At 39.7% G+C, this 56,477-nt stretch carries 69 protein-coding genes (1 of these 69 running past the window's edge); 63 read left to right on the plus strand and 6 right to left on the minus strand.

What is annotated here, in order from left to right:
• Positions 1-754, minus strand: a 754-nt coding sequence (locus WD019_RS04725; RefSeq protein WP_425710804.1) for a phosphosulfolactate synthase, incomplete at its 3' end; no start/stop codon positions are given.
• Between the two features lie 67 nt (positions 755-821).
• On the minus strand, positions 822-1,118 hold the full coding sequence (locus WD019_RS04730) for a hypothetical protein (RefSeq protein WP_425710805.1): 297 nt from the start codon (positions 1,116-1,118) through the stop codon (positions 822-824).
• Between the two features lie 242 nt (positions 1,119-1,360).
• Here WD019_RS04730 and WD019_RS04735 point away from each other — a divergent pair, with 242 nt between their 5' ends.
• From WD019_RS04735 to WD019_RS04765, 7 genes are all read left to right on the plus strand, one after another.
• On the plus strand, positions 1,361-1,807 hold the full coding sequence (locus tag WD019_RS04735; protein ID WP_425710806.1) for a DUF2243 domain-containing protein: 447 nt from the start codon (positions 1,361-1,363) through the stop codon (positions 1,805-1,807).
• Positions 1,808-2,332: 525 nt separating this feature from the next.
• Positions 2,333-2,518 (plus strand): type Z 30S ribosomal protein S14, encoded by a 186-nt coding sequence (locus WD019_RS04740; protein ID WP_425710807.1) that lies wholly within the window; start codon positions 2,333-2,335, stop codon positions 2,516-2,518.
• Between the two features lie 839 nt (positions 2,519-3,357).
• Positions 3,358-3,519, plus strand: a complete 162-nt coding sequence (locus WD019_RS04745) for a hypothetical protein (protein WP_425710808.1) — start codon at positions 3,358-3,360, stop codon at positions 3,517-3,519.
• Between the two features lie 18 nt (positions 3,520-3,537).
• Entirely contained in the window at positions 3,538-3,681 is a 144-nt protein-coding gene (locus WD019_RS04750) for a hypothetical protein (protein ID WP_425710809.1), read from the plus strand.
• A gap of 27 nt (positions 3,682-3,708) precedes the next feature.
• Positions 3,709-3,855: a hypothetical protein gene (locus WD019_RS04755; RefSeq protein WP_425710810.1), complete on the plus strand. Its 147-nt coding sequence runs from the start codon at positions 3,709-3,711 to the stop codon at positions 3,853-3,855.
• Positions 3,856-3,923: 68 nt separating this feature from the next.
• Positions 3,924-4,097 (plus strand): hypothetical protein, encoded by a 174-nt coding sequence (locus tag WD019_RS04760; RefSeq protein ID WP_425710811.1) that lies wholly within the window; start codon positions 3,924-3,926, stop codon positions 4,095-4,097.
• Between the two features lie 84 nt (positions 4,098-4,181).
• Positions 4,182-4,730 carry a hypothetical protein gene (locus WD019_RS04765; RefSeq protein ID WP_026676905.1) on the plus strand — a complete coding sequence of 183 codons (549 nt, stop codon included), beginning with the start codon at positions 4,182-4,184 and terminating at the stop codon, positions 4,728-4,730.
• A gap of 105 nt (positions 4,731-4,835) precedes the next feature.
• Here the strand turns inward: WD019_RS04765 and WD019_RS04770 are convergent, their stop codons facing one another.
• Positions 4,836-5,576: a phosphoadenylyl-sulfate reductase gene (locus WD019_RS04770; RefSeq protein WP_425710812.1), complete on the minus strand. Its 741-nt coding sequence runs from the start codon at positions 5,574-5,576 to the stop codon at positions 4,836-4,838.
• Between the two features lie 128 nt (positions 5,577-5,704).
• Here WD019_RS04770 and WD019_RS04775 point away from each other — a divergent pair, with 128 nt between their 5' ends.
• From WD019_RS04775 to WD019_RS04840, 14 genes are all read left to right on the plus strand, one after another.
• Complete coding sequence (locus WD019_RS04775; protein ID WP_425710813.1) at positions 5,705-6,454, plus strand: segregation/condensation protein A; 750 nt, start codon at positions 5,705-5,707, stop codon at positions 6,452-6,454.
• Between the two features lie 2 nt (positions 6,455-6,456).
• Complete coding sequence (gene scpB / locus WD019_RS04780; protein ID WP_425710814.1) at positions 6,457-7,041, plus strand: SMC-Scp complex subunit ScpB; 585 nt, start codon at positions 6,457-6,459, stop codon at positions 7,039-7,041.
• Between the two features lie 102 nt (positions 7,042-7,143).
• Positions 7,144-8,232 (plus strand): type III polyketide synthase, encoded by a 1,089-nt coding sequence (locus tag WD019_RS04785; RefSeq protein WP_425710815.1) that lies wholly within the window; start codon positions 7,144-7,146, stop codon positions 8,230-8,232.
• A 13-nt stretch (positions 8,233-8,245) separates the two neighbouring features.
• Positions 8,246-8,800: an isoprenylcysteine carboxyl methyltransferase family protein gene (locus WD019_RS04790; protein WP_425710816.1), complete on the plus strand. Its 555-nt coding sequence runs from the start codon at positions 8,246-8,248 to the stop codon at positions 8,798-8,800.
• Positions 8,801-8,874: 74 nt separating this feature from the next.
• Positions 8,875-10,032: a D-alanyl-D-alanine carboxypeptidase family protein gene (locus WD019_RS04795; protein WP_425710817.1), complete on the plus strand. Its 1,158-nt coding sequence runs from the start codon at positions 8,875-8,877 to the stop codon at positions 10,030-10,032.
• 5 nt (positions 10,033-10,037) lie between these two features.
• Positions 10,038-10,628 carry a nucleoside recognition domain-containing protein gene (locus WD019_RS04800; RefSeq protein ID WP_425710818.1) on the plus strand — a complete coding sequence of 197 codons (591 nt, stop codon included), beginning with the start codon at positions 10,038-10,040 and terminating at the stop codon, positions 10,626-10,628.
• A 3-nt stretch (positions 10,629-10,631) separates the two neighbouring features.
• The gene (locus WD019_RS04805; protein ID WP_425710819.1) at positions 10,632-11,162 is read left to right on the plus strand and encodes a spore maturation protein; all 531 of its coding nucleotides are present in this window, start codon (positions 10,632-10,634) and stop codon (positions 11,160-11,162) included.
• 132 nt (positions 11,163-11,294) lie between these two features.
• A complete protein-coding gene (locus WD019_RS04810; protein ID WP_026676914.1) occupies positions 11,295-12,047 on the plus strand; it encodes a pseudouridine synthase in 753 nt (250 codons plus the stop codon).
• A gap of 46 nt (positions 12,048-12,093) precedes the next feature.
• Positions 12,094-12,615, plus strand: coding sequence for a thiol-disulfide oxidoreductase ResA (resA, locus tag WD019_RS04815; RefSeq protein WP_026676915.1), 522 nt, complete (start codon positions 12,094-12,096; stop codon positions 12,613-12,615).
• A gap of 12 nt (positions 12,616-12,627) precedes the next feature.
• Positions 12,628-14,238 carry a cytochrome c biogenesis protein ResB gene (resB, locus tag WD019_RS04820; RefSeq protein ID WP_026676916.1) on the plus strand — a complete coding sequence of 537 codons (1,611 nt, stop codon included), beginning with the start codon at positions 12,628-12,630 and terminating at the stop codon, positions 14,236-14,238.
• A 17-nt stretch (positions 14,239-14,255) separates the two neighbouring features.
• Positions 14,256-15,461: a c-type cytochrome biogenesis protein CcsB gene (gene ccsB, locus WD019_RS04825; protein ID WP_026676917.1), complete on the plus strand. Its 1,206-nt coding sequence runs from the start codon at positions 14,256-14,258 to the stop codon at positions 15,459-15,461.
• Between the two features lie 96 nt (positions 15,462-15,557).
• The gene (locus tag WD019_RS04830) at positions 15,558-16,274 is read left to right on the plus strand and encodes a response regulator transcription factor (RefSeq protein WP_026676918.1); all 717 of its coding nucleotides are present in this window, start codon (positions 15,558-15,560) and stop codon (positions 16,272-16,274) included.
• On the plus strand, positions 16,271-18,067 hold the full coding sequence (locus WD019_RS04835) for an ATP-binding protein (RefSeq protein ID WP_026676919.1): 1,797 nt from the start codon (positions 16,271-16,273) through the stop codon (positions 18,065-18,067). The genes WD019_RS04830 and WD019_RS04835 overlap by 4 nt, the downstream gene beginning before the upstream one ends.
• A 121-nt stretch (positions 18,068-18,188) precedes the next feature.
• The gene (locus tag WD019_RS04840) at positions 18,189-18,365 is read left to right on the plus strand and encodes a hypothetical protein (protein WP_154657916.1); all 177 of its coding nucleotides are present in this window, start codon (positions 18,189-18,191) and stop codon (positions 18,363-18,365) included.
• A gap of 120 nt (positions 18,366-18,485) precedes the next feature.
• Here WD019_RS04840 and WD019_RS04845 read toward each other — a convergent pair whose 3' ends face one another.
• Positions 18,486-18,734 carry a ferredoxin gene (locus tag WD019_RS04845; protein WP_026676920.1) on the minus strand — a complete coding sequence of 83 codons (249 nt, stop codon included), beginning with the start codon at positions 18,732-18,734 and terminating at the stop codon, positions 18,486-18,488.
• A gap of 222 nt (positions 18,735-18,956) precedes the next feature.
• Between WD019_RS04845 and WD019_RS04850 the strand changes: the two genes are divergently transcribed.
• From WD019_RS04850 to WD019_RS04865, 4 genes are all read left to right on the plus strand, one after another.
• Entirely contained in the window at positions 18,957-20,048 is a 1,092-nt protein-coding gene (locus WD019_RS04850; protein ID WP_051291342.1) for a helix-turn-helix domain-containing protein, read from the plus strand.
• Positions 20,008-21,501, plus strand: coding sequence for a RecQ family ATP-dependent DNA helicase (locus WD019_RS04855; protein WP_425710888.1), 1,494 nt, complete (start codon positions 20,008-20,010; stop codon positions 21,499-21,501). The genes WD019_RS04850 and WD019_RS04855 overlap by 41 nt, the downstream gene beginning before the upstream one ends.
• Positions 21,502-21,523: 22 nt before the next feature.
• The gene (locus WD019_RS04860; protein WP_026676922.1) at positions 21,524-21,835 is read left to right on the plus strand and encodes a hypothetical protein; all 312 of its coding nucleotides are present in this window, start codon (positions 21,524-21,526) and stop codon (positions 21,833-21,835) included.
• 99 nt (positions 21,836-21,934) lie between these two features.
• Positions 21,935-22,387, plus strand: a complete 453-nt coding sequence (locus tag WD019_RS04865; RefSeq protein WP_026676923.1) for a DUF2663 family protein — start codon at positions 21,935-21,937, stop codon at positions 22,385-22,387.
• 2 nt (positions 22,388-22,389) lie between these two features.
• On the opposite strand, the gene WD019_RS04870 is transcribed toward WD019_RS04865, so the two are convergent.
• A complete protein-coding gene (locus tag WD019_RS04870) occupies positions 22,390-22,608 on the minus strand; it encodes a hypothetical protein (protein WP_026676924.1) in 219 nt (72 codons plus the stop codon).
• A gap of 360 nt (positions 22,609-22,968) precedes the next feature.
• Here WD019_RS04870 and WD019_RS04875 point away from each other — a divergent pair, with 360 nt between their 5' ends.
• The 13 genes from WD019_RS04875 (at position 22,969) to fni (ending at position 35,000) form a co-directional block, all read left to right on the plus strand.
• On the plus strand, positions 22,969-23,559 hold the full coding sequence (locus WD019_RS04875; RefSeq protein ID WP_026676925.1) for a genetic competence negative regulator: 591 nt from the start codon (positions 22,969-22,971) through the stop codon (positions 23,557-23,559).
• Positions 23,560-23,696: 137 nt separating this feature from the next.
• Positions 23,697-24,614, plus strand: coding sequence for a D-alanine--D-alanine ligase family protein (locus WD019_RS04880; RefSeq protein ID WP_026676926.1), 918 nt, complete (start codon positions 23,697-23,699; stop codon positions 24,612-24,614).
• Positions 24,615-24,834: 220 nt separating this feature from the next.
• A complete protein-coding gene (locus tag WD019_RS04885; RefSeq protein WP_026676927.1) occupies positions 24,835-26,115 on the plus strand; it encodes a Glu/Leu/Phe/Val family dehydrogenase in 1,281 nt (426 codons plus the stop codon).
• Positions 26,116-26,186: 71 nt separating this feature from the next.
• Positions 26,187-27,173 (plus strand): YpdA family putative bacillithiol disulfide reductase, encoded by a 987-nt coding sequence (locus tag WD019_RS04890; RefSeq protein ID WP_035350236.1) that lies wholly within the window; start codon positions 26,187-26,189, stop codon positions 27,171-27,173.
• A gap of 95 nt (positions 27,174-27,268) precedes the next feature.
• Complete coding sequence (prsW, locus tag WD019_RS04895; RefSeq protein WP_026676929.1) at positions 27,269-27,925, plus strand: glutamic-type intramembrane protease PrsW; 657 nt, start codon at positions 27,269-27,271, stop codon at positions 27,923-27,925.
• A gap of 203 nt (positions 27,926-28,128) precedes the next feature.
• Positions 28,129-28,974 (plus strand): spore cortex-lytic enzyme, encoded by an 846-nt coding sequence (gene sleB, locus WD019_RS04900; RefSeq protein WP_026676930.1) that lies wholly within the window; start codon positions 28,129-28,131, stop codon positions 28,972-28,974.
• A 14-nt stretch (positions 28,975-28,988) separates the two neighbouring features.
• Positions 28,989-30,338: a germination protein YpeB gene (ypeB, locus tag WD019_RS04905; RefSeq protein WP_026676931.1), complete on the plus strand. Its 1,350-nt coding sequence runs from the start codon at positions 28,989-28,991 to the stop codon at positions 30,336-30,338.
• A gap of 86 nt (positions 30,339-30,424) precedes the next feature.
• Positions 30,425-31,087, plus strand: a complete 663-nt coding sequence (locus tag WD019_RS04910; protein WP_425710820.1) for a flagellar brake protein — start codon at positions 30,425-30,427, stop codon at positions 31,085-31,087.
• Between the two features lie 59 nt (positions 31,088-31,146).
• Positions 31,147-31,323: a DUF5359 family protein gene (locus WD019_RS04915; RefSeq protein ID WP_154657917.1), complete on the plus strand. Its 177-nt coding sequence runs from the start codon at positions 31,147-31,149 to the stop codon at positions 31,321-31,323.
• 112 nt (positions 31,324-31,435) lie between these two features.
• Positions 31,436-32,110: a (d)CMP kinase gene (cmk, locus tag WD019_RS04920; protein WP_425710821.1), complete on the plus strand. Its 675-nt coding sequence runs from the start codon at positions 31,436-31,438 to the stop codon at positions 32,108-32,110.
• Between the two features lie 61 nt (positions 32,111-32,171).
• The gene (locus WD019_RS04925; protein WP_425710822.1) at positions 32,172-32,693 is read left to right on the plus strand and encodes a lysophospholipid acyltransferase family protein; all 522 of its coding nucleotides are present in this window, start codon (positions 32,172-32,174) and stop codon (positions 32,691-32,693) included.
• A gap of 57 nt (positions 32,694-32,750) precedes the next feature.
• Positions 32,751-33,890 (plus strand): 30S ribosomal protein S1, encoded by a 1,140-nt coding sequence (rpsA, locus tag WD019_RS04930; RefSeq protein WP_425710823.1) that lies wholly within the window; start codon positions 32,751-32,753, stop codon positions 33,888-33,890.
• A 51-nt stretch (positions 33,891-33,941) separates the two neighbouring features.
• Positions 33,942-35,000 carry a type 2 isopentenyl-diphosphate Delta-isomerase gene (gene fni, locus WD019_RS04935; RefSeq protein ID WP_035350239.1) on the plus strand — a complete coding sequence of 353 codons (1,059 nt, stop codon included), beginning with the start codon at positions 33,942-33,944 and terminating at the stop codon, positions 34,998-35,000.
• 13 nt (positions 35,001-35,013) lie between these two features.
• Here the strand turns inward: fni and WD019_RS04940 are convergent, their stop codons facing one another.
• Positions 35,014-35,148 carry a YpzI family protein gene (locus WD019_RS04940; RefSeq protein ID WP_425710824.1) on the minus strand — a complete coding sequence of 45 codons (135 nt, stop codon included), beginning with the start codon at positions 35,146-35,148 and terminating at the stop codon, positions 35,014-35,016.
• A 91-nt stretch (positions 35,149-35,239) separates the two neighbouring features.
• Between WD019_RS04940 and WD019_RS04945 the strand changes: the two genes are divergently transcribed.
• The 25 genes from WD019_RS04945 to WD019_RS05065 all read left to right on the plus strand — a co-directional run.
• Positions 35,240-35,839, plus strand: coding sequence for a YphA family membrane protein (locus tag WD019_RS04945; protein ID WP_026676937.1), 600 nt, complete (start codon positions 35,240-35,242; stop codon positions 35,837-35,839).
• Positions 35,840-35,985: 146 nt separating this feature from the next.
• Positions 35,986-37,299 (plus strand): ribosome biogenesis GTPase Der, encoded by a 1,314-nt coding sequence (gene der / locus WD019_RS04950; RefSeq protein ID WP_425710825.1) that lies wholly within the window; start codon positions 35,986-35,988, stop codon positions 37,297-37,299.
• Between the two features lie 38 nt (positions 37,300-37,337).
• Positions 37,338-38,348 (plus strand): NAD(P)H-dependent glycerol-3-phosphate dehydrogenase, encoded by a 1,011-nt coding sequence (locus tag WD019_RS04955; protein ID WP_026676939.1) that lies wholly within the window; start codon positions 37,338-37,340, stop codon positions 38,346-38,348.
• Positions 38,349-38,447: 99 nt separating this feature from the next.
• Complete coding sequence (locus WD019_RS04960; RefSeq protein WP_026676940.1) at positions 38,448-38,714, plus strand: stage VI sporulation protein F; 267 nt, start codon at positions 38,448-38,450, stop codon at positions 38,712-38,714.
• Positions 38,715-38,836: 122 nt separating this feature from the next.
• Positions 38,837-39,037 carry a DUF2768 domain-containing protein gene (locus tag WD019_RS04965; RefSeq protein WP_026676941.1) on the plus strand — a complete coding sequence of 67 codons (201 nt, stop codon included), beginning with the start codon at positions 38,837-38,839 and terminating at the stop codon, positions 39,035-39,037.
• 17 nt (positions 39,038-39,054) lie between these two features.
• On the plus strand, positions 39,055-39,765 hold the full coding sequence (locus WD019_RS04970) for a hypothetical protein (RefSeq protein ID WP_425710826.1): 711 nt from the start codon (positions 39,055-39,057) through the stop codon (positions 39,763-39,765).
• 247 nt (positions 39,766-40,012) lie between these two features.
• Complete coding sequence (spoIVA, locus tag WD019_RS04975) at positions 40,013-41,491, plus strand: stage IV sporulation protein A (protein WP_026676943.1); 1,479 nt, start codon at positions 40,013-40,015, stop codon at positions 41,489-41,491.
• A gap of 218 nt (positions 41,492-41,709) precedes the next feature.
• Positions 41,710-41,982, plus strand: a complete 273-nt coding sequence (locus WD019_RS04980; RefSeq protein ID WP_035350245.1) for an HU family DNA-binding protein — start codon at positions 41,710-41,712, stop codon at positions 41,980-41,982.
• A gap of 176 nt (positions 41,983-42,158) precedes the next feature.
• The gene (folE, locus tag WD019_RS04985; protein WP_407636379.1) at positions 42,159-42,740 is read left to right on the plus strand and encodes a GTP cyclohydrolase I FolE; all 582 of its coding nucleotides are present in this window, start codon (positions 42,159-42,161) and stop codon (positions 42,738-42,740) included.
• Between the two features lie 28 nt (positions 42,741-42,768).
• Entirely contained in the window at positions 42,769-42,981 is a 213-nt protein-coding gene (gene mtrB / locus WD019_RS04990) for a trp RNA-binding attenuation protein MtrB (protein WP_035350342.1), read from the plus strand.
• A 97-nt stretch (positions 42,982-43,078) separates the two neighbouring features.
• Complete coding sequence (locus tag WD019_RS04995; protein WP_425710827.1) at positions 43,079-43,780, plus strand: heptaprenyl diphosphate synthase component 1; 702 nt, start codon at positions 43,079-43,081, stop codon at positions 43,778-43,780.
• A 3-nt stretch (positions 43,781-43,783) separates the two neighbouring features.
• A complete protein-coding gene (locus WD019_RS05000) occupies positions 43,784-44,491 on the plus strand; it encodes a demethylmenaquinone methyltransferase (protein ID WP_026676947.1) in 708 nt (235 codons plus the stop codon).
• Between the two features lie 14 nt (positions 44,492-44,505).
• Entirely contained in the window at positions 44,506-45,387 is an 882-nt protein-coding gene (locus WD019_RS05005; RefSeq protein ID WP_026676948.1) for a UbiA-like polyprenyltransferase, read from the plus strand.
• Positions 45,369-45,956: a UbiX family flavin prenyltransferase gene (locus WD019_RS05010; protein WP_026676949.1), complete on the plus strand. Its 588-nt coding sequence runs from the start codon at positions 45,369-45,371 to the stop codon at positions 45,954-45,956. Before WD019_RS05005 ends, WD019_RS05010 begins: the two co-directional genes overlap by 19 nt.
• Positions 45,956-46,807 carry a menaquinone biosynthetic enzyme MqnA/MqnD family protein gene (locus WD019_RS05015; RefSeq protein ID WP_425710828.1) on the plus strand — a complete coding sequence of 284 codons (852 nt, stop codon included), beginning with the start codon at positions 45,956-45,958 and terminating at the stop codon, positions 46,805-46,807. Before WD019_RS05010 ends, WD019_RS05015 begins: the two co-directional genes overlap by 1 nt.
• 11 nt (positions 46,808-46,818) lie before the next feature.
• Positions 46,819-47,784, plus strand: coding sequence for a heptaprenyl diphosphate synthase component II (hepT, locus tag WD019_RS05020; protein WP_026676951.1), 966 nt, complete (start codon positions 46,819-46,821; stop codon positions 47,782-47,784).
• Between the two features lie 98 nt (positions 47,785-47,882).
• Positions 47,883-48,326: a nucleoside-diphosphate kinase gene (gene ndk / locus WD019_RS05025; RefSeq protein ID WP_425710829.1), complete on the plus strand. Its 444-nt coding sequence runs from the start codon at positions 47,883-47,885 to the stop codon at positions 48,324-48,326.
• A gap of 57 nt (positions 48,327-48,383) precedes the next feature.
• Positions 48,384-49,175 (plus strand): CheR family methyltransferase, encoded by a 792-nt coding sequence (locus tag WD019_RS05030; RefSeq protein ID WP_026676953.1) that lies wholly within the window; start codon positions 48,384-48,386, stop codon positions 49,173-49,175.
• Positions 49,176-49,455: 280 nt separating this feature from the next.
• Complete coding sequence (gene trpD, locus WD019_RS05035; RefSeq protein ID WP_026676954.1) at positions 49,456-50,481, plus strand: anthranilate phosphoribosyltransferase; 1,026 nt, start codon at positions 49,456-49,458, stop codon at positions 50,479-50,481.
• Positions 50,462-51,220, plus strand: a complete 759-nt coding sequence (gene trpC / locus WD019_RS05040; protein WP_026676955.1) for an indole-3-glycerol phosphate synthase TrpC — start codon at positions 50,462-50,464, stop codon at positions 51,218-51,220. The genes trpD and trpC overlap by 20 nt, the downstream gene beginning before the upstream one ends.
• Positions 51,207-51,869, plus strand: a complete 663-nt coding sequence (locus WD019_RS05045) for a phosphoribosylanthranilate isomerase (RefSeq protein WP_035350248.1) — start codon at positions 51,207-51,209, stop codon at positions 51,867-51,869. Before trpC ends, WD019_RS05045 begins: the two co-directional genes overlap by 14 nt.
• Positions 51,850-53,058 (plus strand): tryptophan synthase subunit beta, encoded by a 1,209-nt coding sequence (gene trpB / locus WD019_RS05050; protein ID WP_026676957.1) that lies wholly within the window; start codon positions 51,850-51,852, stop codon positions 53,056-53,058. The genes WD019_RS05045 and trpB overlap by 20 nt, the downstream gene beginning before the upstream one ends.
• On the plus strand, positions 53,045-53,863 hold the full coding sequence (gene trpA, locus WD019_RS05055) for a tryptophan synthase subunit alpha (protein ID WP_026676958.1): 819 nt from the start codon (positions 53,045-53,047) through the stop codon (positions 53,861-53,863). Before trpB ends, trpA begins: the two co-directional genes overlap by 14 nt.
• A 14-nt stretch (positions 53,864-53,877) precedes the next feature.
• The gene (hisC, locus tag WD019_RS05060; protein WP_026676959.1) at positions 53,878-54,966 is read left to right on the plus strand and encodes a histidinol-phosphate transaminase; all 1,089 of its coding nucleotides are present in this window, start codon (positions 53,878-53,880) and stop codon (positions 54,964-54,966) included.
• Positions 54,967-55,287: 321 nt separating this feature from the next.
• Positions 55,288-56,477 carry the 5' portion of a tetratricopeptide repeat protein gene (locus tag WD019_RS05065; protein ID WP_425710830.1) on the plus strand. Its footprint extends 73 nt past the window's final position, so 1,190 of the gene's 1,263 nt are visible here — the first part of the coding sequence; it begins with the start codon at positions 55,288-55,290; its stop codon lies beyond the right edge, outside the window.

Raw genomic sequence — 56,477 nt, forward strand, 5'->3', positions numbered from 1 at the left:
AATTAATGGCATCGTCCATTTGAATGTTTCCGATATTGACATTCCTTCCCCAAAATCGGATTAAACCGATTTGTTGATTTTTTTGCGGAGCTTCCCAAATTAAATGTTTTCTTATTTTGGAAGGAATGTTTTTTTCAACGGCCGATAGGAACTCTATGCCGATGTCTCCTTTTTTATCATATATGCCAATATTTTCACCGGATTCTCTTCCTTCTACAATAACGAAACAAGCTCCGCATTCAAGATCAGAATAAAGGGTTGTTTTTAGATCTTCGATGTCGAGGCAACTCCCATCTGCTTTCTTGCCACATTCCGTAATGACATTAAAGCCAAGCTTTGCAGCTTTTCTAATGATTTTGCATCGTTCAGAAAAAGGCAAATCAATCGTGCCGTCGGAAATCTCGATATATTCAAATCCGATATGTTTTAAGTGATGCAAATGCTCCAATAATACATCCTGCTGGTAGGCGAGTTCAAAAAGCGTGCCACCGGGGTATAAAATGACATCATGCTTTTTGGCGAGCAGCAATTTTTTTTGAAGCAATTCAGGTGGATAGAGCGCCATTGTACCAAAACCGAGTTTAATAAAATCAACATAAGAGCCGGCAAGTTGCAGAAGTTCTTCGAAAGCGACAAGACCAATGCCTTTGTCAATTAACATTGTTAAGCCAACATCGTTTAATTTGCCTGTTCTTTCTCCCGTTGGATCAATAAGCCGGGGATGGCAATTGCATGGTGGATGGGTCACAGCCATAATCCTCCTTATGGGTAAGTATCTCTGAAACCATCCTATGCATGAAAATCAATCTGGGTTCATGACCTCATTGGCTCTTTTCTTTTTCTTTATCCAGTTCAATCGGATTTCCGCCAGAATGAAGATAGATATTCGGTTCTTTATCGCTATTACCAAGAATGGCTATTTTAAGCCCATCTATATAGTGGGAGACAATATCGATGAAGTTTTGCTTTTCTCCTTCGTCATTTAATTGGCCGAAAATATATAGTTCTTGATTCTCTTTGTATAAAAAAGAAATAAAACCTACTGCGTTATTTTGTAAATCGACAACATTAATAATTTCTCCCTCATGATTCCGAAATTCCGGTTTAAAGAATAACAACTAAAAATCTCCTTTCAATCTTATTCACATGGTATTCAGTATTTTCTTTTTCTGGGAACAGATGAATATACTATTAGTATCTTAAATCGGAGGGAATATTATGAAAAAAGTTGTACGCTTAAACGATTTTTCGGATGATCATTTTAAACCATCATAGAAATGCAGCACTTTGACAGTTTTTGCAATGTTGGACATGGCAATAATAGGATTAAAATTATATTGGAGGTTTAAAAAAGATTTTAATGTATAAAAAAATAATGAAAAACTATACGTTTTTAGGTTCTTTCTTATTTGGGGTTGGCATTATTGGAATGTTAGACGGCATCATTTTTCACCAACTACTTCAATGGCACAGTACGTATATCCGTACCAATCGTTTCAATCAAATTATTAGTGATGGCATTTTTCACCTTAGTGTAACCGTTGTAATTTTTGTTGCTGCCATTTTGCTTTGGAAAAGTGATCCTAATGTGAAAAAAGAGAAATTTTGGGGAGGGTTCTTTTTAGGAGCGGGGTGGTTTAATTTTTTGGAAGGGATCATTAACCATCATTTCTTAAAGATTCATCACGTTAAACCTGGCACCTATCAATTGATGTATGATCTGGCTTACGATACAGTTGGTATCGTTCTGATAATCATTGGCTGGTTTATGTATAAAAAGGGTAAATACCACAGAAACTGGAAATAATCTTCTAATGGATGGATTTTCCAAAATTAAATAAGGAATGCATAGAGTAGAAGGGGAGCTTTTTATGTCGTAATAGATAATGCCCACTTTAAATTAAACCTGTCATTTGATTTGAAAATAAATCCGATCCGAATGATTGTTTTAAGTTGAACATTATCTTTGCAACATTTGATGAAGCTGAACATTACGCGTTATGGCTTCAGAAATCTAGCCACAAATTTAACTTATATTAATATGTGGTGAACAATTTATTTTGCAAATTATAAATATTGATAAGCCGATTTCCGGATGACCTAAGAAGAAGAGATAGTCAATTACAACCATCCTCTTTACCATTTTATATCCCAAAATTTCTTACACAAGGGATTTTTGTTTAATTCAGTAGTCTAGAGTGTTTTTTAACCCTATTATACATTAGTTAACATCATCACTGGAAATATCAACCGGTGGATTTCAAGGGAATTTGGATGTAAAATAATATATTCGCTACTAAGCGGTAAAATTAAATGGAAAGGATGAAAAGAGTTGGCCAAACAATCATTAATCGAAAAAAACCGAAAAGAAAAGAAGTTTAACGTCCAAAACTACACTCGCTGTTCTCGGTGTGGCCGTCCTAGATCGGTTCTTTCCAAATTCAACATTTGCAGAATTTGTTTTAGAGAACTAGCTTATAAAGGCCATTTACCGGGTGTGAAAAAAGCAAGTTGGTAATTCTTTAATATATTTAAAACGTCGGCTTTGACCGGCGTTTTTTTCTTTTCATAATAAGTTTTAGGATGCCGATTATGGAGCGCTGTTGTGTTTGCATATTGACCCAAATAAAAGGAAACGTTACACTTTGTAAATTCTTAATTATCAAAACAGCGAGCGAAATGGAGGTTTAAAATTGACAAATAAAACGATTTACATTAAAGAAGCAAAAACAGGAGAACAATCGAAACTGTTGAATCTCTTTTAACAAAAGTCGAAGGGATTGAAAGATTGTGGATGTTGATGATGGGGAAATAAAATTAGAATATAACCCAAATTTGATTACATATGAAGAAATAATTAACAGAATTAATCAAAATGGATTTCATGTTCGGGAAGTTATGACGTTAGTAATTTTTATGTTAATTCCTGTTCTTCCGCAAATGAAAACAATTATACATTAACTAGCTTCAAGTTGCGATGATTTTTACCCTTTATTCGTACCGACTGACCGTAGCCTAACAGATACACCAAAAAACCGATTGACTTTCAATATTATTTCTCTATTTTAACTCCAAAATCTGTTCCGATGGGGATTTAATCAAATGGATCCTGTTCTTTTAGAAAATTCATATCGTAGCATTCCCCTTTTGTAATTCCGGAAATAAACCATTAATTTAATGAATGTCTGCTAAATATCGTTGATTTTTCCTATTTTTGCAGTTTATTTTTATTCCTTCCTAATTTGATCTCTGTTAGCGTAGCAAAAAGCAACTATTTTTATCATTAACAAAATTACTGTAAGGAATAAAAGAAATTAGTTCGGAAATTATAAACGTACGGAAAAGGAGGAGGTACGCATGCCGGAAAGGAATACGGAGCAATATTTAATGGAAAATCTTGGTCCTAAAAAGAACCCCGCGGAAGTAAACAAAAATAGCAGAGCAGACTTACCAGGGGAGTTGTTGGCAAGAGAAAGAAATTTAAATATGAAAAACAATAACCACAATAACAACAAATAAGGAGAAGGAATTTATACAATGGAAAAAAACTGTTTTTATTGTGATTATGAAATAGAGGAAGGGAAACAACACTTTGTTGCCTTTTTTAAAAATAGAATGGAACAAGAAAAGCCTCTTTGTGATGTTTGTTATGCAGAGTGGCTTGAAGGATTGAAGGAATAAATAATGGAATGATAGAGGAGGATTTGAATGTCGAGAATAAACGGTTCAGGCAATACCAATAGAAATAATAGTGACGAAAATTCGAAAAATCATGTTGGCCACATCGATGCGTATTCTTTAATGGGAGATAATCCTGATAAAGAGCCTGACAGGAAAGATTCAAAATTACGATAGCCTTTTTACTAATATTACAACGAGTCGAATGATAATATAGAACTTCCTAATTCAAAGGGGGATTATAATTGAAGGAAAAAATATTCTATCGAACTAGGGATATTGTTGCTGAAAATGGAGAGTACATTTGCAAAGCAGGCAAAATTCAATCCTATAAGAAGGGAGATACATTTAGCCACTGCCCGGTAACTGGAAAAGAAACAACATGGAAACCATACGTCTACAATAGTCCCCCTTCTTGATGTTTTAAAGGATTAACTTACGGATAAAAAAAGCCTTACTACACATGATACAAGAGAATTTACCTTTAAGGAGGATCAAAAACAATGGATAAACAAACTGAAAAAAAGATTGAAACCGTTGCCAAACAAGCTGTTAACGTTGAGTTAGCTCAGGAAATCGGGCATTTGAAAAATCAAATCCAACAACTGCAACAATCGCTATCCAGCATGCAACAGCAAAAATCTCAACAAATGAGTCCAAGTGCAGGACAGTCCCAGCAGCCAATGGGTCAAAATGCAGGGCAGCCTCAGCAACAAATGAACCAGCTTTTGCAGCAAATCCAACAATTCTCTAGCCAGGCACAACAGCAGCAGCAACAAACCGATCAACAATTGCAACAATGTATCCAGCAGGCGATTCAAGCCTTAAATCAAGGAATGCAATATGTACAATCCAATCAATTGCTCTTTCAAATGAATCAGGCCATTTCTCAGGCGCATCAGCAATTTAATCAATTAAGCGGCCAGCAAGGAATGGGAGCTCAGCAAGGTCAAATGGGAGGCCAGCAAGGAATGGGGGCTCAGCAGGGCCAAATGGGGAACCAACAGGGACAGGCCGCTGGAGGCGGACAACAACAGCAGCTCTTTCAATAACTTAGAAAAACCGAATATAGATAAGGTGAAAAAAGTAATCGATCTTCTTTTATTACTTCACCATCTTTTTCGAAAGTTATAAATAACGAACCCTAAAAGGCGCACTTACATGCAGCTTTTAGGGTTTTTTTGCAAATGCAAACCACACTCCGTCTTTGCAAATCCTGACCAGCGACCTGCACGAAAATCACTATTTGAATCTACAGCAACGGTACAATGTTTACAACCAATGCTCGGATATCCTTGATCGTGCAGCTCATTATACGGTAATTGAAAAAGCGAAATATAATTCCAAACATCTACCCACGTCCAATGGATAAGCGGACATATTTTTATAGAAGAAAATTTATGATCTTTATTGACAAATTGGACGGCCGCGCGTGCTGGAGACTGCTCTCTCCTTAATCCGGAAATCCAGGCGTTAAAGTTGGAGAGGACGTTAGCAAGAGGCTCTAGCTTTCGGAGCTTGCAGCATAAATCAGGATTCGATTTCCATAGGTCTTTTCCATATTGATGATGTTGTGCATCTAGAGAAAGCTGTGGTTCAATTCGTTTGATTTGGAGTGAAGGATACTTTTCTTTCATTTTTTCAATTAATTCGTACGTCTCTTTAAAATGAACATTTGTATCCAAGAATATAATTTTCGCATCGGGACGAATTTTGCTGATCATATCGGTCAGAACGATGCCTTCCGCCCCAAAACTGCACGCATAAATAAGATCATCATTAAACTCTTCATATGCCCATTTCAAAATATCCATTGCATCTTTTTTAGACAAAAGACCGTTCAGCTGTTTTAGTCGTTCATTCGATAGCTGGTGGTACGATAAATTGGATTTACTCATTTCATTCCACCTCTAATCCATTCAATATAATTATAGATATATGCCTATTTTGATAAAAGGGTGCCTGTTTGAATTTATATGTTATAATCTTGTACAGGAAAATAGAATGAAGGAAACCGGGGATAACGATGCCATATAACGTAAAACTGGACGCATTTGAAGGTCCGCTTGATCTTCTCCTCCATTTAATTAACACGTATGAAATTGATATTTATGATATACCGGTTTCGGTCATCTCAGAGCAATATATGAACTATATTCATACAATGAAAGAATTAAAGCTTGATGTTGCGAGTGAATACCTTGTGATGGCCGCGACACTTCTTGCAATAAAAAGCAAAATGCTTTTGCCTAAACAGGAAGCAGATCCAATCGATCAGCAAATGGGCTTTGAGGTGGAAGAAGACCCGAGGGAAGATTTAGTGAACCGTCTTATTGAATATCGGAAATTTAAGCAAGCGGCTTTACATCTTAAAGAAAAGGAAGCTGCACGAAGTTTAGTCTATACGAGAGAACCGGCGGACTTATCCGCTTTTGGAAAAAATGAAGAAACGGTTAATCCTGTTTCAAATGTAACGATTTATGACATGCTGGAAGCTATGCAAAAACTATTCGCAAAAAAAGAGAAAAATTTGCCAAAGAGAACAACGATTGAACGACAAGAAATTCCGATTGAACTTCGTATGAGTCAAATTATCAACGAATTGCGGCTTGAAAATGGGAGAAAACGATTTTCAGAGCTTTTTCATCATCATAATAAAGAACATATGGTTGTTACTTTTTTAGCAATCTTAGAATTAATGAAAACAAAAGAAATAACGTGTAACCAGGATGGGAATTTTAGTGAAATATTTATTAGTGTAACAGGGGAGAAATGAGTTTGAACGATGCAGTTGAGACAAAAGCAATTATAGAAGGGTTACTGTTTGTTTCGGGAGAAGAAGGAATTGATCGGAAGCAAATCGCGGATGTATTGGAAATAGATATACATATCGTTGATGATTTGCTAAGTGAATTAAAAGAAGAGTACGAATCGAAGAAACGAGGCTTTAAGATTATAGAAGTGGCAGGGGTATTTCAATTTGTCACTAAACCAGAGCATGCCCGTTTCTATGAACGGCTCGTTTCAACGCCTCAGCATGCGACATTATCACAGGCTGCACTTGAGACATTGGCGATTATTGCTTATAAACAACCGATTACGAGAACAGAAATTGAAGAAGTCCGCGGGGTGAAAACGGAAAAGCCGCTTTCCACTCTTTCAGCTAAAGGATTAATTAAAGAAGTTGGAAGGGCGGAAGGAACAGGAAGGGCCATATTATACGGAACGACAAAAGCGTTCCTCGATCATTTTGGCTTAAAATCAATTGAAGAACTCCCTCCGCTTCCTGAAAACGTCAACGAACAATCGATTGAAGAAGAAGCCGATTTATTTTTCTCGAAGTTTAAGGAAACAATCGAATGAGAAAGAAAAAAATGGGATTTCCCTTGAAATAAAGGGAAATCCTTTTATTTTTTTGGTTTAGAGGAAAACTATACAAAAGATGAAATATTTGGAGGGTCAGCGATGCCTGTATTTCTCTCTGTTCAAACAGAAAATTTACCCTATTCATTAACGCAAGAAACGGCCTTAAAATTTGCACGGTCACTTTTTCAACATCAGTTTAAAGATATTGAGAGGCTTTTGACCATTTTTCAAAATGGAGAAATTGAATCCCGTTACTTTGCCATGCCGCTGGAGTGGTTTGAGTCCGCACATTCTCTGGAAGAGAAAAACGAGTTATATATAGAGAACGCAACCCAATTTGGCGTCAGGGCAATAGAAAAATGTTTGCTTCGATCAGGACATTTGCAATCCGCGATTTCCCCTGAGGAAATTGATGCGATTTTCTTTATTTCAAGTTCCGGTTTTTCGACTCCGAGTATTGAAGCGCGGATTATGAACAAATTACCCTTTTCCAACCATACGAAGCGAATTCCGATCTGGGGACTTGGATGTGCCGGAGGAGCTTCCGGCTTTTCAAGAGCGTATGAATATTGTTTAGCGTATCCGAAGAGTAATGCCCTCGTCCTTAGTGTTGAGCTTTGCAGCCTGACATTTCAACATGATGATAAATCAAAAAGCAATCTTGTCGGAACATCCCTGTTTGCAGATGGAGTCGGATGTGCATTAATCTGTGGGGACGAATCTGATTTAATCAAGCACTCAAAGCTCGGGGCAATTCCTGCAATTTTTGATACGATGTCAACCCTTATGCCGAATTCGGAAGATGTGATGGGTTGGAACGTTAAAAATAACGGCTTATATGTAGTCTTTTCACGGGATATTCCTTCGATAATAACGAAGTGGCTGAAACCAAATGTTGATCAATTATTAGAAAAACATCAGTTAGATGAAAAAATGATTGATCATTTTATCGTTCATCCAGGGGGAAAAAAGGTGCTTGATGCATACGTTGGCGCAATTGGAATCAATGAGGAAAAACTGTCCATTTCGAAGGAAGTATTAAAACACCATGGAAATATGTCGTCAGCCACAATCTTTTATTGTCTTGAACGATTTATGGACAAAGTATGCGAAAAAGGTCAAATGGGCTTGATTGGGGCATTAGGACCCGGGTTTTCTTCTGAATTGTTACTTGTCAGGTGGGTATAGGAGGGAATATTCAATGTGGTTTAATCTTTTTTTCCTATTCGTCATCATCCAACGTGTTGCCGAGCTATTCCTTGCAAGACGCAATGAAATGAAAATGCGAGCAAAAGGGGCAATCGAAGTAGGGCGAGCCCACTATAAATGGATCGTTATGTTGCATATCGCTTTTTTCCTATCGTTATGGTTTGAGGTCACCGTTTTTCACCGAACGCCGCCGGGATGGTGGCCGATTCCGTTCACTTTATACATAATAGCACAAATGTTGAGAGTCTGGACCATTTCATCTCTCGGTCCTTATTGGAATACAAAGATTATTATTCTGCCGGGAGCATCCGTTATCGCAAAGGGGCCATATCTCTATTTACGCCATCCGAATTACCTCGTGGTGTGTATCGAAATTATTGTCATTCCGCTGCTCTTTCAAGCTTATTTCACCGCTATTTTATTTACGGTGTTGAACGCCTATCTCTTAACCATCCGCATTCCAGAAGAAGAAAGAGCGCTTGAAGGAGCGACAAATTATAAATATCAATTTTCGAAAAAAAGAAGATTTCTTCCAGGAAGCGAATAGGAGATAGAATTCGTTATCATAACGATCCTTATTTTGCATAAACTTGTACAAAACGCTTAAGGACGGGATACAATATGTTCTTTCAATCGAAAAAGGTGAAAATGTCGATTGTAATTCTTCTTTTCATGCTGCTAGTGCCCGCAAAGACAAAAGCGGTTGGTCCTGGTGTATCTGCACGGGCTGCCGTATTAATGGAACAAGAATCAGGAAGAGTGCTTTTCGGAAAAGAAGAACACCGTCCAATGCGGATTGCGAGTATAACAAAGATTATGACAGCAATCATCGCAATTGAATCCGGTAAAATGTCGGACAAGGTAAAAATAAGCGAGAAAGCAACAAGAACGGAAGGTTCCTCACTTTATTTAACGCCAGGGGAACGTGTACCACTGAGGGACTTAGTTTATGGCCTTATGCTGCGTTCGGGAAATGATGCGGCCGTGGCGATTGCTGAACATGTCGGGGGAAGCGTCGAAGGATTTGAACTTTTGATGAATCAAAAGGCGCGGGAGATCGGAATGGAAGATACGAATTTCCGCAATCCGCACGGGTTGGATGATCATGAAGATCATTATTCAAGCGCTTATGATATGGCTCTTCTGACAAGATATGCAATGAATAATAAGGAGTTTAGAAAAATATCGTCAACGAAAGTGTATCGGTCACATCAAGAAGGAGAAAAATGGGACAGAATTTGGAAAAACAAAAATAAAATGTTAAAGTTGTACCGCTATTCAACAGGAGGCAAAACAGGATTTACGAAACGGGCGAAACGAACACTCGTTTCCACAGCAAAAAAAGACGGGATGGGGTTAATCGCAGTGACCCTTGATGACCCAAATGATTGGGAAGATCATGAAAATTTATTTAATTGGGGCTTTCAAACATATGACCTTACAACAATTGTAAAAAAAGGAGTCATCGACGGCATTCGATTAAAACAATATGAAAATAAAATTGAAGCGAACCGAACCTTTCAATATCCACTGATGAAGGATGAACGGAAACTTGTGAAAACCGCTATCACATTGTACCGTCCTCCTAAAGATGGAAAGTGGCAGGGAGGCATACCTAAACCGATTGGGAGAATGCAAATTACCCTTAATTCCGACGAAATAGGAAATTTGCCGTTATACTATGAAGGAAAAGGCCAGGTGAAAGAAGAGAAAAAGGGGCTTTGGAACACGATTAAACATTTTTTAAATCAATTATTTGTTATTCGAGTAGGGGATTAAAGAAAATGGTGAATTACATATGGGTTGCCATGATGGTCATTGGCTTTATAGTAGCGATGTTTAACGGGACGATGGATAAAGTAAATGAAGCCGTCTTCAAAGGGGCCGAAGAAGCGGTTACGATTAGTTTTGCGATGATCAGTATTTTAGTATTCTGGCTCGGATTGATGAAAATTGCGGAAAAAGGCGGACTACTCGTTGTTCTTGCTAATTTGTTCCGGCCGATTGTAAAGCGTATTTTTCCGGACGTTCCTCCGGAACACCCGGCATTAGGCTATATTTTATCAAATATGGTCGCCAATCTTTTTGGGCTTGGAAATGCAGCAACGCCGATGGGAATAAAAGCGATGGAACAGTTAAAAAAAATAAACGGTGATAAAAATGAAGCAAGCCGTTCGATGATCACGCTGCTGGCAATCAATACGTCGAGCATCACACTTATCCCTACAACTATTATTGCCATTCGGATGAAGTTTGGTTCAGAGAGCCCGACAGACATTGTTGGGCCAACGTTAATTGCGACAGCTTTCTCAACAGTGGGGGCACTCTTGATTGACCGGTTTTTTTATTATCGTTCGAAAAAGAGGAGGGAATAGAACATGAGTTTAATCAATTCATTTTCGATATGGTTTGTTCCTTTTCTAATCGGATTTATTCTTCTCTATGGAACGATAAAAAAAGTACCGACATATGAGGCTTTTGTTGAAGGTGGAAAAGAAGGGTTTTCCATGGCCATTTCTATCATTCCATTTCTCGTTGGCATGCTTGTCTCCATTTCCGTTTTCCGGGCGTCGGGGGCACTCGATTTAATGTTAAACTTTTGCAAGCCGTTATTTGATCGGCTGCACATTCCAGGTGAAGTTGTTCCTCTCGCCTTAATGCGGACCATTTCAGGGAGCGGGGCACTTGGAATGACTTCCGATTTAATTGCAACATACGGGCCGGATTCGTTTATCGGAAGGCTTGCTTCTACGATTCAAGGAAGTACAGATACGACGTTTTATGTCTTAACGGTTTACTTTGGCGCGGTTGGGATCCGCAAGATGGGATATGCGGTTAAAGTAGGGCTTCTCGCTGATTTAATTGGATTCATTTCCTCGTGTATCGTTGTTTCACTCCTATTTTCATAAGTTCAAAACGTTACCAATTTCGCAGGTAACGTTTTTTTGTTTGCAAATACGTTAACAATGGATAATAGAAATGAAAACTTGAATTCTTGAGAATTGAAGATAGAGAAGGTATCATGTAAAAGAGGTGAAAGCATGGAACGTTTACAAAAAGTAATTGCACAAAGTGGAGTGACTTCCAGAAGGAAAGCTGAAAACTTAATATTGGAAGGTAAAGTGAAAGTCAATGGGAAGGTCGTCAAAGAACTCGGGACAAAAGTCTCCGGAAAAGATCGTATCGAGGTGAATGGGATCCAAATTGAGCGAGAGGAGCCCGTTTATTTTTTGTTGTACAAGCCCCAGGGTGTTATTACAGCAGTTTCTGATGATAAAGGAAGGCCGGTCGTGACGGATTTTTTCAAAGACATCGTCAATCAGCGCATCTTTCCGGTCGGGCGGCTCGATTATGATACATCGGGTGTACTCATTATGACGAATGATGGTGAATTCGCTAATCTTCTCATGCACCCGAAATATAAAGTGGACAAAACATACATAGCGAAAGTAGAAGGAATTCCTTTGAAGGAAACATTAAAAAAATTGGAAAAAGGAGTCGTTTTAGATGATGGAAAAACGGCACCGGCAAAAGCAAAACTGCGTTCAGCAGATCGAAAAAAACAGACGGCTATCATTGAACTTGTCATTCACGAAGGAAAAAACAGGCAGGTTCGCCGAATGCTTGAGCATGTCGGCCACCCTGTAATCAAATTAAAACGCGAACGGTACGCCTTTTTGGACGTTAAAGGATTAAACCCCGGTGAGTTTCGTGTACTGACGGCGCATGAAGTAAAACAACTTCGAAATCAAGCTGTCACACAACCGTCAAAAAAAGATGTTTCGAAGAGATAATTTAACGTTATAGTAAAATTGGAACAATAGGGACAGGGTGATTGACATGAATAAAAAAACGCGGTTGCTATTTCGCTCACTCATTCTTTTAATAATCGTTTGTGCAGTCAGTTATACAATTTATAAAAGTTTGACGAAAGATGATGTTGCTACTGTCGGGGATCAGGCACCGAATTTCGTATTGACCGATTTAAATGGGCACAAGGTAAAACTTTCAGATTTTAAAGGGAAGGGCGTTTTTTTAAATTTCTGGGGGACATGGTGTGAACCATGCAAACAAGAAATGCCGGATATGGAGAAGCTATATTCTGAATATAAGAAAAAAGGTGTCGAAATATTGGCCGTTAATGTCGGGGAATCGAACGTTGCGGTGAAAGATTTTAAGTCAGAATATAAGTTAACTTTTCCGATAGTGAATGATAAAACAGGGGATGTTGTGGAAGCTTACGGTATTGATCCTCTTCCGACAACTGTTTTAGTAGATAAAAACGGTAAAATTATTAAAAAGACAAGTGCGTCTCTGCCGTATGATACGATCAAGCAATTTATGGAAATGATAAAACCGTAACGGGGTGTTCATATGAAGGCAATCAAGTGTGAATGTGGTCATGAAAATCCGTACGGAACTGAATTTTGTGCCGCATGCGGCAAGCCTTTTAAGGGCGGAGATTCAGACCAGTTGATCAATATGCGCTATGAAGGTAGTGCCATTCGATCGAAAACATACAACAAAACAATCATTGATAAAATATGGAACTTTTTTTCCTCTGTAAAAGTCGGTGTCACAATTATTTTTATCATTCTTGTCGCTGCGGCAATCGGATCGATTTTTCCGCAACAAGAGTACATACCGTCAAACGCGGACCCTGCTACATATTATGAGGACAGATACGGGATATTCGGAAAAATTTATTATTTACTTGGGTTTGAAAACTTATATGGTTCGTGGTGGTTCATCACTTTGTTAGCGGCTCTCGGTTTATCGATCATTGTGGCAAGTATCGACCGTGGTGTGCCTCTTTATAAGTCATTGAAAAATCAGCGAGTGACAAGACATGAAAATTTCCTCAAAGGACAGCGGCTAGTAAGCATCACTCCTGGCAGTATCCCGTTTGAGCATATTAAAGGTGCATTAATAAAAAATCGTTATAAAGTACGAGAAGAAAACGGAAATATACTGGCGGAAAAAGGGCGATTTTCCAGATGGGGGGCCTACGTTAATCATACCGGCCTTATCATTTTTCTTGTCGGTGCGATGCTGCGCTTTTTTCCGGGCATGTACATCGATAAAGTTGTATGGATCAAAGAAGGAGAAACGGCAGCCATCCCCGGAACCAATAACGAATATTATTTGAAAAATAATAATTTTATTCTTCAAACGTATAGCAAAAACGACAAACAGTATAAGGCAGCGCTCCAAAAGGCCGGCGAAGTTCCAAAAAACTACGAGAGCAAAATCACACTCTATCGGGCGAAAAGCAAGCCAGTCATTGGCGAACTGCCGAAGCTCGAAAAAATAAAAGATGGACAAGCGAAGGTCAATCATCCTTTTAAATTCAGTCATTACGGAATCTATCAGTCTTATTACAGGCAAGGCGAATTGGATAAAATGAAATTTAACCTCGTCAATAAAAAAACGGGAAAAGCGTACGGTCCAATGACGGTTGATTTAAATAATCCAAAAACTGAGTATGATTTAGGTCATGGTGTGGAAGTGAAATTATCGAGATATTATCCAAATTTTTATTTTGATGAGAAGGGACTCCCTGCTTCGAGAAACAAGTCGCCGGAAAATCCAGCCTTTGTGTTTGACTTTAAAACACCGGAAACACCTGACGGAGAACGTTCATTGGTCGCTATTCAGCAAACCATTGAAGCGAATAAACAGCAAGCAAACAAATATAAAATGAAGTTTGCCGGTGTAGAAATGAAAGATGTTTCAGGGCTTACTGTGAAAAAAGATTTAACGTTGCCGATCATCATTGTAGGCGCTGCCATCTTTATGCTTGGAGTCGTCCAGGGACTGTATTGGAACCATCGGCGAATTTGGATACGTCAGAAAGACAATGAAACATGGCTGGCGGCTCATACAAATAAAAACTGGTTTGGCTTCAAAAAGGAAATTCAAAAGATTTCTGATGAAACGGGATTAATAATGCCTGTAGATAAGGTTGAACCAAAACGTTCATAAGCCAATAGGAGGGTATTATGGCTGGGATTAGTAGTACATTACTTTACTGTGCATTTATCATTTATTTAATTGCAACCTTTGTTTTTGCGATGTCGATCTCAGACAAAAAAGGGCGTGAAAAAGGAGCGGCGTACATTAAACGATGGGGGAGAATAGGATATACAATAGCCATCATCGGATTTATTTGTCAACTCGGCTATTTTATTACTCGCTGGATTGCGAGCGGACATGCTCCTGTAAGCAATTTGTTTGAATTTACAACATTTTTTGGAATGATGATGGTATTTGCCTTTATCATTATTTATGCAATTTATAAAACAAATGTACTCGGGGTATTTGCAATGGCAATTGCGCTTTTAGTCATTGCCTATGCAAGCATGTTCCCGCGTGACATTTCTCCGCTGATTCCGGCACTGCAAAGTGATTGGCTGAAAATTCATGTGACGACGGCGGCACTTGGTGAAGGGATTTTATCTATCAGTTTTGTTGCAGGACTTATTTACTTAATCTTAACCGTTGACCAAAAAGTTTCAACAGCGAAGACGAAATGGTTGGAATTCATTATGTACTGTCTTCTTTGTATTGTTGGCTTTATTATTGTGACAATCATTTCTCAAAGCATAGGGACGAAAGAAGAATTTTCGTGGAAAGCATGGAAGGACGGACAAAGAGTAGAACAAACAATCACATACGAACTTCCGGTACTGATTGGCCCGCCTGACGGAAAGCTGCTGACAAAAGGCGGCTATGAGCCGTTCGTTCATGCCCCATCCTGGATGAAAGGAGAAGAGGCCCCGAAAAAGCTAAATACATTTATTTGGTCATTGCTCTCGGGGGCAGTGCTTTATGGCCTATTGCGTTTGATTCTTCGGAAGCGCATTGCGGCAGCTATTCAACCGAAGCTGGCGAATATGAATGATGACCTCGTAGATGAAATCAGCTATCGTGCGGTTGCGATTGGGTTCCCTGTTTTTACGCTCGGAGCGTTAATATTTGCAATGATTTGGGCGCAAAAGGCATGGACTCGTTTTTGGGGCTGGGATCCGAAAGAAGTCTGGGCACTTATCACCTTTTTATTCTATGCAGCCTACATTCACTTGCGTTTAAACAAAGGATGGCACGGGGAAAAATCGGCCTGGCTATCCGTAATCGGGTTTCTAATCATTGCCTTTAACTTAATCGCGGTCAATCTCGTTCTTGCCGGACTGCACTCCTATGCGTAAGCTTACAAAACCCTTCACAGAGGTGAAGGGTTTTGTAGTATCTACTAACTTCATGTAAAATAAAATTGGAAAATAGTCAATAATGGGGGAATCGTTGTGGAAAAAGAAGCAAAAATTCTCGTGGTTGATGACGAGGAACGAATTCGCAAGCTATTAAAAATGTATTTAGAGCGGGAACATTATGAGGTCCATGAAGCTGAAAACGGCGAAGATGCTCTGGAACTGGCACTTTCAATCAATTATGACCTTATCTTGCTTGATCTCATGATGCCGGGAATGGACGGAATTGAGGTTTGTGAACAATTACGAAAGAAAAAAGCCACTCCTGTTATTATGTTAACGGCAAAAGGGGAAGAAATGAACCGAATTCAAGGGTTTGAGGCTGGAACGGATGATTATATCGTCAAGCCATTCAGCCCGAGGGAAGTGGTCCTTCGAGTAAAAGCTTTATTGAGGCGGTCTTCCTCTACAAAGTTTTTGCAAACGGAAACAGTGACAAAAAATGTTATTGTATTCCCGCATTTAACGATTGACCATGATGCCCACCGCGTATTGGCCAGTGGAAAAGAAGTGAATCTTACACCGAAGGAATATGAGCTTCTTTACTATTTAGCAAAAACACCTGATAAAGTATATGCCCGTGAACAATTGCTGAAAGACGTTTGGAATTATGAGTTTTTTGGTGATTTACGAACAGTCGATACGCATGTAAAACGGCTCCGTGAAAAATTAAATAAAGTGTCGCCGGAGGCGGCTTCCATGATCGCAACGGTCTGGGGAGTGGGGTATAAGTTTGAGGCGGCAGAAGAATAATGCTTTGGAGAAGTGTAGTAGGGAAATTATGGGCGACCATCATTCTTCTCGTAGCCGTCGTCCTGTTCATGTTATCCATTCTTTTAACGCAGTTTTTCAGCAACTTTTATGAAAAGCAGGCCAGGGATCAATTAACGCATATTACCGAAAAAATTAATGATATGATTAAAAACTATGGCAACCGCGACGAAGCGCTCAGGATCACATGGGAAATAGTTGACGCTTCATCCTTAAATGCGATGGTAGTGATGGATAATGGGAACTTTTATTCACCTCCTTCCAGCAAAAAAAATGAACCTAATTTGCCAAAATCGGTATTTTTAAAAAACAAAACATTGGCTTCCGTTTATAAAAAAGGGAAAAAAGTGATTGAACAGGGTGACTTCCCGGTGATCCAAAATGGGAAGGAAATCCATAACCACGTTTTAATTGTTGGCCTACCTATCAAACAGTCCAATGGGGAAACAGGTGCCGTATATGTCTACCAATCATTGCAAAACATTAAGGAAAGCACAACCCATACAACACTATTTATTTTTCTGGCTGCAGGTATTGCCATTATTTTAACTACGATCTTTGCCTTTTTCCTTTCAACAAGGGTTACAGCCCCTCTCCGTAAAATGAGGGAAGCGGCTTTTCATATTGCAAAAGGTGAATTTGATATGAAAGTTCCGATGCTTACTCATGATGAGATCGGGGAGCTGGCGATGGCGTTTAATCGGATGGGAAGACAGTTGAAAACGTTTATTACCGCACTGAATCAAGAAAAAGAGCAGCTATCTGGAATATTAAGCTCAATGGCTGACGGTGTCATAACAATCGACAGGAAAATGGACATTCTCGTGACGAATCCACCTGCACAACAGTTTTTACAAACGTGGAAATATGAACATGGAGCGGAAATAGAAGGTTCGGACGGTTTACCTGCGGAAATGAATGAGTTATTTGAACGAGTCGTTACCCTTGAAAAAGAGCAGTTTCTCGAAATTGCCATACAGGGAAGGTATTGGGTTGTCGTCATGACACCTCTTTACAATAAGCAATTTGTCCGCGGAGCCGTCGCCGTTTTGCGTGATATGACAAAAGAACGACAAATGGATAAACTAAGAGATGATTTTATCGCCAATGTTTCACACGAATTACGAACACCCATTGCGATGCTCCAGGGTTACAGTGAAGCGATCGTAGATGATATTGCAGAATCAGAGGAGGAAAAAAAGGAGATCGCACAAATCATTTATGATGAATCCCTGAGAATGGGACGTCTTGTGAATGAGCTTCTTGATTTGGCAAGATTAGAATCCGGACAAATGAAATTGCATCTCGATCATGTATCGATCGGGACCTTTATTGAACGTGTCGTCCGCAAATTTTACGGGCTGGCTAAGGACAAGGAAATTGCTTTATCTTATGAGATTAGCGAGTTTGAAGATCAAATTATGATCGATCCGGATCGAATTGAACAAGTTTTGACGAACTTAATCGATAATGCCATTCGGCATACTCCAAACAATGGGTTTGTAAAAGTTTTTGTTCGATCTGAGGAAAACGGCGTTAAAATCGATGTACAAGATAACGGTTCAGGAATCCCGGGTGAAGACCTCCCATTTGTATTTGAACGTTTTTATAAGGCGGATAAGGCGCGAACACGTGGAAAAAAAGGCGGAACCGGTTTAGGCCTGGCGATTGCTAAAAATATCGTTGAAGCACATGGAGGGCAAATTACCGTTCACAGCAAATGGACGGAAGGTACGACATTTTCTTTCTTTTTGCCTCGAAACATAGAAGAATAACTGTTATTTTCCCGTTTTTTCTTGTTCCATACGAAACAAAAGTGAAAGAATCCGGTCATTTTTCATCCATCCTTTTCATACAATAGTAAAGTTATTGCAATTTACCGTATGGGAGGATGTTATGGAGTACGTCAAACGATTTTTTGTCGTAATCATGATCACACTTTGCATTGGTATATTATTTATCGGCGGAAGAGGAGGCTTTGCCGGCAAACTAAATAAACAGGAATTGCCCGCTCCGCCTCCGCAATTTACAAAACTAATGGTGAATCAACCGGAGGCGCTACATATTGTGTGATAGAAGTAGCCGGCTACCACCCTTTTAGCTTGAATGGAATTGACAATGATTATCATAGTTACTAAAATAAAAGAGTAGAGTAAAGAAAAAACCCTTCGATGATGAAGGGTTTTTAAAAGCTTATTCAAATTTCAAAGGATCACCGTCAAATGGTTCATCAGCTACTTTGATGGAATCTGTAGGACAGCCTTCAAAAGCATCCTGCATATCATCTAATAATACATCAGGAATTTCTACAATTCCCTGGTTATCATCTAGCGTTACATAAGCAATTCCTTCATCATCATAATCATAAATATCCGGCGCTGCGGCCCCACAGGCCCCACAAGCAATACATGTTTCTTTGTCTACAATTGTGTACTTTGGCATAATGCTTACCTCCTTATAAAGTTGGAAACAACAGAAAAATCCATTTTCATAACTGCAAAAATCAATTATACAATTATATTGTAAATTTTCTCCCCTTACTTTTCAATAGGAAATCCGGCGATTTTCACACTTATATTTATTCCACTCGCCTGGAGATAATAACCTCTTATATATACGTTCCTCTTCTTGTTTGCTACAATAGTTTCTATAGAAGGTGATTGTATGAATGTTACCTGTTTTTTAACCTTATATGTATTGAAACAATTCAATGGTGAAAGAAGTGCCCGAGGGGCTTTTCACCTTTTAAAAGGGAAGAAAAATGCACAAACATTGGCGGATGCAAAGCTGTTTGACGTGAGCCATGTTTTTGGAGCGTGCAATTTCATCACTGATTCTACATTTCAGCAAATGATAGATAACTTGAGCAATGATCGTTCTATTGAAGAAATATCAAACAACAGTTATAGGCTAACGGCTTGTGGCGAAGAGAAACTTGCAAGTTTTTTGAAGGAAGCGGATTATATAAAACAATTAAACGGTTTAAAGTATTCCCCAATGGAGAACAAGTTCTGGCAACTCGTAATGCTATATGTCCAATGCATTTCAAATATGGTAAGAAAAGAAAATCAGTTTTTGCCGGTTTCTAGTGATCCGGCTATCTTCTCCCTTGTCAAAAAGCAGTTTCCTGTTACATATAATGAGAGAGTATGGACGGCTAACCAATTATTGAAAGAATTAAGCGAACTGCTTACCGGGGTACATGAAAAAAGTGCCGGGATTTTTGTTCTCCGGTTAAGCCGTTATAAACGAATCGGGTTGACAATTAGACAAGTTGCCCATTTTATGAAGCTGGAAGAAGATGAAACATTATTGCGGTTTAAGGCTGTTTTGCATCATATCATGTTCTCCTGTTTTGAGTGGCCCGATCGGTATCCGGTTCTGTTTCGTTTATTAAACGGTGTGGCATTGAAAGAGTCTCTGACATTATCGGCAAAAAAGACGTTAGAGTGGTTAAATCGCGGAAAGCCGCTAGAAGAGATTATGAAAATCAGGAATTTAAAAAGAAGTACAATCGAGGATCATATCGTCGAAATTGCGATGCATGACCCTCATTTTCCGATTGAAGAATATGTGTCGGTTGAAGAACAAAAGGCTATTTTACATGTATACGAGCGGCTCAAAACAAGAAGATTAAAACGGATCAAGGACGAGCTTGAAACGATATCATACTTTAAAATACGGATGGTCATTGGAAGGGTCGGTGTTGAGAAAGATGCAGTTGGAGAGGCTTCTGAAAAGCCATTTCGGATTTAATTCGTTCCGAAAAGGGCAACGAGAAATAATCGAAGATGTCCTCGAAAAAAAAGATGTTCTTTCTATGCTCCCGACAGGAGCAGGAAAGTCACTCTTATATTTGTTGCCCGGATACATTTTCGACGGCTCGATTTTAATCGTTTCCCCATTATTGTCACTCATGGAAGATCAGGTTGAGCAACTAAAAAAAGCGGGAGAGAAGCGGGTCGTTGCTATTAATAGCTTTATGGATCCGGGTGAAAGAAGCCGGGTGCTCCATCAATTATCGAAATTTAAGTTCATTTATGTTTCGCCGGAAATTTTGCAATCCCCCTTTCTTATGAACAAGCTCATTCATATGAAAATTTCATTGTTCGTCGTTGATGAAGCGCATTGTATATCACAATGGGGGCATGAATTTAGACCACATTATTTAAGCTTGAGCGAAGCGAGAAGAAAACTCGGCTCCCCTCCCTGTCTTGCTTTAACGGCAACAGCGACTGAGGAGGTCAGGGAAGATATTAAGAAACAATTAGAAATGAAAAACGTGGTTTGTCATATACATAGTGTGGATAGAGAAAATATTACGTTTATCGTTGAGCCGTTCTTCACTTGCGATGAAAAAATGGAGCGGGTTAAAGAGCTGGCGAAAATCTTAAAAGGACCGGGTATCATCTATACGTCAACAAGAGCCTGGGCTGAGAATCTGTCGGCATTTTTGATGGAATCCAATCAATTGAAAGTTGCTGCCTATCATGGGGGCATGGAAACTCATGATCGATTGCTCATTCAAAAGCAATTTTTAAACGGCCAACTTGACTGTATATGCGCAACAAATGCGTTTGGGATGGGAATTAATAAGCCAAATATACGTTATGTTATTCATTTTCATCCACCGGCCAACATGGAAGCCTATGTCCAGGAAATTGGACGTGCAGGCCGGGATCAATGCCCGAGTGTTGCTATTTTGCTTTATAATGAAGGAGATAAAGAGATTCCTTCTCTTCTCATTGAACATGAATTTCCTGATGAAAACCAATTAATTGAATTAATCCAAGCAGCTTCTTTAATGGATAAAGAGCGCTTTTTACAGTGGTTGGAAGGTTATGGCATAAGTTCGACGGCAAAAAGGTTTATCGAATTTCAATTTGAACAAGAAAAAATGTTCAATCGGGAAGAAAAAACGAAAGAACAGTTAGCCATTGTATTTCAGACGATCCTTAACCATATCCAAAAACGAAAACAGTATAAATTGAACAAACTGGATGAAATGTTCCATTGGATAGTGAAAAAAGAGTGTAAGCGAAGAGGAATTTTAAAAGCGTTTGGCGAACATTTGACATATAAAAATAAAAATTGCTGCACGATCTGTGAGGCAACCATTCAACCCTTTTTAAACCATAAAAAACGAGAACCCGATTCTTTTTTTCAATGGGAAAAAGAATTGCATTATATTTTTTCTCGTGTAACGTAGATGTAACGGGAGGCGGATTTTAGTGGGGAAACAACATGACCAGGCGGACTTGCTACGTTCCAAAATGAGCGAAAATAAAGTAGCAGGGGAATCGAAATTGCCTTCTCGAAAAGAATACCATAGCCAATTGAGGAAAAAACGGCGTAAAAAATTGGATCAATCGGAAAGCGGGGAAAAAAAACAAAAGATGCCGCTTTCGCGAATTCTTTTGTTTTGCTTCCTCGTTCTCGTCCTTTTAACATTAACGTATCAATATTGGTCCCCTCATTTATTAAACCCGGCAGGAGGGAATAATGATACGGAAATTGAGGAAGTGAATATTGAACCAGATTAAAAACGACTGATTTTGCGGCTAACCGCTTACAAATACGGCGATGAAAGTGCGGAATGAATCATAAATGATGTGCATACGTATAAACAGGGGGTTATACATATGAATGCGTCAAATTGGAAGATCGATCCGTATATGACGGAAGTAAGCAAAGTGGTGCTCAAGAATCTCGTAAGAAAAAAAGAAGAGAAAGATAGGTTTGAGCGCTTAGCGCAAAAATGGTCTTTTGCCATGTTTTTAGTTGGCCTCGGAACATTTTTGTACCTTTTTTTGGTTATATGGCCGAAAGTACTGGTACAGCATGTGAATCTTGTCTATATGTTAATGAGCGATAAAGTGATCATGGGGGCTATCTTTCTCTACGGCTTATCGCTATTCCAATTCAGCTTTTACAAGAAAAAACATAAGAAAGCGGACGAAGAATTTGAATTAGTGAGAAATGATGTGATTGAACGTGGAGATGAATTATGGTCGGAACCGGAACAGTGGAAAAATCGGCATCATATATTAGCCTTTATGAAATCGGAGTATAACATCAATATTTATCATAAATAAAATTAAGATAAACAGGGACAGCCGAAAAACATGTTCGTTTCTCTGGAATGTTTTTTATTATTAATGACTACAAATCGGTCATCGATTGTGTCGATGCGTCCAAATGCGATGGTCTCATGTGTAATTGTGGAGTAAACTTCAACGGGAAGCCCAAGCCTTTTATTATAATCAAGCTCCGTATTTAAGACGAGAGATTTTGTTTTAAGTTTGGTTATCGTCATGCTGCTTCCTCTCCATTTCTTTAATTTTTATTAACTTACTTTAATGATAAGCGAAACTGACAATTTTTTCAACAATTGATTTTGAAATATTCACATAATTTTTCGTCCTGCGGGCAGGATTTTTAGAAAAACAGCGGAATAAAGAAATAAATTGGTTAAAAAATGTTTTTAGTTGCAACATTGAAGGACAAGTTTTACAATGTTTTTAATATTAAAGTCAAGATGATTGAAAAATGATCGTTTTTGGTATTCTAGTAATAGGAAGGAATGATTAGATAAGAGGAAGAAATCTAATCACCATCTTTATTATCACTCATATATTGTATCAAAGAGATGCAGTAGCGTAAGGGGGACCAAAAGATGCGGGTAGAGCGATTAACCTATAATAAGATAAAAATCTTCCTCACGTTGGATGATTTAAAAGAGCGAGGCATATCGAAAGATGAAATATGGCAGGATATCCCAAAGGTTCATCAATTATTTCGCGATATGATGAATGAAGCCGATGATGAAGTAGGGTTTAAAGCAGATGGACCGATTGCCGTAGAAGTATTTGCTTTACCTGCTCAAGGCATGGTAGTCATCGTTACAAAAGGCAGCAATGAATATGACCTGGAAGATGAATATGATGAAGACTATATCGAAATGCAAGTCACTCTTGATGAAAGTGATGAAATATTCTATGAGTTTTCGTCATTTGAAGATGTCATTTCGCTTGCCCATCGATTACATTCGTTTCAAATTGAGGGCGGAGTATTGTATTCCTTTAACGATCAATTTTATTTAAAGTTTGAGGAAAACGACATTCAATCGATTGAACTTGATATGTTGATAGCACTCCTGGCGGAATTCGGCAGCCCTTCCACAATTACCAGTTACCGTGTAATGGAATACGGTAAATGTTTAATGCCTAAAGAAGCGATATTGCAATTAAATACCTTTTTTAAATAAACCTCCCGGTGATCAGGGAGGTTTTTATATGATGTCATTCGAAAAAATGGTATGATAGAAAATATTTTATTGTACCCGAATCACATTTTCGGAAATAAAATGTTACATAGATAAGACGGTTAGGAGTGAATGAGGAGATGAAAATTGCTGTTTTATATGGCGGCGTTTCTGCAGAGAGAGAAGTGTCATTGTCATCCGGGAAACAAATTATGGCTGCTCTTAAAGAAAAAGGACACGAAGTGATTGGCATCGATTTTCAAATCGATCGTTTGAATGAACTTCTTCATTTAGAAGTCGATGCAGTTTTCATTGGTTTGCACGGTAAATTTGGCGAAGATGGCAGGCTGCAAGGCATGCTTGATATGCTCAATATCCCATATGTCGGTTCAGGGGTACTTGCTTCTGCTTTAGCAATGGATAAATCAAAGTCGAAGAAGTTTTTTCAAGAGCAAGGAATTCGTACCGCAAAAGAAATCGTTCTCGAGAAAAAATTATATCGGGAAGACGAACTGGAAATCCCATTTCCGTTTCCTGTCGTAGTAAAGCCGAATCACGAAGGCTCAACAATCGGTCTTACAATTGCTCAAAATAAAGAAGAATTATTACAGGGAATTCAAACTGCGTTTACGCATGATCATACGGTCATGATTGAACAATTTATTTCTGGTAAAGAAGTAACAGTAGCTGTAATGGGCGAAAAAGGAAATGTAAAAGCATTGCCAGTTGTTGAAATCGTCCCAAAAAATAGCTATTACGATTATGAATCAAAATATGCTGAAGGCGGAAGTGTGCACTATGTTCCGGCGAGGGTAAGCGATGAAATTACGGCCCTTTTGCAAAAAAATGCCGTTTTGGCCCATGAAGCACTAGGATGCGAAGTCTATTCACGTGTCGACTTTATCGTTCCACATGACGGCAGCGAACCGGTTATACTAGAAGTAAATACATTGCCCGGAATGACACCGACAAGCCTTTTCCCTGATGCTGCTAAAGAAATTGGGCTGAGCTATCCTGATATGATCGAGCAGCTTATTAAGCTTTCTATTCATAAATAACGACCCTGCCCCCTTGTAAAATAAGGGGGATTTTTATTTTTAGAACCTTATCAAAATACTGTGAAAGATTAGATTACATTTATGAATATTCCGAAAAAGGAAGCGCTTTCTTTTTTTATGAGAAAATGTGATTTTTCCCTTCTCATAATGAGTCCAAAGGTGTATACTTGCACTGAACATTGACTAAACTTTAGAGGTGACAATAATGGGAGGTAATCAAATGACTGCCCAAAACAATGCAGATCAAAATCAAGAAAAACATGAAAATAACGATGTGCTAGCATCGACACAAACAGTGATACATGAAGCACTGGATAAATTAGGCTACCCATCAGAAGTATATGAATTGTTAAAAGAACCGATTCGATTGTTAACAGTTCGTATCCCAATCAAAATGGATGATGGTACGACGAAAATTTTCACGGGTTACCGTGCACAACATAATGACTCCGTTGGACCGACAAAAGGTGGCGTACGTTTCCATCCAAACGTAACGGAAAATGAGGTAAAAGCGCTTTCCATTTGGATGAGCTTAAAAGCAGGAATTGTTGACCTTCCATATGGCGGAGGTAAAGGCGGTATTATTTGTGACCCGCGTACGATGTCTTTCAGAGAGCTTGAAGCATTAAGCCGTGGATACGTTCGCGCCATCAGCCAGCTTGTAGGGCCTACGAAAGATATTCCAGCTCCAGATGTCATGACCAACTCTCAAATCATGGCGTGGATGATGGATGAATATAGCCGAATTCGTGAATTCGACTCTCCAGGTTTTATTACAGGTAAGCCGTTAGTGCTCGGTGGTTCTCACGGACGTGAAACAGCTACGGCAAAAGGTGTTACGATTTGTATTCGTGAAGCGGCTGCAAAACGTGGCATTACTTTAGAAGGTGCACGTGTTGTTGTTCAAGGGTTTGGTAATGCCGGCAGCTTCCTTGCGAAATTTATGCATGATGCTGGAGCGAAAGTAATTGGTATTTCCGATGCATACGGCGGTCTTTATGATCCTGAAGGATTGGATATCGATTATCTCCTTGAAAGACGGGACAGCTTTGGTACAGTAACGAAATTGTTTAAAGACACGATTTCAAATAAAGAATTGCTTGAACTAGATTGTGATATTCTCGTTCCTGCGGCAATTGAAAATCAAATTACGGAAGAAAATGCCCATAACATTAAGGCTTCCATCGTTGTCGAAGCGGCAAACGGTCCGACAACTCTTGAAGCAACGAAGATTTTAACTGAAAGAGGCATCCTTCTTGTTCCGGATGTTCTTGCAAGTGCTGGTGGGGTAACGGTATCTTATTTCGAATGGGTACAAAACAACCAGGGCTATTATTGGACAGAAGAAGAAGTGGAAGAAAAACTTGAAAAAGTTATGGTCAAATCCTTCAACTCTGTTTATACAACTTCGGTCAACCGCAAAGTGAACATGCGTCTGGCCGCTTACATGGTCGGTGTGCGCAAAATGGCTGAAGCTTCTCGCTTCCGCGGCTGGATTTAATCTTTGCAATGAAAGGAAAAATCCCCTATCATTTGTTGATAGGGGATTTTTATGTTTAGGGAGTGGTGATCGTGATTTATGATGTTTGTATTGTTGGGGGAGGTCCGTGCGGGCTTTCTGCGGCAATTGCGATAAAAGAAAAAGGTTTTTCATATGTTGTTCTTGAAAAAGGAAATGTCGTTGATACGATTTCCCGGTATCCAACCCACCAGACGTTTTTTAGCACGAGCGAAAAACTGGAAATTGGCGGTGTGCCTTTTGTGAATGAGGAAAGAAAGCCAAAAAGAATTCATGCGTTAACGTATTATCGAGAAGTTGTAAAGCGTAAGGAACTTCAAGTGAACACATATGAAAAAGTGATTTCTGTTGCAAAAGAATCGGATCAACTCTTTTGCATAATAACAAAAACTCAAAAAGGACAAGAGAAAGTTTATTATTCTCGTGCCGCCATTATTGCTACAGGTTACTATGACCACCCGAATATGATGGGAGTAAAGGGGGAAGAGCTGCCGCACGTTTTTCATTATTTTAAAGAAGGGCACCCTTTTTTCAATGAGGACATCGTTGTCATTGGCGGGAAAAATTCAGCGATCGATACAGCGCTCGAGCTTCAAAAATCCGGGGCGCGTGTGACCGTTCTTTATCGCGGTAAAGATTATTCGAAAAGCATTAAACCGTGGGTGCTGCCAGAATTTACGGCTCAAGTTTCTCAAAACAACATAAGGATGGAGTTTAATGCCGTTGTGAAAGAAATTACGGAAGACTTTTTGTTTTACGAAAAGGATGGGAAAACGGAAAAAATAAAGGCTGATTTCGTATTCGCCATGACCGGCTATCACCCCGATCATTCATTTTTAAGAAAAATGGGTGTTGCCATTGATGAAGAAACGGGAAGGCCTGTTCATCATCCAGACACGATGGAAACGAACGTGGAAAATATTTTCATTTGCGGCGTGATTGCCGCAGGGAATAATGCAAATGAAATCTTTATTGAGAACGGGAGATTTCATGGAGAGCTTATTGCAAAAGCGTTAAGCAAAAAAATCAACCTGTATTAAGAGCAGGTTGATTTAAAAACGTTTTTTGATTTTATTGTTTTCAATAATAGCCTATCATGTTACGATAGAAAAAAACAGTAGAAATGAGGGCTTACATGTTTGGAATTATTTCGGCGGCTATTGCACCTGCCATCGCCCTACTTTCTTTTTTTTATTTAAAAGATAAGTATGAAACAGAACCCATTTCAATGGTTATAAAAGTATATATTTTCGGTGCATTGCTCGTTTTTCCGGTTATGCTTATTCAATATGGATTGCAGGAAGAATTTACAATTTCCAGGCTCGTCCATGCCTTTTTATTATCCGGCTTTTTAGAAGAATTTTTAAAATGGTTTATCGTCATTTATTTCGCGTATCAACATGCCGAATTTAATGAACCATATGACGGCATCGTTTATGCGGTTTCCGCTTCATTGGGTTTTGCTTCCATGGAAAATATTTTTTATTTATATGTTCACGGTTTGCATGATGCGATTGGAAGGGCGTTATTGCCGGTAAGCAGCCATGCTTTATTCGGTGTGATTAGCGGCTACTATTTAGGAAAGGCGAAATTTTCTAGCCGGAAGTTGCTATATTTAGTATTAGCGATAATTATTCCTGCCGGATTACATGGCATATACAATTGGATATTATTGACTTTTGATAGCAAAAAAGACTTTTTGCTATTAATGATCCCATTTATGCTCTACTTATGGTGGATTGGCTTAAAGAGAGTGAGAATGGCAAATGCGCAAAAGTCTGAATGGCTATAAAAAAAACGAAATGGCAGTCGCCGTTTCGTTTTTTTATGTTTTAGAAACCTAAAACATGCAGATAGCGGAATCGGCTATTGGCCGATTCGAACAAATCTAACGTCTCATTTCTCATCTTCAGTTTGATGTATAAATTAGCTTTCATTACAAAAGCTACGTATATCATACAATGTTGAGAAAAATTCACAGGAGGCAATCTATTTATGAAGGGAATCAGGCATTACATAAAAAGGCTACTTATACTAGTTACTTTCTGTTTTTTGGTACTTGCGGATTTTCCCAACCAGGCGGCACATGCCTTCACCCCTCAAGTTATTCAAAAAGGAGCGGTTGGAGAAGATGTCATCGAACTTCAAGCAAGGCTTCAATACATTGGATATTATAACGGCCCAATCGACGGCGTTTTCGGATGGCGTACGTATTGGGCACTGCGAAACTTTCAATATGAATTTAAACTTCCTGTTGACGGGCTGGCAGGATATAAAACAAAAATAAAGCTTGCCAGTGTGACGAAATTTAATCGTGCCCGTGTGATGAAACTTATTCGCCAGGGAAGAAAATTTACGACGTATGGCGGGGTTTCGGAGAAAAAACAAACTGGCAATGTTGTGATTAAAGGTAGGAAAAAAGAAACGAAACAACCGGAAAGAAAACAGGCTAAAGCACAACCTGGCAAAAATACACCCGCAGGATTCTCGCAAAATGATATTAATTTACTTGCAAACGCGGTATACGGTGAGGCAAGGGGCGAACCATATATCGGGCAGGTAGCGATTGCTGCCGTTATTTTAAATCGCCTCCATAGTCCTGCTTTTCCAAATACGGTGGCAGGGGTAATATTTGAACCACGAGCATTTACGGCGGTTGCAGACGGCCAGATTTATTTAACACCTAATAAAACGGCAAAAAAAGCCGTCATGGATGCGATTAATGGATGGGATCCTACGGGAGAAGCGTTATATTATTTTAACCCGGATACAGCAACGTCAGGTTGGATATGGACAAGACCGCAAATTAAAAAGATAGGGAAGCATATTTTCTGTAAATAATTGAGGTGACTAACTTGATAAGAACGGTTCTTATTGTCATACTTGCACTTGGTATCGTCGGAACAGGCTACTGGGGATACAGTGAACATCAAGAAAAAAACGCTGTGCTTCTGCAGGCTGAAAACAATTATCAACGGGCATTTCATGAGTTGAATTTTCATATTGATTCTTTGCATGATAAAATCGGGGAAACACTTGCCATGAATTCACAAAAACAACTGTCCCCGGCGCTTGCTCAAGTCTGGCGGTTGACTTCTGAGGCACATAACAATGTCGGACAACTTCCGCTTGCACTATTGCCATTTAACAAAACGGAAGAATTTCTTGCGAAGATGGGGGACTTTAGCTATCGGGTCGCTGTTCGCGATCTTGATAAAAAGCCTTTAACGAAAGAAGAGTATAACACCTTAAAAACGCTTTATGCGAACTCAACGAACATTCAAAATCAATTAAGAAAAACAGAAGCGATGGCACAGAAAAAAAATTTACGCTGGATGGATGTTGAACTTGCCTTAGCGACAAATAAGCAGCCTCAGGATAATACAATCATTGACGGATTTAAAACGGTTGATAAATCGGCGCAAGGCTATACAGAATTAGATTTTGGTCCTGAAGCGAAAGAAATGGACAAGTTGAAAAATCGTAATTTGTCGCATTTATCAGGAAGGAAGATCTCAAAACAAGAAGCGAAACAGCTAGCCTTCAAGTTTTTAAATCTTCGCCGCAATGTAAAAATAAAAGTAGAAGAATCAGGAAAAGGAGCGCAATATGATACTTACTCCTTAACCATTTATAACCCGGATACGAAAGCGAACACGTATATGGATCTTTCCAAAAAAGGCGGCCATCCGTTATGGGTATTGCAAGACCGGAAAGTTGGGAAGCCGACAATTAGTTTAAATGAAGCACAAAATAAAGCGGATCAGTTTTTAAACCGTCATTTAAATACGAAAATGGAAGCTGTATCAAGTGATCAATATGATAATGTTGGGGTATTTACATTCGCTGCTGTGCAAAACGGTGTGCGCATTTATCCGGATACCGTTTCCGTAAAGGTAGCATTAGATAATGGCGATATTATGGGCTATGAAGGAACAGAGTACTTACTTTCCCATCATAAACGAACCATTCCGGCTGTTAAACTTTCGGAGGCAGCTGCAAAAACAAAAGTCAATCCGAAGTTTAAAATGATGGAAAAGCATATGGCTCTTATTCGAAACGATGTGGGCAAGGAAGTTCTTTGCTACGAGTTTTTAGGGGTACTTGGCGATGAAACGTATCAAATTTTCATCAATGCAGAAAACGGAAAAGAAGAAGGCGTTAAAAAGCTGAAAGAGGCAGAACCTTCTTATGAATCCATTTAAGGAAAAGCGAATTTTCGCTTTTCCTTTTATTTGTTCTCTGGCATAATAAGTCATAAGAAAAAATGCTAAAAGTTGGGTGAACTTTTTTGATTACGATAGGAGAAACCGTTTATTTGGAACCATTACATTCAGAGAAGCAAGACCGTTACAAATGTAAAATCGTTGAAATCAAGGAAAATCAGTTATGGGTAGACTATCCCATCAATGAAAAGACAAAGCGAACAGAATTCTTTTTAGAAGGAACGCCATTTAAAGCAACATTTGTCAATAAAAAGGACCAATCGGTATTTATGTTTAAAACAGAGCTTCAGGGGCGCAAAATGGACAAAATCCCCGTTTTACTTATAAGTTACCCCGGGAGTGAAGCACTTCAGCGTATTCAGCGAAGGCAATATGTTCGGGTCGATACAATGCTTGATGTTGCCGTTAGCCATAACGAACAGCTGTTTTCACCGTTTGTTACAGTTGCTGTTGATATTAGTGCAGGCGGAATGCAACTCGTCTTGCCCCGGCGCCATTCTCTGTTGGAAAACAATATCATTCAATGTTTAATCGTACTTCCAATGACATCAGGAGAGAAAGTTTACCTTGATCTTGAATGCAACGTATTAAGAATATCCGCTGATAGCGAAAAGGTGAGGGCTTCCATCCAATTTAAAGAAATTCAGGAATTTGAACGTCAGCAAATTATTCGCTATTGTTTTGAACAACAACTCCTGCATAAGAAAAAAGAGGCCATGAATGAATAGCATTTTAGTGAATGTGGAATACTTCGTGGATGAATATAGAATGTAAAGGAAGAACTCGGATGGAAAAATTGGATCATCTATTAATCAAGCTTGTCTTCATTCACATTGTATTTCTTTTTCTTGCACAATGGGCCATTCAACATGAGACATGGCACGAACGGTTTAATAAAAGCGTGTATTACGAAGGCGTCTTAAAGGAAAACAAAACGAATCTACTTGAAACATTAGACCGCTAACCAGAGAATATGATATAGTAAATTCGTTATTATTTTTTTTTAGTAGCCTAAAAAAGCAGGGGAAATACCTGCTTTTTAGTATGTAGAGATGGTGTTTTTGGGAGGAAAAATAATGAAACAAAAATTAAAAATAGCAATCGATGGCCCCGCCGGAGCTGGAAAAAGTACAGTTGCCAAATTGGTGGCTGATCAATTGTCATACATTTATATTGATACGGGTGCCATGTATCGTGCGTTAACCTATAAAGCGCTTTTAACGCGCGTTGATGTGCATAATGAAGAAGAACTAGCTCATTTATTAAAGAATTCTATGATTGAATTAAAAGTCCAAAATTCAAGACAGGCCGTTATTTTAGACGGCAAGGATGTAACCGATGAAATTCGTACAGCTGACGTAACGAACAATGTTTCGTTTGTTGCGAAATGCCAGACGGTCAGAGAAGAAATGGTTAAACGGCAACAACTCCTTGCCAGAGGCGGCGGAGTCGTAATGGACGGCCGCGATATCGGGACACATGTGATGCCTGATGCCGAGGTGAAGGTTTTTCTAGTCGCATCCGTAGAGGAAAGGGCACGAAGAAGATTTGAAGAAAATAAATTAAAAGGGTTTGAAGCCGACTTTGAACAATTAAAGGAAGAAATTGCACTTCGAGATAAACGGGATTCAGAACGAGAATATGCACCATTAAAAAAAGCAGAAGACGCAATCGAACTTGATACGACATCTATGACCATACAGGATGTAGTTAACGCAATTTTGCATTTAGTCAACGAAAGGGCTGAATAGGGTGGATTTATACTTTATTGGGAAAAAAGTTTGTCAAACTTTTTTTGCTTTGATGTATGGCATGGAGGTGAAAGGTAAGGAAAAAATCCCACAGGACGGTGGAGTTTTACTTTGTGCCAATCATATTCACAATTTTGATCCGCCGTTAGTCGGCGTTGCTACGCCAAGAGTCGTTCATTTTATGGCAAAAGCTGAACTTTTCAACGTTCCCGTGTTAAAACATATTATTAAACGGATCCATGCTTTTCCGGTCCGCCGGGGAATGAGTGACAAACAGGCGCTGAAAAACGGTCTAAATCTTTTAAAAGAAGGAAAAGTGCTCGGGCTTTTCCCCGAAGGGCACCGCAGCAAGACCGGTGAATTAGGAGAAGGTCTTGCAGGAGCGGGTTTTTTTGCATTGAAAACAGATGCTGCTGTTATTCCGTGTGCGATTATCGGAAAGTACAAATTCAGAAAAAAATTAAAGGTCGTTTATGGCGAACCGATCGATTTTAAAGAACTAAAGGAGCAAAAAGTTTCCGCAAAAGAGGCAACAGACCTTATAATGGAACATATAAGGCGATTGATAAATGAGAATCAATAAAGACTGTTTTGGATGGTGATTCTTAATCTTTCAGCTAAATTTGAGGAGGGCAAACGTATGACAGAAGAAATGAATACAAGTTTGACGGACACAAAAGTGGTTGAAACCGGAGACGTTGTTCAAGGTACGGTTATTAAAGTGGAAGATAAGTATGCGCTAATTGATATTGGTTATAAGCAAGATGCGTTGCTGGCTGTCAATGAAATTTCCAACCTGTTTGTTGAAAAAGCAAGTGATGTATTAAACACAGGAGATGTGATTACTGTAAAAGTCATTTCGCTTTCAGAAGACAAGCTTCTCGTTTCAAAAAAAGCTGTAGATTCTGAAAAATCATGGGAAGAGTTGGAAAAGAAATTTGAAAATAACGAAACATTTACGGTGACCATTCATGATGTCGTTAAAGGCGGACTTGTTGTCGACCTTGGTGTAAGAGGATTTATCCCCGCATCAATGGTCGAAAAGCATTTTGTAGAAGATTTCAGCGACTATAAAGGAAAAGAATTAGACGTTAAAATTGTTGAATGCGATCAAGAAAAAAATCGTTTAATTTTATCCCACCGTGCCGTTTTAGAAGAGATCGAAAACAAGAAAAAAGAAAACTTATTAAATTCATTGTCGCAAGGACAAGTTCTTGAAGGAAAAGTGCAAAGATTGACAAACTTTGGAGCATTTGTAGACATTGGCGGGGTTGATGGGCTCGTACATATTTCTCAATTGTCCCATAAACGTGTAGATCATCCTTCAGAAGTCGTTCAAGAAGGAGATACCGTTACGGTAAAAGTATTAAATGTAGACCGCGATAGTGAGCGCATTTCTTTATCCATTAAAGAAACACTTCCAAGCCCATGGGAGCAAGTAATAAACAATATGCAACCTGGTGAGGTTATTCAAGGAGTCGTCAAGCGTCTCGTTTCATTCGGAGCATTTGTTGAAGTGGGAGAAGGAGTCGAAGGGCTTGTTCATATTTCGGAAATTAGCAATCGACATATTGGAAATCCGAATGAAGTGTTAAAAGAAGGGGAAACTGTTACTGTAAAAGTGTTGGATGTTGACCGCGGCGAAAAGCGGATTTCTTTAAGCATTCGTGCTGCTTTAGAAGAAAAAGAAGAGCAAAACATGAAAGACAACTTGCCAAAAGAAGAAAAAGGATTTTCCCTTGCGGATATGATTGGCGATCAACTAAAAAAATATCAATAACATTGCCGCAAGAGAATGTTTTAAACTAGTATGCAAACAGGTGAAAACGATATGCGATCTTTGAGGAAATTGGAACATATTAAGCATGCGGTTGAAAGTGAAAAAATAGGAACAAACGGATTTGATGATATAACGCTTGTTCACAATAGCTTATCTAATGTTTCAGTTTCTTCGATTGATCTTAAAACGAAAATAGGTGAACTCGATTTACGTTCACCTATTTTTATTAATGCAATGACAGGTGGCGGTGGTTTAAAAACATTAGAAATTAACCGGGCGCTTGCTGAGATAGCATCTTATTTTAATATGGCGGTTAGCGTCGGTTCGCAAATGGCCGCCTTAAAAGATAAAAATGAACGGGCAACATTCGAGATTGTTCGAAAATCTAACCCGAATGGCGTCATTATTGCGAATTTAGGCAGTGAGGCGACAGTCGATCAGGCGGAAGCTGCAATCGAGATGATTGCAGCGGATGCCCTTCAGATTCATTTAAATACTGTTCAAGAACTCGTTATGCCTGAGGGTGACCGCGATTTTTCAGGCAGGCTTAATCGAATTGAAGCAATCGTAAATCGCGTCAACGTTCCGGTCATTGTTAAAGAAGTCGGCTTTGGGATCGGAAAGGAAGCTGCTTTGCTGCTTAAGGATATTGGTGTAAAGATCATCGATGTCGGAGGATACGGGGGAACCAATTTTTCTCTTATAGAAAATAAACGGCGAATGGATGAGTTGTCATTTTTTAATCATTGGGGTATCCCAACTGCGATAGCCATTATTGAAACGAACGAAGTGTTTCATGGAAGTATCATTGCTTCTGGTGGTTTACAAAACAGCCTTGAGATTGTAAAGGCTCTTTCACTCGGTTCGAACGCCGTCGGAATGGCGGGGCATTTGATCTCCGTTTTAATTAAAAAAGGAAGAGATGAACTTTTTCAAACGATTGAAAATCTGCACAATGAAATGGTGATGATCATGACAGCCCTTGGCGTTACTACGGTGAAAGAACTTCATCATCATCCAGTCGTCATTTCGGGTGCTGTTTATCATTGGCTTGAACAAAGAGGTATTGATACTGCGCGGTATGCGCAAAGAAGAACTCCCGTGAAATAGGAGTTCTTTTTCTTTAGCCTTTATTCCGTTTTCTCGCGTCTTCCGGACCTTCTAATGTTGATGATCCAGGGTATTTTAAACTTTGATCGCGATCAGATTCGACTCTTCTTGACTCGCGTAACTTTTTTTCTTGACGATCTTTGCCCACATTTCTCACTCCTTCCATCATTGGTTTTATTTTGACATACGTGATTAACTTTTATTCTTCCGAGTCATAATGAGTGATGAGGTGTAGAAAAATGGAAGGCATTTATTTTTACTGGATTTCGTGGCTCTTCTGGACATATTGCACGTTTTTAATGCCAAAATCGTCGAAACGAACAAAAGCGGCGATGTTCATACTCATATTACTTTTATGTTCAAATACATTCATTCAATATGGCCGATATGTACTCAATCTATCTTTTATTATTCTCGCTGCTATGTGTTTCTTTGCATTTACCAGGTACCCATTTAGAAACATGATTTATTTTGTTTTTGCCAGTTTCATTATCATGTTCTCTTATGTTTGTTTGCTTCTTTTTTCGATGTATGATCCGGTTTGGTTTTATATTGATGTGAAATGGGTTCTTTCAACATTCATACTTTTACTCTCAATTATTATTGTTCAAACGAAGAAAGCAAGGTTGCATGTCCTTTTGACAGGATGTTGCCAGGGAGAATGTCTTTATCGTTTTCTCATTCAAAAGTTAACAAAAACGACCATATTCGGAAGTAGCGCTTTTTTTGATACCGTTTCTATCTGTTGCTTTCTTTACGGGCTAGTATCGCTAGTGTATTATTTTAGCCAGCTTTTTAAAGAGGGGATTCAATTGACATGGCTTCACCGAAAATTATAAGTGGTTGAAAATTTCAAGCTTAATTTGCTAAAATAGATTAGCTATTCAAATCATTAGATAACCCTTTTTCTAATGTAGGGTTATCTTTTTTGTACATAAATTAAATTGCTATTCGAAGTATGTAATGTGAAAAGGGATGTGTCTATATGTCAAAACCGGTAATGGCCATTGTTGGACGGCCGAATGTTGGTAAATCAACGATATTTAATCGGATTGTCGGCGATCGTGTGTCGATTGTTGAAGATATGCCAGGTGTAACGAGAGATCGAATTTATAGTTCTGCCGAATGGTTAAACCATGAGTTTAACGTGATCGATACGGGCGGAATCGAAATTGGGGATGAACCGTTGCTGGTACAAATGAGGCAGCAGGCGGAAATTGCCATTGACGAAGCGGATGTTATTGTTTTTATCGTCGACGGCAGGGAAGGGATTACCGCAGCCGATGAAGAAGTGGCTAAATTGCTATTTCGTTCAAACAAGCCTGTTGTGTTAGGCGTAAATAAAATTGATAACCCGGAACGCCAGGAACTTATTTACGAGTTTTACTCACTTGGGATCGGGGAGCCGATTGCCATTTCAGGTGCTCACGGCTTAGGGTTAGGCGATTTGCTTGATGCGGTTGTCCGGCACTTCCCTGATCGTAAAACGGATGAAGAAGATGACGATACGATTCGTTTTTCACTTATCGGAAGGCCAAATGTCGGGAAGTCATCGCTTGTCAATAGCATTTTAGGAAAAGAACGGGTGATTGTAAGCAATATCGCCGGAACAACACGCGATGCCATTGATACGGAATTTATAAAAGATGGGCAAAAGTTCGTCATCATTGATACGGCGGGAATGAGAAAAAAAGGAAAAGTTTATGAAAGCACGGAAAAGTACAGTGTTCTCCGGGCTCTCCGGGCAATAGAACGTTCTGACGTCGTTTGTGTCGTTTTAAATGCCGAAGAAGGGATCATTGAACAAGATAAAAAAGTTGCAGGATATGCCCATGAAGCCGGCAAAGGTGTTATTATTATCGTCAACAAGTGGGATGCGATCGAAAAAGACGATAAAACGATGAAAGAATTCGAACAAAAAGTGCGTGATCACTTTTTGTATTTAAATTATGCGCCGATTATTTTTGTTTCTGCTAAAACAAAACAAAGGCTGCACACACTTTACCCGCTAATTGCCCAGGTGGCGGAAAATCATTCACTCCGAATTCAAACGAATGTTTTAAACGATGTGGTTATGGATGCGGTTGCGATGAATCCTACCCCGACTGATAACGGCAAACGGCTAAAGATTAATTACGTTACTCAAGTGGCGATCAAACCGCCTACCATTGCTTTATTCGTGAACGATCCAGAACTTCTTCATTTTTCGTATCGACGCTTTTTAGAAAATAAAATTCGTGAAACATTCGGCTTTATTGGAACGCCTATACGAATTGTGGCCCGCAAAAAAAATGAGTAGTAAACACCAATCAATGTATGAAGAAGGAGCTAGAGAGAATGACAAAAGTTGCAGTAATCGGGGCAGGAAGCTGGGGAACAGCACTGGCCGTAGTATTGGCAGATAATGACCATGAAGTTCGTCTATGGGGAAGAAGAAAAGAACAAATTGACGAAATCAATGAAAATCATACAAATGAAAAATACTTACGGGATATTGTCCTACCTTCTAATATAGAAGGTACAACAAGCATGAAAAAAGCAGTGGAAAATGCGGAATATGTTGTTCTAGTTACGCCGACAAAAGCGATGAGAGATGTTCTTGGCGAATTGAAAAGTGCACTGGATAAACCGGTGACGATTGTTCATGCGTCCAAAGGAATCGAGCCGAACACTTACAAGCGTATTTCAGAAATCATCGAAGAAGAGATCCCTGCTGAACAGAGAAATGCAATTGTCGTTTTGTCAGGTCCAAGCCATGCAGAAGAAGTTTGCCTTAGACAGCCGACTACTGTAACGGTATCATCAACCAATGTAGAATTCGCAGAACATGTCCAGGATTTGTTTATTAACCAATATTTCAGAGTGTATACGAATCCGGATATTATCGGAGTAGAAATCGGAGGCGCCCTGAAAAACATTATTGCATTAGGTGCCGGGATCTCAGATGGGTTAGGCTATGGAGACAATGCAAAAGCCGCTTTAATTACGAGAGGGCTTGCTGAAATCACGAGATTAGGAGTGAAAATGGGCGCGAATCCACTAACCTTTTCTGGATTAACTGGAATCGGTGATTTGATTGTGACATGTACGAGTGTCCACAGCCGGAACTGGCGGGCAGGGAATCTCCTTGGAAAAGGGGAAAAGCTTGATGACGTCCTTGCTAAAATGGGAATGGTTGTTGAAGGTGTCCGTACAACAGAGGCGGCGTACCATCTTGCAAAAATCGAAGATGTTGAGATGCCGATTACGAATGCGCTGCACGCTATCCTTTTTAGCGGAATGAACCCGAAAGAAGCGGTTGACGAATTAATGCAGCGCTCAAGGACGCATGAGGTTGAAGAGTTGTAAAATCTTATCAGGGGAATTCCTCTTCCGTAGATTTCTTTTTCACAATAGCCCGGGCTACCGCATACGATATGGTGAAAAGGAAGTTGGAGGAGGACGGTTATGGATAAAGAGAATCAAAATCAGTTTTTTGATAAAGTTGAACAAAAAACGAACGTGAAAAAAGAGGACATTTTTAAATTAGCCCAATCGGTCAGCACGAAAAACCTTCGTGATGAACGTACATTAAGGCAGTTAATCTCTCAAGTAGCGAATTTGGCAGGGGTGCCAGTGACTAAGCAGAAAGAGGATCAAATTATTAAAGCGGTCACGGGCAATCAAATCCCGCTTGACCTGGAAACATTGTCGAAAATGTTTGACACTAAATGATCCTGCTAGAAACCAAGAACCGGAGCATGAAACGATCGGCTCTGGTTTTTCTTTTGCCAACGTTACATCAAATCGTTATGTTTATGCTATAATTGACGCTGTAGTCGTAAAGGAGGTTCCATATGAGTGAAGGCTTGATGAAAATGTGGGTTGCGCTGTCGGCTATTGGCTTAATGTTTATAGCGGTCATTTCGATTTTGGTCAGTCGTTCAAAGTTAAAAGGGCTATTTAAATACATTGTCGCAACCATTGCTTATTTGTGTTTATTTACCGCGGGCTTTTTAATTTTACTTGTCGTCATGAGCGGTGCTTCAACAGGGTAAAAGGAGAATTAACACGAATGAAAAAATTAATGGCGTTATGTATGATCGGTCTCGTTTTTACTTTATCCGGTTGTCTTTATCCAAATGACAAGAGGGCCGAAAATCGAATTCCGTATAAAGATCAAATTCAATCAGTTCAATCGGCTGTAGAAGATTATCATAAAGATACTTCAATCCTGCCGATTAAAAATAGTGATCAATCTACAGGTATTTATGAAAAATACCGAATTGATTTTGGTAGATTGATTCCTAAATATATGCAAAAGCCACCCGGGAATTCCTATGAAAATGGGGGGACGTTTCAGTATGTGTTAGTGGATGCTGAAACAAAACCGAAAGTCAAACTCATTGATCTAGTTACAGTAAACAGGGTACAGGAGTTTGACATGCGCTTAAAAGATTACATACGAAGGAATAAGTATCCACCGTTCGAACACGTGTTAGGAAATGGGTACTTTACTTTAAATTATAAAGAATTAGGGCTAAAGTCTGAACCTTTTGTCGTCAGTCCATTTTCCGGCAAACATCTTCCGCTGATTATCGATAGCAAATATAACGTTTATGTCGATTATTCAATGGACTTGTACGAAGCATTGCATAAGTATAAACACCACTATAAAACAGGCCAGGATATTCGCGATATTTTAGTAGATCATTCGAATTTTGTCCCTGCATTTTCCGTTCCATATACGGTGAAAAAGAATGAACCGGTATTTTTAACAAAGTAGTCATGAACTCTCCTCTTTTCTAATACATTCATAGAAAAGGAGGAGAGATTTTTTTATACCCCATCTTGCGTATAAGAAGAGACCGATTATCCTGGAAGATCACGTCATGTGCTTCTCTCCCGGTCTAAATGCAATGTGAAGGTGATTTAAAAAATCTTTCGCCTCCTATCATATTTTTAGGACAACATCATAAATATGTATTGTCCAAGATAGCATCCGGAATTTATTTGGATCGGGAGGGAAACAAATGGAAAAAATCGATATTTTTAAAGATATCGCTGAAAGAACCGGAGGCGACATTTATCTCGGTGTAGTCGGTGCAGTACGTACCGGGAAATCCACCTTTATTAAACGGTTTATGGAATTAGTAGTATTACCGAATATTCAAAATGAAGCAGACCGCCAGCGCGCTCAGGACGAATTGCCGCAAAGCGCAGCAGGAAAAACGATTATGACAACCGAACCAAAATTTGTCCCGAACAATGCCGTTAGAATTCATGTCGCCGAAGGGCTGGATGTCAATATAAGACTTGTCGACAGCGTCGGCTATGCGGTTCCAAGCGCAAAAGGATACGAAGATGAAAACGGTCCGAGAATGATTCACACTCCATGGTATGACGAGCCTATACCTTTCCATGAGGCAGCAGAAATCGGCACACGCAAAGTCATTCAAGAGCATTCCACTCTTGGCGTTGTTGTCACAACAGATGGAACGATTGGAGAAATCCCAAGGCACGATTATATTGAAGCTGAAGAGCGTGTGGTTGAAGAATTAAAAGAAGTCGGCAAGCCATTTATTTTAATCATCAATTCGGTACAGCCGCATCATCCCGACACGGAACAACTTCGCAGAGATTTAGCCGAAAAGTATGACATTCCGGTGCTCGCCATCAGTGTAGAAGGAATGACAGAGCATGATATAAACAATGTATTACGTGAAGTTCTCTATGAATTCCCGGTACTTGAAGTGAATGTCAACTTGCCGAGCTGGGTAATGGTTCTCCGGGAAGAGCATTGGTTAAGGGAAAGTTATGAAGAAGCAGTTCGTGAAACGGTAAAAGATATTAAGCGGCTTCGGGACGTAGACAGGGTCGTAGGCAGCTTTAGTGAATTTGAATTTATCGATGATGCAAGATTAGCAGGGATTGAAATGGGGCAAGGGATTGCTGAAATTGATTTGTTTGCCCCGGATGATCTGTATGATCAAATTTTAAAAGAAGTGGTTGGCGTTGAAATAAGAGGAAAAGACCATCTATTGCAGCTCATGCAGGAATTTGCCTATGCGAAAGCGGAATACGATCAGGTGGCCGACGCCTTGAGAATGGTAAAACAAACCGGTTACGGAATTGCGGCACCTGCTTTATCAGATATGAGTTTGGATGAACCGGAAATCATCCGCCAGGGCTCGAGGTTCGGGGTAAGGCTTAAAGCCATTGCACCTTCCATTCATATGATTAAAGTAGATGTAGAGTCCGAATTTGCTCCAATCATAGGAACGGAGAAACAAAGTGAAGAAATGCTGCGTTATTTAATGCAAGATTTTGAGGAAGACCCGCTTTCCATTTGGAACTCCGATATATTTGGCAGATCGCTTAACTCGATTGTTCGCGAAGGAATTCAAGGAAAAATTGCTTTAATGCCTGAAAACGCAAGGTATAAATTAAAAGAAACGCTGGAACGAATCATCAATGAAGGTTCTGGAGGTTTAATCGCCATTATTTTATAAAAGTGCGGAGTGGATCATTTCCACTTCGTTTTTTTGTATAAAAAACCGGAATTTCGTTAATAATCGACAAAAACGATTGAATTCTTGCGGTTTATCGGTTAATATAAGGCTTGTTACATGCAAAATAAAAATTGCATAGACCTCTTAAAGTAGTTCCGCAAATTCCGATATATATAAATGAATGAATATCGAATGGTACTTGAGAGGAGGTGAATGGAATGAACAAGACTGATCTCGTAAATGCAGTAGCTGAGCAAACTGAACTTTCCAAAAAGGATGCATCAAAAGCAGTTGATGCTGTATTTGAAGCAATTACTGAAACATTAAAGGAAGGTAATAAAGTTCAACTTATCGGTTTTGGTAACTTCGAAGTTCGTGAGCGTGCCGCTCGTAAGGGACGCAACCCACAAACTGGTGAAGAAATCGAAATTGCAGCAAGCAAGGTGCCTGCTTTCAAACCTGGAAAAGCCCTTAAGGATGCTGTAAAATAAGCTTATACATAGGGCATTAAAAACCGCAAATTTTGCGGTTTTTTTATATTTAAGGAATCGATAGTTTCCTAAGGGCTGGCAAGATTCTCGGCCAGCCTGAAACCACTATAGCGTTTTTCTAACTTTGCGATTTCCTGATACATATGCTAGAATCGACTTGACGTGGTCTGATTTGAATGGAGGAAAAAACCTTGACGGAATTTGATCGTGAAAAAATAGAACAGGCAGTGCGAATGATTTTAGAAGCAATCGGGGAGGATCCGACCCGTGAAGGGCTGCTTGATACACCGAAACGTGTTGCAAAAATGTATGAAGAAGTTTTTCAAGGATTGAATCAAGATCCGAAAGAATACTTCGCAACCATATTTGGAGAAGAACATGAAGAACTTGTTCTTGTAAAAGATATACCGTTTTATTCGATGTGCGAACACCATCTTGTGCCTTTTTTTGGGAAAGCTCATGTTGCCTATATTCCAAAGGGTGGTAAAGTGACAGGCTTAAGCAAATTGGCAAGAGCTGTTGAAGCGGTAACACGTCGGCCGCAGCTGCAGGAAAGAATAACGACAGATGTTGCGAACGCTATTCTCGAAACATTGTCACCTTATGGAGTAATGGTCGTTGTTGAAGCTGAGCATATGTGCATGACAATGCGAGGTGTGAAGAAACCAGGTTCAAAAACGATTACTTCAGCTGTACGGGGTGTTTTTGCGAGTGATGCGGCTGCAAGAGCAGAAGTGCTTGGCTTAATTCGGGCATAGTGAAATGGAGTGAAAAAGGGTGAAAGAGATGGACAATGACTTTTTTGTGATTAAAGCAAAAGAAAATGGTGTAAACGTCATTGGTTTAACAAGAGGAACAGAAACAAGATTTCATCATTCTGAAAAGCTGGATAAAGGTGAAGTGATGATCGCTCAATTTACCGATCATACCTCAGCTGTTAAAGTTAGAGGAAAAGCTGTCATCTATACTCGGCATGGTGTTGTCGATACAGAAGCTTAAAAGCAGGATTCCTGCTTTTATTTTATTGAAAAAAATTAGTTTATAAATGGTATAATACATATAGGCTTTTTTGATAGTTAAATGTGGGGGAAAAGACATGAAATTCAACCATGAAGAAGTGAATAAATTAAACCAGCTCGTAATGGAGAAATTGGAACATTCGTATTTAAAGGAATATGTCAACGTTCCCCTTATCAATAGCGACAAGGCTATCCTTGCATACTGGCTGCTCAGGGAAAAAGGTTTTCAAGAAGAGCTTCTCGGAGAGTATTATTGTTCGATTATGCTTGTACAGCTTGCCCTTGATACGCACGAAGAAATTTTGAATATTTCGGGCGAAAATAAAAAAATGCGGCAACTTCTCGTTCTTGCGGGAGATTATTATAGCAGTCTCTACTATGATTTACTTGCAGAGATTGAAGACATCGCGTTTATCCGTGCTCTTGCCGAAGGAATTCGGAAAATCAATGAATATAAAATGAAAGTCCATCATGCCGAGGAACTTCTTCCGGACGAATGGCTGGCTGCTAAAAAAGGGATTGAAAGTTCCTTATTGATGGAAGTGGCAGAACATCTTGGGATGGAAAAATTCACCTCCTTTATCTCTCATTTTTTATTTATTTCCTGCGCTTCCGATTGGAAGGAACATGTACGGGCCGGTAAATTAATTCAACAAGAGATCGATTCATCTATTAAGCGCCTTCAATCGATAGAAGTACCAGTGATGCTACAATCTGTAGTGCAAAATCGAATGAATTCCTTACTTGGGAAAAAACATGCGCAGCTTGGAGAAGGGTAAAAAATGACACAACCGAAAGAAGAACGTGTACATTCCGTATTTGAAAAAATATCAAAACAATATGATTTTATGAATAATATTATTAGCTTTAACCAGCATACAAGATGGCGCAAAGATACGATGCGGCGCATGAATGTGAAGGAAGGGGATAAAGCGCTTGACGTTTGCTGCGGTACCGGTGATTGGAGCATCGCGCTAAGCCAGGCAGTAGGGGAGACGGGGAAGGTTGTCGGCCTTGACTTTAGCCGCAATATGCTTAAAGTTGGACAGGAAAAAATCGACAAACTGCAACTGAAAAATGTAGAGCTTCGTTACGGAAATGCCATGGAATTGCCGTTTGAAGACAATTCGTTTGATGTCGTTACGATCGGTTTTGGCCTGAGAAATGTGCCAGACTATTTCCAGGCAGTAAAAGAAATGCATCGGGTTGTAAAACCTGGAGGGAAAGTTGTTTGTCTTGAAACTTCGCAAATAACAACCCCTGTCATTAAACAATGTTTTAACTTTTATTTTTCGGTAGTGATGCCGTTCATCGGGAAATTGTTTGCAAGGAGCTATAACGAATATTCATGGCTGCAAGAATCCGCCGGGGAATTTCTTAACAGGGAAGAGTTGAAGGAATTATTTGAAAAAGCGGGCTTTGTATCCGTTGTGGTAAAGCCATATTCGTTCGGGGCGGCAGCCATGCATATGGGAATAAAACAAAAATAGAAAGAGAGATTTATGTGGTTAAGAAACTGAAGATCATCCTTGAGATGATTAAATTTGAACATACGTTATTTGCTTTGCCTTTTGCTTATATAGGAGCAATACTTGGCAGCGTTGTGGAAGAGGGGACGTTCCCGACTCTATCGGAATGGGTATGGATTACGCTTGCGATGGTCGGGGCAAGAAATATCGCAATGTCTTTAAACCGGGTCATTGATGAAAAGATTGATCAAAAGAATCCGCGGACTTCCATGCGCGCCATTCCGGCAAAGCTTATTAGTAAAACGGAAGTCTATATATTTATTGCGCTTTCATTTATTTTATTACTTGTAAGCTGTTATATGCTCAATTGGCTTTGTGTTCAATTATTGCCGATTGCAGCTCTTTTTCTTATTATTTATTCGTTTACAAAACGGTTTACATTTTTGTGTCATATCGTGCTCGGAATTACAGACGGAATTGCACCGCTCGGAGGATGGGTTGGAGCAACAGGTACTTTATCGTGGCCAGCTTTTATCCTTTTTATCGGAGTGACATTTTGGATTGCCGGATTTGATGTCATTTATGCGACGCAAGATGCAGAATTTGACAAAAAAAGAGGCTTATATTCAATCCCTTCCTATTTCGGAATCCCGCGGGCGCTAATGATTTCAAGATGTTTTCATGTCATTACGTTTATAGCCTACTTGTCATTAGGATGGATAACACCTGAGTTAGGCTGGATTTATTTTATTGGCGTTATTGTTTCGGGCGGGCTCATGATTTATGAACATTCCATCATTTCACCAAACAATTTATCAAAAGTCAATGTCGCATTCTTTAATATGAATGGAATTTTGAGTGTCGCTATGTTCATCTTTTCACTAGGAGATTTATTGCTATGGAAATTTTCACAGTAGGAATTACGGGTGCAAGCGGGGCGATTTATGGAGTCCGTCTCGTTCAGGAATTGCTAAAAGCCGGTTGCCGTATCCATTTAATTGTGACAGAAGCAGGATGGCAAGTATTTCGGGAGGAGCTCGGTTGGAATACCGAAGACCGCACAACGATTATTAATACTCATTTTCAATCGGAAAATGGCGAACTCCATTATCATACGCTGAGAGATTTTAATGCGCCCATCGCTTCAGGATCCTACCAGAATAAAGGGATGGTCATCATGCCGTGTTCAATGGGAACGTTATCGGGAATTGCAAATGGTGCTTCCGGTAATTTATTGGAACGCACGGCTGACGTTATGTTAAAAGAAGGACGTAAATTACTGCTTGTTCCGAGAGAAACCCCGCTTAACCGAATTCACCTTGAAAATATGTTGAAAGTGACGGATGCGGGCGGCAAGATCGTACCTGCCATGCCTGGTTTTTATCATTTACCGAAAACACTTGATGATATCGTTAATTTTCTTGTAGGAAAAGTAATGGATACCCTCGGTGTACACCATGATCTATTTACAAGGTGGGGAGACTAATGGGATTAAGGATCGGCGAAATAAGCTATACTAACATACTTCCGCTTTTTTTTTACCTGAATCGCGAGCGCCTGGCTGCGAATAATGTGTCATTTGTTCCACAAATTCCGACAGAGCTTAATCGGAAAATGGAACAGGGGTTAATCGATTTAGGAGGGATATCTTCCTTTTCATACGGAGAAAATAGTGACCGTTATTCACTCTTGCCGAACTTATCCGTGTCTTCTTTCGGAAAAGTACGTTCTATCTTTTTATTTTCAAAAAAACCGATTGACATGCTCGCCGGCGATACGATCGCTTTAACATCGAGTTCTGCAACTTCCGTAAATTTATTGAAGATTATATTGGCTGACTTTTATAAAATTGATGTAGACTACCATATGATGAAGCCGAACTATGGATGGATGATGGAAAACTATAATGCATGCTTACTTATTGGTGATGATGCAATTAAAGCAGCTTGGAATGAAAAGAAAAGTTCGGTTTACACGTACGATCTTGGAGCTGAATGGTATAAATTCACAGGCCTTCCGATGACGTTTGCGGTTATGGCGGTTCGAAATGAAGTGATCGAAAGGCAAAAAGCGCTGCTTCTTGAGCTGCTTTCTGAAATGCAAGAAAGCAAAGAACTGAACCGGCAAAATCAATATTCAGAAATGATCCCCCTTATTATTCAACAGCATGGAGGCGACTTCCATTATTGGTCCAGCTATTTTAAAGGATTAAATTATGATTTTAATGAAGAACATCAAAAGGGATTGCAATATTATTACGAGCTTGCTCAAAAAAGCAAGCTGCTGAACAAGAAGCCCCAAATTAAATTTATCGATTACTCCTTACAAGGTATTTAGGTGAAAAAATGATGAAACTAACGGACTTATATCGACATATTAAAAAAGATCTCCAATTGATTGAAAATGAACTTGAGTTAAGCGTAAGCGCCGAACATCCTATTTTAGAAGATGCAGGCCGGCAGCTGTTGAAAGCAGGCGGGAAACGGATTCGCCCTGTTTTTGTGCTATTATCCGCACATTTTGGCGATTATAATATTGAAATCGTCAAACGTGTTGCTGTTGCACTCGAGTTAATACATATGGCTTCTCTTGTCCATGATGATGTAATCGATGATGCTGATTTACGACGAGGAGAGAAAACGGTTAAATCAATGTACGATAATAAAGTGGCCATGTATACCGGTGATTTTATGTTTGCCAGGGCACTTGAACAAATTACACATATTCAAATTCCAAGGGCTCATCAAATTTTAGCCCATTGCTTTAAAGAAATGTGCATTGGTGAAATTCAACAAATTAAAGAACAGTACGATTTAAATCAACATTTCAGGCATTATTTGCGTAGAATTAAACGTAAAACAGCTTTGCTTATAGCCATGAGCTGCCAACTTGGTGCGATTTCAACAAATGCGCCTCTCAATTATCAGCGAGAATTGTTCAATTTCGGTTATTCAGTAGGTATGGCTTATCAAATCACCGACGATATTTTGGATTTTACAGGAACTGAAAAGCAACTTGGAAAACCGGCTGGAGGGGACTTAAAGCAAGGAAATATTACGCTGCCGGTTTTGCATACGATGAAAAACCGTCCAGAAATTGTCGATGAAATCAAACAATACTATAAAACGTTTGATGATCGTACGTTGCAGCGCCTCATTCAAGAAATTAAGGAAAACGGTTCGGTTGAATATGCTTCGAACATCGCAAATGTGTATCTTGACAGGGCTTTTCTTGCGGTGAATAAGCTTCCTGGCGGACAGGCAAAAACTAGTTTAATCAAAATTGCGAAATATATTGGAAAACGTAAATTTTAACACATTGCGCATTGATGCAATTTTTGATAGTATTTTTTGTGGATTACAATCTTTCATAAGATCCAACGAAAAGTACATAAAGAAGGAGAGACTAACAGATGGAAAAAACATTTTTAATGGTAAAACCAGACGGCGTGCAACGCAATTTAATTGGTGAAATCGTTTCCAGATTTGAGAAAAAAGGATTTCAACTTGTTGGCGCTAAATTAATGAGCATTTCCCGTGAATTGGCTGAACAGCATTACGGTGAACATAAGGAACGTCCGTTTTTCGGAGAGCTTGTTGATTTTATCACATCCGGTCCGGTTTTTGCGATGGTTTGGCAAGGAGAAGGAGTGATTGCTACGGCCCGCAATATGATGGGTAAAACCAATCCGGCAGAAGCGGCACCTGGAACGATTCGTGGAGATTTTGCGGTACGTGTAAGCAACAATGTGATTCATGGATCAGATTCTCCGGAAAGTGCGAAGAGAGAAATCGCTCTCTTTTTCAAAGAAGAAGAATTAGTTGACTATGAAAAAACGATTTCAACCTGGGCTTAAACTGTCCATTTAACCGGAGTGGAGTTCTCACTCCGGTTTTTTTATGGGGGATGAATAATGGAAGTAGATCGAGATTATGCAACATTTATAGAGAAAATAAAAAAGAAAACGGGAATTGACTTATCCCTTTATAAAGAAGCGCAAATGAAACGGAGGCTGACTTCATTTAGGGATAAAAAAAATTACAAAAACTTTACGGCATTTTTCGATGCGCTTACGAAAGACGAATCACTGCTTGAAGAATTCTTTGATCGAGTAACGATAAATGTATCGGAATTTTACAGAAATCCAAAGCGTTGGGAAGTGCTGGAACAAAAGATCTTGCCCCAATTAGCAAAAGGGAGGTCAAGGCTGAAAATTTGGAGTGCGGCCTGTTCAACAGGAGAAGAACCGTATACGATTTCCATCATCCTTTCACGTTCTCTGAAACAGCAGTCTTTTTCCATACTTGCAACAGATCTTGATGACCAGGCTTTAAAACAGGCGGAGAAAGGCTTTTATTTCGAACGATCGCTGTCTGACGTCCCAAAAGAAATTTTACGATCCTATTTTATGAAAAATGAGATGGGCTATGTTATTCGAGACGATGTGAAAAAACCGATCCAGTTTAAAAAACATAATTTGTTGGCCGATTCGTTCGACGGTAATTATGACCTCATCATTTGTAGAAATGTGATGATTTATTTTACAGAGGAAGCGAAGAATGAGCTGTATCAAAAATTTAGTAGAGCGCTGCGTCCAGGAGGGTTTTTATTTGTCGGAAGCACCGAGCAAATCTTCAATCCTTCCACATATGGACTGGAAGCGGCAGAGCCCTTTTTTTATAAAAAAAATCAATTTTTGAATTGACAAACGATTCAATCTGTACTATCTTTCTTATAAGGATAGCCTGAGAGAGTTTAGAGATTAGTTTAGATGAGAATGAAGAGTGGAGCATAGACGAGGATTAGAGCTACATAGTATCCGTGCGTCTTTGGCGTACGGTTTTTTTAATTTCCTCATTACCTTCTCCATTCATTCTCCTTAGCGGAGGTGAATTGGCCCATGATAAAAAGACCCTCTTCCTTTCTGAATTCCGGTTAGACTCCCCTTTCTTTAGATGAAAAATACAAAAGAAAGGTGGATGTTTATGTTTAGAGAAATGTTGCAAAAAGGGGTAGCAGGTGAGACGTTTTCCAGGGAAGAAGCGTATTCCATGATGAGTTTAATACTGGACGGTCATGTTACAGAGGCGGAGTTGTCCAGCTTACTAACCGTTCTTCGTTTTCGCGGGGAAACGGTTGATGAACTAACGGGATTTGCGGAATGCGTACGAGAGAGGGCAACCAAAATCACGCATCGCCAAACCCGGGTCATTGATACGTGTGGAACAGGCGGAGATGGCTCATCAACCTTTAATATATCGACAGTCTCTGCCATCATTTTGTCTTCCTTAGGTATTAAAGTTGCAAAACACGGAAATTCTGCTGTGACGTCGAAAAGTGGAAGTGCAGATGTCCTCCGCGAACTTCGTATATCTGTTCCAGAAACTCCAGATGAAGCTTCCCGTCAACTTGAACAGCATTCATTGTGCTTTTTATTTGCGCCTATTTTTCACCCATCATTAAAATTTGCCGGTCCGACGAGAAAAAAACTTTCATTTCGCACGGCGTTTAATTTACTTGGCCCATTGTGCAACCCGGCTTTCCCAACCCATCAGCTAATCGGGGCATTTAACGAGAGGGCGGCAAAAACGATTTCTGAGGCCGCTTTAAATCTTGGATTAAATAAGGTTGTCGTTGTAAGCGGCCTTGATGGTCTGGATGAATGTTCTATTTCTGCTCCAACTCGCTTTTATGAAGTGAATGATGGAAGGGTGCGGACATATACCCTTACTCCAGAAGACGTCGGCTTGACAGTAGGTAAATTGGAAGACATAACGGTTTCGTCCATATCGGAAAGCGCGAAGGTCATTTTATCCGTGCTCGCCGGGAACGGGGCGGAGGTTGCAAACAATATCGTCGCGTATAATGCGGGGGTCGCTCTTTATGCGTCCGATTATGTTTCAACTATTCAAGAAGGTGTAAAAATGGTGAAGGAAATCCTTCGATCAGGAACTGCTTTTGGGCATTATGAATCGATAAGAGGTGAACAATATGCTGCAACAAATTCTTGAACAGAAAAAACGAGAAATTGACGAACTTCCACGTCAGTTCAAGCGCGTGCCAGGAAAAAAACGATCCCTTATTCAAGCTATTCAAAACGGGAATAGAAAACCCGCCTTAATCGCAGAAGTGAAAAAAGCGTCACCCTCTAAAGGTATCATAAAAGAAAACTTCGTGCCTGTTGATATTGCAGTCAGCTATGAAAAGGCGGGCGCGGATGCAATATCGGTGTTAACAGACGAACGCTTTTTTCAAGGGTCCAATCATTATTTGACAGAAATCAAAAAGGCAGTGGCTTTGCCGATATTGCGTAAAGATTTTATTATTGATGAACGTCAGGTGGAGGAATCAAGCAGCATCGGAGCCGACGCGATTCTGCTTATCGCCGCAGCTCTTTCGCCCAAAAAACTTCACGCTTTATATAAAATGGCACAGGAGCTTGGATTGGAATGTTTAGTTGAAATCCATTCCGCAAAAGAACTGTACGATTGTTTGCATGAATTTACGCCAAAATTGATTGGCATCAATAACCGGGATTTAACGACATTTCAAACATCGATTAAGACCACTGAAACGATTATACAACATGTCCCTGAAGGCTGTCTCTGCATTAGTGAAAGCGGCATTCATAAGCCCGAAGATATTCAATTTATCAGTGATTGTAGAGCACATGGCATTCTAGTCGGAGAGGCATTAATGAGGGCACGTTCACCACAAGAAGGGATAAAAGCGCTATATGGAGAAAATTAGAAGGCTTATTAAATATTGCGGGTGCAGGTCGCTTGCTGATTTACAGACAATCGCAAAGACAAAAGCTGATTTTATTGGTTTTGTCTTTGCTAAAAGCAAAAGAAAAGTGGAGGCCAGCGAAGTTTCCAAATGGCTGGAGAACGTTTCTCCGTTACAGCAAAAAACAGTCGGTGTCTTCGTAAACGAAGAACCCGAGAATATCAAGCATCTTTTATCGATCGTTAATTTAGATGTCATTCAATGCCATGGCGATGAGCCAGTTGAACAACTAGCATGGCTGAAAAAAGTAACCGGCAAAACGGTTTGGAAAGCGATCCACCATCAAGAGGATGCGCTAAGCAAAATGAAAGCACTAGAAGGAATGGCAGATGGGTTTATTATCGACACGAAAGCGGATGGCAAGTACGGTGGAACAGGAATGACATTTAACTGGGAAAGTATTCCTGTTTATATGAAAGAAGCTGAAAGGCAAAAAGTCCCATGCTTTATCGCCGGAGGAATCACGGAAAGAAATATAAGCCAGCTGCTCAAATATGAACCGCACGGAATCGATGTATCCAGCGGAATAGAGAAAAATGGTGAAAAAAATAAAGAGATCATACTTCAATTGGAAAGGCAGGTCGTTTTACATGATCAACGTATATCCTGACACCCGCGGCCGCTACGGAATGTTCGGCGGAAAATTTGTGCCGGAAACAGTGATGTTTGCATTAGAAGAACTAGAAAGAGGATTTCATGATGCGATGGAAGATCCTCTTTTTATCGAAAACGTCTCAAATGAATTGATTGACTATTCCGGCAGACCGACACCGATTACATTTGCGTCTCATTTAACCGAAAGGCTTGGCGGCGCAAAAATTTATTTGAAAAGGGAAGATTTAAACCATACAGGGGCGCACAAAATTAATAACGCCATCGGACAGGCGCTCCTCGCAAAAAGAATGGGGAAAAAGAAAATCATCGCCGAAACAGGCGCCGGCCAGCATGGTGTTGCGGCTGCTACGGCTGCGGCGCGTTATGGCCTTAAGTGCAAAGTATTCATGGGTGAGGAGGATATTAAACGCCAGGCATTAAATGTTTTCCGCATGAAGCTACTAGGAGCCGAAGTCATTCCGGTGACAAGCGGAACTGGAACGCTGAAAGATGCGACAAATGAAGCGATCAGGCAGTGGGTAGGATCTGTAGATGACACTTTTTATTTAATCGGGTCTGTAGTCGGCCCTCATCCATATCCGTACATTGTAAGGGAGTTTCAAAGTATCATTGGAAAAGAAGCAAAACAGCAATTTAAACAATTGAATCATGGAAAGTTGCCAGATGCGATCATTGCCTGTGTCGGAGGCGGAAGTAACGCAATTGGAATGTTCTCTCCTTTTATTGAAGAAGACAAGGTGAAGCTAATCGGTGTGGAAGCAGCGGGTAAAGGATTGGACACCGAAGAGCATGCAGCTACAATGGCGAAAGGAACGCTCGGGGTCATCCACGGTTCCATCACGTATCTTTTACAGACCGAAGATGGACAAATTCAAGAACCATACTCGATTTCAGCGGGGCTTGACTATCCAGGTGTCGGACCTGAACACGCTTATTTAAAACATTCGGGGAGAGCGGAATATGTTAGCATTACGGATGATGAAGCTCTAGAAGCGTTGTCCATTTTATGTACGGATGAAGGTATCATTTGTGCCATTGAAAGCGCACATGCTATAGCGCAGGCAATCAAAGAAGCAAAAGCAATGTCAGTTGATCAAAGCATCCTCGTTTGCCTGTCAGGCAGAGGGGATAAAGATGTCCATACATTGTTTGAAAGAGAGGAGTTTCATGATGGGAGCAAGTAGATTCGAACGGTTTGAAAAAGGCGAAAAGCCATTATTTGTTCCATTTATTACCGCAGGTGACCCTACGAGTGAAATAACAGTTGAACTTGCTTTAAGCCTTGAGAAGGTCGGGGCAGATGCGATTGAACTTGGCATTCCATACTCTGATCCATTAGCGGACGGCCCTGTCATTCAAAGGGCATCCTCTCGGGCACTTCAAGCTGGAATGACGCTGGAGAAGGCGATGAAACTCGTCTCTTCTATGAGAGAAAAAGGGTTAAAGATTCCGGTTATTATCTTTACTTATTACAATCTTTTGTTACAATTAGGAGAGGAACGCTTTTTTGCTTTAGCAAGTGAAAATGATATTGATGGACTGCTCGTTCCAGATCTTCCTTTTGAAGAAAGCGGCGAATTACGCCAACAGTGCCAAAACAAAGGGATTTCATTTATTTCTCTCGTTGCACCGACAACTTCTAAAGAGCGGCTAAAGCAAATCGGCCATTCTGCTAAAGGCTTTTTATATTGTATTTCCTCTCTCGGGGTAACCGGTGTCAGGCGCGAGCTTTCAAGTGATTTGGACGTATTTCTCAAAAAAGCAAAGGAGTATAGCAACGTCCCGGTTCTCATTGGCTTTGGCCTGTCGAACAAAGAACAAATGCAGTCCTTTAACGATCTATGCGATGGATTCATCATAGGCAGTCGGATTGTATCAAAAATAGAAGAATTAGGTCGTGAACTTATCCAATTAGAAAAAAGGAAGGAGGCGCTGGAGAGTTTCGAAGAGTTTGTGTCTTCGCTAGTCCCTTCCTTTGTCTACAGGTAAAGGAGTTTTCAATAATGCAAGCAAAGAAACAATTACGAACATTAAAACCTTATCAACCTGGCAAACCGATCGAGGAAGTGAAACGGGAATATGGCCTGACATCAATTGTGAAATTGGCATCAAATGAAAATCCATACGGATGCTCACCGTTTGTTAAGGAAGCAATGATGTCAGAAATGAACCGTCTTCCCCTTTATCCGGACGGATATGCCCTAGAGGTTCGCGAAAAACTTTCATCATTTTTAAACGTGAGAAAAGAGCAGCTTATTTTTGGGAACGGTTCAGATGAAGTCATCCAGCTTCTTTGCCGAACTTATTTAACGAAGGATACAAACACGGTAATGGCGACGCCGACCTTCTCGCAATATCGCCATAATGCAACGATTGAAGGTGCCGAAATCAGGGAAGTCCCTCTCATGAACGGATATCACGATCTTGTAGGAATGGCCGGGGCTATCGATGACCGGACAAGGATCATCTGGCTTTGTAATCCGAATAACCCATCTGGCACTTATATTCGTGAGCAAGATTTTGAAAAGTTGATGGCCAGTGTGCCGTCAAATGTAATCGTTGTTTGTGATGAAGCTTATCATGAGTATGTCCAGGCCGAAGACTACCCTCAAACGATTTCTTACTTAAATGAATATCCTAACCTTGTCATCTTGCGCACATTTTCAAAAGCATACGGCCTGGCAGCTCTAAGGATTGGTTATGGGATTGCAAACGAATCGATCATTTCAGCGATGGAACCGGCAAGAGAACCGTTTAACACTTCGAGAATCGCACAGAAGGCAGCAATGGCGGCGATCGGCGATCAGGTGTTTATCGAAGAGTGCTTCCGGAAAAATCGCAAAGGATTGCAGCAATATTATGATTTTTGTTCGAAAAATGGATTAACATATTACCCTTCAGAAACGAACTTTATTTTGATCGACATGGGCGTCTCTGGTGATGCCGTGTTTCAATATTTACTGGAAAGAGGTTATATCATCCGCTCGGGAACCCCGCTTGGTTTCCCAACCTGTGTCCGGATAACGGTTGGAACCAAGGAACAAAATGATGGAATCATTCACCTTCTGGAACGGTTTTTGAGTGAACGATAGTAAAAATAAGGAGAGAGTCATATTCTAAATTTTCGAAAAATATTGTTGATTTTTTCGAAAATCTTGTTATAATATAACTAATATGGTTTCTCTCCACTCCTATCCATATTGTAAATTTCCCTGACAACGCTTTCAAAGTCAGGGCTTTTTCTTTTTCTCCTCGAATTTTATGAATATTGCGCCCGCATTATTCATAGCTTGTCTGTAAGAAGAAGTAGAAAGGCGGGGAGAACTTACAAAATACATGATCAATGCTCGGTTTTGGAATAGACCCTATGGCTCATGTATAATGAAATTGACTATAGTAAAGGGAGTTTAATCATGTTGAATAAACTAAATGAAGCAGTTCAATTAGTCGAAATGGGCCACGTTGAAGAGGGGCTTACGCTTATTCGTGAAATGAGAAAGAACTCGGACCATGAAACACTTTACGAAATTGCAGAGCAATATATGAATTGGGGACTTCTGCAAGATGCTGAAAATGTGATTCAAGAATTAGCCGCTTATTACCCGGACGATGGGGACTTGCAAATTTTAATGGCGGAACTATATATCGAAATGGACAGAGAAGAAGAGGCGCTTTCGGTGCTGGCGCAAATTTCCCCGGATGATCCATCTTATTTGTCTGCACTTTTGCTTCAAGCAGATTTATACCAGAGCCAGGGGTTGTATGAAGTAGCGGAAAGAAAGCTGCAGGAAGCGAAAAAGCGCGCACCAGAGGAACCGGTTTTATCGTATGCCCTTGGAGAGTTTTATCTCGATCGCGGTGATTTTATTAAAAGTGCTGCATTTTTTCAAGAAGCGGAAAAGTATCCATCAGATATTCCGAAAGAAGATCTTTATTTACGGCTTGCAGAGTCATTGAGCCGTTCAGGGCAATTTGAAGCCTCTCTTGATTATTATAAGAAAGGTTTAAAGAAGAAAAAAGAATTGCATAGCTTGTTCGGGTATGGACTTACCGCTTACAAAGTTGGCGAGTTTAAGCAAGCGATCCACGCTTTTAACGAGTTGAAAAATCTCGATCCGGACTATACTACATTATACCCCATTCTTTCAAGTGCGTATGAAGAAGAAGGTGCGCTTGTTGAGGCGATGGAAGTTTTAAAAGAAGGAATGAAGAAAGATGAATATAACGAAGAAATGTTTCTTCAAGCGGCTAAACTCGCCTACAAATTGAATAACAATGAAGAAGGGGAAGCGTATTTACGTCAAATTATGGCATTAAATCCTTCCAATTTGGAAGCCGCATTTCATTTTGCTTCCATCTTAAAGAAAGAAGAGCGCTTTGATGAATTAGTCGAATTGATGAACGAGATGTTGAAGCTCGGGGAAGAAGCCCCCGAAATTCATTGGTATCTGGCTACAGGCTATAGAGAACTTGAACAATATAACGAAGCGATGAAAGCGTATGATACGGCATTTCTTCATTATGTGAGCGACGAAGAGTTCCTTGAAGAGTATGGCTTTTTCTTACTTGAAGAAGGGCTGACTGACAAAGCAAAAACCGTTCT

Source organism: Fictibacillus sp. Mic-4, from assembly GCF_049843615.1.
Taxonomy (GTDB): domain Bacteria; phylum Bacillota; class Bacilli; order Bacillales; family Fictibacillaceae; genus Fictibacillus_A; species Fictibacillus_A gelatini.

Excerpts from the sequence above, each read along its gene's own strand:
- WD019_RS05010 (WP_026676949.1), top strand. The coding sequence starts at position 45,369 with ATGGAAATTTTCACAGTAGGAATTACGGGTGCAAGCGGGGCGATTTAT.
- WD019_RS05030 (WP_026676953.1), top strand. The coding sequence starts at position 48,384 with ATGGAAGTAGATCGAGATTATGCAACATTTATAGAGAAAATAAAAAAG.
- der (WP_425710825.1), top strand. The coding sequence starts at position 35,986 with ATGTCAAAACCGGTAATGGCCATTGTTGGACGGCCGAATGTTGGTAAA.
- WD019_RS04795 (WP_425710817.1), top strand. The coding sequence starts at position 8,875 with ATGTTCTTTCAATCGAAAAAGGTGAAAATGTCGATTGTAATTCTTCTT.
- trpD (WP_026676954.1), top strand. The coding sequence starts at position 49,456 with ATGTTTAGAGAAATGTTGCAAAAAGGGGTAGCAGGTGAGACGTTTTCC.
- WD019_RS04800 (WP_425710818.1), top strand. The coding sequence starts at position 10,038 with ATGGTGAATTACATATGGGTTGCCATGATGGTCATTGGCTTTATAGTA.
- cmk (WP_425710821.1), top strand. The coding sequence starts at position 31,436 with ATGAAACAAAAATTAAAAATAGCAATCGATGGCCCCGCCGGAGCTGGA.
- WD019_RS05000 (WP_026676947.1), top strand. The coding sequence starts at position 43,784 with ATGACACAACCGAAAGAAGAACGTGTACATTCCGTATTTGAAAAAATA.
- WD019_RS04745 (WP_425710808.1), top strand. The coding sequence starts at position 3,358 with ATGCCGGAAAGGAATACGGAGCAATATTTAATGGAAAATCTTGGTCCT.
- WD019_RS04850 (WP_051291342.1), top strand. The coding sequence starts at position 18,957 with ATGAATGTTACCTGTTTTTTAACCTTATATGTATTGAAACAATTCAAT.
- spoIVA (WP_026676943.1), top strand. The coding sequence starts at position 40,013 with ATGGAAAAAATCGATATTTTTAAAGATATCGCTGAAAGAACCGGAGGC.
- trpB (WP_026676957.1), top strand. The coding sequence starts at position 51,850 with ATGATCAACGTATATCCTGACACCCGCGGCCGCTACGGAATGTTCGGC.
- WD019_RS04855 (WP_425710888.1), top strand. The coding sequence starts at position 20,008 with ATGCAGTTGGAGAGGCTTCTGAAAAGCCATTTCGGATTTAATTCGTTC.
- resB (WP_026676916.1), top strand. The coding sequence starts at position 12,628 with ATGAAGGCAATCAAGTGTGAATGTGGTCATGAAAATCCGTACGGAACT.
- trpC (WP_026676955.1), top strand. The coding sequence starts at position 50,462 with ATGCTGCAACAAATTCTTGAACAGAAAAAACGAGAAATTGACGAACTT.
- WD019_RS04980 (WP_035350245.1), top strand. The coding sequence starts at position 41,710 with ATGAACAAGACTGATCTCGTAAATGCAGTAGCTGAGCAAACTGAACTT.
- WD019_RS04875 (WP_026676925.1), top strand. The coding sequence starts at position 22,969 with ATGCGGGTAGAGCGATTAACCTATAATAAGATAAAAATCTTCCTCACG.
- hepT (WP_026676951.1), top strand. The coding sequence starts at position 46,819 with ATGAAACTAACGGACTTATATCGACATATTAAAAAAGATCTCCAATTG.
- prsW (WP_026676929.1), top strand. The coding sequence starts at position 27,269 with ATGTTTGGAATTATTTCGGCGGCTATTGCACCTGCCATCGCCCTACTT.
- folE (WP_407636379.1), top strand. The coding sequence starts at position 42,159 with ATGGAGGAAAAAACCTTGACGGAATTTGATCGTGAAAAAATAGAACAG.
- WD019_RS04955 (WP_026676939.1), top strand. The coding sequence starts at position 37,338 with ATGACAAAAGTTGCAGTAATCGGGGCAGGAAGCTGGGGAACAGCACTG.
- hisC (WP_026676959.1), top strand. The coding sequence starts at position 53,878 with ATGCAAGCAAAGAAACAATTACGAACATTAAAACCTTATCAACCTGGC.
- sleB (WP_026676930.1), top strand. The coding sequence starts at position 28,129 with ATGAAGGGAATCAGGCATTACATAAAAAGGCTACTTATACTAGTTACT.
- WD019_RS05015 (WP_425710828.1), top strand. The coding sequence starts at position 45,956 with ATGGGATTAAGGATCGGCGAAATAAGCTATACTAACATACTTCCGCTT.
- WD019_RS04970 (WP_425710826.1), top strand. The coding sequence starts at position 39,055 with ATGAAAAAATTAATGGCGTTATGTATGATCGGTCTCGTTTTTACTTTA.
- WD019_RS04775 (WP_425710813.1), top strand. The coding sequence starts at position 5,705 with ATGCCATATAACGTAAAACTGGACGCATTTGAAGGTCCGCTTGATCTT.
- WD019_RS04865 (WP_026676923.1), top strand. The coding sequence starts at position 21,935 with ATGAATGCGTCAAATTGGAAGATCGATCCGTATATGACGGAAGTAAGC.
- WD019_RS04770 (WP_425710812.1), bottom strand. The coding sequence starts at position 5,576 with ATGAGTAAATCCAATTTATCGTACCACCAGCTATCGAATGAACGACTA.
- WD019_RS04945 (WP_026676937.1), top strand. The coding sequence starts at position 35,240 with ATGGAAGGCATTTATTTTTACTGGATTTCGTGGCTCTTCTGGACATAT.
- WD019_RS04965 (WP_026676941.1), top strand. The coding sequence starts at position 38,837 with ATGAGTGAAGGCTTGATGAAAATGTGGGTTGCGCTGTCGGCTATTGGC.
- rpsA (WP_425710823.1), top strand. The coding sequence starts at position 32,751 with ATGACAGAAGAAATGAATACAAGTTTGACGGACACAAAAGTGGTTGAA.
- WD019_RS04845 (WP_026676920.1), bottom strand. The coding sequence starts at position 18,734 with ATGCCAAAGTACACAATTGTAGACAAAGAAACATGTATTGCTTGTGGG.
- WD019_RS05045 (WP_035350248.1), top strand. The coding sequence starts at position 51,207 with ATGGAGAAAATTAGAAGGCTTATTAAATATTGCGGGTGCAGGTCGCTT.
- WD019_RS04870 (WP_026676924.1), bottom strand. The coding sequence starts at position 22,608 with ATGACGATAACCAAACTTAAAACAAAATCTCTCGTCTTAAATACGGAG.
- WD019_RS04750 (WP_425710809.1), top strand. The coding sequence starts at position 3,538 with ATGGAAAAAAACTGTTTTTATTGTGATTATGAAATAGAGGAAGGGAAA.
- WD019_RS04735 (WP_425710806.1), top strand. The coding sequence starts at position 1,361 with ATGTATAAAAAAATAATGAAAAACTATACGTTTTTAGGTTCTTTCTTA.
- WD019_RS04995 (WP_425710827.1), top strand. The coding sequence starts at position 43,079 with ATGAAATTCAACCATGAAGAAGTGAATAAATTAAACCAGCTCGTAATG.
- ndk (WP_425710829.1), top strand. The coding sequence starts at position 47,883 with ATGGAAAAAACATTTTTAATGGTAAAACCAGACGGCGTGCAACGCAAT.
- WD019_RS04840 (WP_154657916.1), top strand. The coding sequence starts at position 18,189 with ATGGAGTACGTCAAACGATTTTTTGTCGTAATCATGATCACACTTTGC.
- resA (WP_026676915.1), top strand. The coding sequence starts at position 12,094 with ATGAATAAAAAAACGCGGTTGCTATTTCGCTCACTCATTCTTTTAATA.
- WD019_RS04925 (WP_425710822.1), top strand. The coding sequence starts at position 32,172 with ATGGAGGTGAAAGGTAAGGAAAAAATCCCACAGGACGGTGGAGTTTTA.
- WD019_RS04960 (WP_026676940.1), top strand. The coding sequence starts at position 38,448 with ATGGATAAAGAGAATCAAAATCAGTTTTTTGATAAAGTTGAACAAAAA.
- WD019_RS04765 (WP_026676905.1), top strand. The coding sequence starts at position 4,182 with ATGGATAAACAAACTGAAAAAAAGATTGAAACCGTTGCCAAACAAGCT.
- WD019_RS04915 (WP_154657917.1), top strand. The coding sequence starts at position 31,147 with ATGGAAAAATTGGATCATCTATTAATCAAGCTTGTCTTCATTCACATT.
- WD019_RS04880 (WP_026676926.1), top strand. The coding sequence starts at position 23,697 with ATGAAAATTGCTGTTTTATATGGCGGCGTTTCTGCAGAGAGAGAAGTG.
- ccsB (WP_026676917.1), top strand. The coding sequence starts at position 14,256 with ATGGCTGGGATTAGTAGTACATTACTTTACTGTGCATTTATCATTTAT.
- mtrB (WP_035350342.1), top strand. The coding sequence starts at position 42,769 with ATGGACAATGACTTTTTTGTGATTAAAGCAAAAGAAAATGGTGTAAAC.
- WD019_RS04755 (WP_425710810.1), top strand. The coding sequence starts at position 3,709 with ATGTCGAGAATAAACGGTTCAGGCAATACCAATAGAAATAATAGTGAC.
- WD019_RS04810 (WP_026676914.1), top strand. The coding sequence starts at position 11,295 with ATGGAACGTTTACAAAAAGTAATTGCACAAAGTGGAGTGACTTCCAGA.
- fni (WP_035350239.1), top strand. The coding sequence starts at position 33,942 with ATGCGATCTTTGAGGAAATTGGAACATATTAAGCATGCGGTTGAAAGT.
- WD019_RS04805 (WP_425710819.1), top strand. The coding sequence starts at position 10,632 with ATGAGTTTAATCAATTCATTTTCGATATGGTTTGTTCCTTTTCTAATC.
- WD019_RS04885 (WP_026676927.1), top strand. The coding sequence starts at position 24,835 with ATGACTGCCCAAAACAATGCAGATCAAAATCAAGAAAAACATGAAAAT.
- WD019_RS04785 (WP_425710815.1), top strand. The coding sequence starts at position 7,144 with ATGCCTGTATTTCTCTCTGTTCAAACAGAAAATTTACCCTATTCATTA.
- WD019_RS04790 (WP_425710816.1), top strand. The coding sequence starts at position 8,246 with ATGTGGTTTAATCTTTTTTTCCTATTCGTCATCATCCAACGTGTTGCC.
- trpA (WP_026676958.1), top strand. The coding sequence starts at position 53,045 with ATGGGAGCAAGTAGATTCGAACGGTTTGAAAAAGGCGAAAAGCCATTA.